Origin of the sequence: Dongia sp. (genome assembly GCF_041905885.1) — a bacterium.
Classification (GTDB): domain Bacteria; phylum Pseudomonadota; class Alphaproteobacteria; order Dongiales; family Dongiaceae; genus Dongia.
Genome location: NZ_JAYRKD010000031.1, coordinates 1 through 56,882, shown reverse-complemented (window position 1 = coordinate 56,882; position 56,882 = coordinate 1). Strand labels below are relative to the sequence as shown.

Sequence of the window (56,882 nt, the reverse complement as noted above, 5' to 3'; positions counted from 1 at the left end):
CGGCGCCGTCAAGGGCTGGCCGGTCGGCTGACCAGAATGGGTCACGCGCCGGCCAAGTCCTTGGGAATGAGATAGCGTGCGGCAATCAGCACCAGCACCGTGGTCAGCGCCAGGATGATGGCCACGAGCGCGTTGATGTCCGGCGTGAAGCCCAGCCGCATCATCGCCCAGAGCCGCAACGGCAGCGTGTTCTGCGTCCCCGTCACCAGGAGCGTGATCATGGTCTCGTCGAAGGAGAGCGCGAAAGCAAGGATACCCGCGCCGATCAGGGCGCTCTTCAGATTCGGCAGCAGCACGTAGAAGAAGGTTTGCGGCGCGCTGGCCCCCAGGTCATAGGACGCCTCGATCATGCTGAAGCCGATCCCCTGGAGCCGCACCAGGATGGTGCGATAGACCAGGGCCAGCACAAAGACGGTATGCCCGATGATGATGGTCAGCATCGACCGGTCAATGGAAACTTCCCGGAAGAAGATCAGCAGCGACAGGCCCGTGATAATGGGCGGCATCAGGAACGGCAGGAAGACGACGAATTGCAGCAGGGACCGGAGCCGCGACTTTCCGCTGTTGCAGTGAAGCGCGATCCCGGTGCCGAGCACCAACGAGGCCGCGACCGCCGACAGCCCGACGATGAAGGTATTTTCCACCGCCTCGATCACGCCGTCATTCTCGGTGAGCTTCGCATAGGCATCGAGATTGATCTGGCTCCAATCGACCGAGCCGTATTTGACCGTGAAAAAGGATGTGACGATCGGAATGAAGATCGGCCCGTACAGCAGAACGAAGGCCAGCAGGGTGACCAGCGAGAGCAGCAGTGTCGCGAGCGGGTGACGCTTCATCGCCGCACCGCCGCTTTCCCGCCGCCGAACCAGGCGCCCGTCACGATGGCGACCATCACCAGGGCGGCCAGAATCACGCTCAAGGCCGCGCCGAACGGCCAGTTGAAGGCCGTGCCGAACTGGCTGTAGATGATCCGGCCGAAGGTGAAGCCGTTCTGCCCGCCGACCAGCTGGGGCGTCAGGAAGTCGCCGATCGCCAGCACGAAGACGAAGCTCGCGGCGCTGACCACGCCGGGCAGGCTCAAGGGCAGGATGACCCGGAAGAAAGTCTGCCGGTTGGAGCCGCCGAGATCGGCCGAGGCCTCCAGCAGGTTCTTCGGGATCCGCTCCAGCGACAGGAAGATCGGCAGGATCGCGAAGGGCAGCAGCAGGACCGACAGGGTCAGCAGCACCGCGTTCAGGTTGAACACGAAGAAAGTCAGCGGCTGGTCGATGATGCCCAGCGCGATCAGTGCCCGATTGAGGAAGCCGTTGCCGCCGAGGATGCTGCGAATCGCGTACATCTTGATGATGTAGCTCATCAGCAGCGGCACCAGGAGCAGCATCAGCAATGCGTATTTCTTGCGACCTTTGAGCCCGGAAAGGAAGTAGGCCACCGGATAGCCGAAGCCGATGCAGATCGCCGCCACTTCGAGACAGAGAATCACGGTCTGCCGCAGCACCGGGACGTAGATCTCGTCGCCGAAGAAGCGGCGGTAGTTCATCAGCGTCAGGTCGTGGTGCAGCTCCGTTCCCTCGACCCAGAATAGCGAATAGACCAGGAAACCGCAAAGCGGCAGCAGGATGAAGAAGAGGGGCAGGCCGTAGACGGCCAGCAGCACAATGCCGCGCCAGATCCGATCGCCCCCGATCGGCTTCGTGGTCATGCCACGACCAGCCGGCAATCCTCGGCCCGCCAGCCGAGCTCAACGCGATCGCCCTGCCGGACGGGCAAGCCTTCGGCCCGGCTCGGCAGCTTGACCCGCAGCGACACGCCGGCGACATCGACCACCGCGACGGTCGCGGCGCCGCCGAAATTGACGCTGGCGATTTCCCCCGCCACGACGGTATCGACGCCCTCCCCGGCCCCGAACCGGATCGCCTCGGGGCGGATCATGGCGAAGGCCTTGCCGCCGGATTCCGGCGGGGTCACGCCGTCGGTCGCACAAGGCAGCCTGCCAATCGGCGTCTCGACCGCGCCGGGGCCCACGACGCCTTCGATCAGGTTGTTGTCGCCGAAGAAGCGCGCGACGAACTCGGAGCGCGGCCGGTAATAGACCTCCGTCGGCGATCCCAGCTGCAGGATCCTTCCGAAGTTCATCACGCAGATCCGGTCCGCCATGGCGATCGCCTCTTCCTGATCGTGGGTGACGAACAGGAAGGTAGTCTTGATCTCGCGGTGGATCTCTTTCAGGAACTCCTGCATCTGCTTGCGGAGCTCGACGTCGAGCGCCGCCAGCGGTTCGTCGAGCAGAATGAGACGCGGCCGGCAGATGATCGCCCGCGCCAGCGCCACGCGCTGCCGCTGACCGCCGGAGAGCTGGGCGGGAAAGCGCCCGGCGAAGGAACCCAGCTGCACCAGGTCCAGCACCTCGCCGACCCGCTGCTTGACGACGGCGGCCGCCGTGCCGCGCACCTTCAACCCGTACCCGACGTTGCCGGCGACGGTCATGTGCGGGAACAGCGCGTAATCCTGGAACACCGTGTTGAACGGCCGGCGGTTGATCGGATCGCGGACGATGTCGCGGCCGTCCAGCAGGATGGATCCGGTATCGGGCTGGGTGAAGCCGCCGATCATTCTGAGGATCGTGGTCTTGCCCGAGCCCGACGGGCCCAGGATGGTGATGAACTCGCCATCCTCGACGGCGAGATCGATCTGGTCCAGGACCCGGGTCGCACCGAATGCCTTGCTGACCCCATTCAGCTCGAGAAGAACCGCCATTGGATTTCCACCCTGGCCCCAAAAATCGAACCGGCCCGCCCCCACCTCAGGAGACGGGCCGGCTCCATCACTCTAGCTTACTGCGCAGCCTTGATCTCGTTCCAGAGATCGGCCCGCTTGGTCGGGTCCTCGACCGTCTCGACATAGACCAGCTTGTCGTCGGGCTTGGCGTTGTTGGACGGCGCCACGGTGTTGCCGAAGCCGGAGCGTTCGGTCAGCTGCGCGCCGATTTCCTTGTTCATCAGGAAGTTGATCCAGGCTTCCGCCAGATCCTTGTCCTGGGCCCCGGTGGTGATCGCCCAGGTGTCGAGCCAGGCCAGCGCGCCTTCCTTCGGGTTCACATACGCCACATGGGCGCCGGCATCCTGCAGCGACTTCACCTGCTGCTGGCCGTAATTGGCCCAGATGAGCGCAACATCGTTCTGCTTGTAGATCTGCGTCGCCTCATCGGCCGTGGTGTAGAAGCTCAGCACGTTGCCTTTGAGCTTGATCAGCTTGTCCTTGATCTGCGCCATCTGATCGGCCGAGAGATGGAACGGATCCTGGATGCCCATGGTCAATGCGGTGAAGGAGAAGTTGTGCTCGCCGTTGTCATAGGCCAGCACCTTGCCCTTGTATTGCGGGTCCCAGAGGACGTCCATCGAGGTCGGCGGGGTCTTCACTTCATCGGTGTTATAGATGATGCCGATGGAGTCGAAGCAGAACGGGATGGCATAAAGCTGGCCGTCCCGCATCACGCCCTTCACCTTGGAGAGGTCGTTGAAGATCGGCAGCTGGTTGGCCTTCTGGTTCGGGACCTTCGAGAGGTCGATCGGCTGCACCAGCTTGGCGTCGATATAGCGCTGGAGCTGGCCGGTGTTGACGGCGATCACATCGAAATCCTTGCCTTCGGAGCCTTTGATCTTGGCCCAGATCTCGTCGTCGCTGCCGATGAAGACGACCTTCACGTCGGCGCCGCTTTCCTTCTCGAACGCCTTCACCCAGTCGTCGTCGGCATAGCCCTGCCAGGCCAGCACGCGCAGTTCCTTCGCCATGGCCGGCGACCAGCTCGCCGCCAGGGCCGTCGCCGCCACTGCCAGAACCGGCAGGGTGGCCCGCATCATCGACTTGAACATTGTGGTCTCCTTCTCCCTGTTTGTCATTCGACCGCCGCCGGCTTTCAGAGCGGCGTTACCGTCACCAGGCCCTCATCGGGCTCCAGTTCCATGCGATTGCGCAAGGGCTGTCCGAAGGCCGGCACGTCGATCTCGAACGTGTCGCCGACCTGCGTCTTGAAACCGGCACCATAGCTCAGCACCGCTGCACCCATGAAGTAGGCGTGCAGGTCGCCTGGGCGCCGGAACATGCGATAGCGGAAATGAAAGTGCTCGAGGTTCGCGACCGAGTGCGACATGTTCGCTTCGCCCAGCAGCACTTCTTCCTGCCACACCACCTTGCCGTCCCGGATGATGCGCGAGGCACCCTTCATATCCTGCGGCAGCTCGCCGATCATCAGCTCCGGCCCCATGGAGCAGGCGCGCAGCTTCGAATGCTGAGTATAGAGATAGTTCTGCGCCTCGGTCACATGGTCGGAGAACTCGTTGCCGAGCGTGAAACCGACCCGCCGCGGCTGCCCTTCCCCGTCCACCAGGTAGAGGCCGACGACTTCCGGCTCCTCGGCGCCGGCCAGCGCGAAGGCCGGCAGCGGCATCGGCGCTTCCGGCGCCACGATCTCGGTGCCGACGCCCTTGTAGAACCATTCCGGCTGGACGCCGATCTTGCCGGCGCCCGGCTTCCCGCCCTTCAACCCCATGCGGAAGATCTTCATCGAATCCGATTCCGGGGCGTTGGAGCCGTGGGTCGTCACGTGCATCTTGTTGCGCGCATCGGCGCTGCCGAGATGAGTCAAGCCGGTCCCGGTCAGGAAGAACCGCGCCGGTTCCGGATGCTCGATCGGCGGCAGGACCTTGCCCGCCTTCAACAGCGCCAGATAGTCCACCGTCTCCGGTGCGGCCGTCGCCTTGACCAGATCGGCCAGCGGACGCTTTTGCGCGATCGCCGTCTCGGCCAGGCGAAACACGCTCTCGATGCCCCGCAGCGGGTGCGCCCGCACCCCGTCTTCCGCGACCAGGCCGACGGCCCGCGTCCCCTCAGCGGGCTTATACTGAATGAGGCGCATGTTGCCGGTCATACCCAACCACCATCCACAATGAAATTCTGAGAGCTGCACATGCGGCTGTCATCCGCCGCCAGGAACAAGGCCATGCGGGCGATATCCGGTGCGAACAGCCGATCGGGGAGGCATTGCCGTTCGGCAATCTGCTTCTCGCCGGCCTCATTCAGCCAGAGCTTGACCTGGCGGTCGGTCATCACCCAGCCGGGCAGCATGCAATTGACCCGGATCCGCTCCGGCCCGAACTCGCGGGCCAGCGCCCGGGTCATGCCGGTGATCGCCGCCTTCGAGGTCACATAGGCCGGGCAATCGCCGTCGCCGACCAGCCAGGTGATCGAGCCGAACATGACGATCGAGCCGCCCCCCGCATCGCGCATCATCGGCCGTACCGCCTGCGCCGCGAAGAACTGATGCCGGACGTTGACCGCCATGCGGTCGTTCCAGTAATCGACCGTGACGTCGGCCGTGGCATGGCGATCGTCGTTTCCGGCATTGTTGAGCAGCACGCGAACCGGCCCGAGCTCCTTCGCCGCCTTGGCGACGCAAGCCTTCAAGGCGTCGATATCCCGAAGATCGCATGGCATGAACAGCGGCTTCGGATCGCCCCTGGCGGCAATCCGCTCGGCCAGCGCCTGGGACGGCGCCTCGGCGATATCGACGAAGGCGACCTTCGACCCTTGCGCGCAGAAATGCTCGACCAGGCTCTCGCCGATGCCGCTGCCGCCGCCGGTCACGAAGACGACCCGGCCCTTGAGGCTCGGATAGACCGCGGGCTGGTCGATCAGTCCTTTTCCTTCATTGCTCAATGCGACTGCCGCGGAATCGCCGCGCCCCTCTGCCCCACCAGAAAATCAAAGTCACAGCCGCGATCCGCCTGCAGCACATGGTCGACATAGAGTTGCTGATAGCCGCTTTCCATCGCATGCTGCGGCGGCGACCAATCCTTGCGCCGTGCCTCGAGCTGCTCTCGCCCGACCTCGAGCTCGAGGCGTCGCCCTGCGACATCGAGCTCGATCCAGTCGCCGTCCTTGACCAGCGCCAGCGGCCCGCCGACCGCCGCTTCCGGGGCGGTGTGCAGCACCACGGTGCCGAAGGCCGTGCCGCTCATCCGCGCATCCGAGATCCGCACCATGTCGCTGACGCCCTGCTTCAGGAGCTTCGCCGGCAGCGGCATGTTGCCGACCTCGGCCATGCCGGGATAGCCGCGCGGCCCGCAGTTCTTCAGCACCATCACGCTCTCTGCCGTGATGTCGAGCGCCGGGTCATCGACCCGGGCGTGATAATGCTCGATGTTCTCGAACACGACCGCGGGTCCCCGATGCTGCATCAGCTTCGGTGTCGCCGCCGAGGGCTTGATCACCGCGCCGTTGGGCGCGAGATTGCCGCGCAACACCGCGATCCCGCCTTGGGCGGTGAGCGGGTTGTTGAGCGGCCGGATGACCTCTTCGTTGTAATTGGTGACGCCTTCGACCAGCTGGCCGATGGTCTTGCCGCTGACCGTCATCGCGTCGAGGTGCAGCGCGCCGGTCGTGCTGATCGCGCGCATCACCGCCTTGAGACCGCCGGCGTAGTAGAAGTCCTCCATCAGGAACCGGCCCGAGGGCATCAGGTCGACGATGGTCGGGATGTCCCGGCCCAGCCGATCCCAATCGTCCAGCGAAAGATCGACGCCGAGGCGCTGCGCCACCGCGATCAGATGGATGACGGCGTTGGTCGAGCCGCCGATCGCGCCATTGACCCGGATGGCATTCTCGAATGCCTGCTTGGTCAGGATCTGCGACATCCGCACATCCTGGTTGACCAGCTCCACGATGCGCCGCCCGGCCAGTTGGGCGAGCACGCCACGCCGCGCATCGACCGCGGGAATGGCTGCATTCTCCGGCATGCCGATGCCGAGCGCTTCCACCATGCTGGCCATGGTCGAAGCCGTGCCCATGGTCATGCAGCTGCCGGCCGAGCGGCTCTGCCCCTGCTCGGCCGAGAGGAAATCCTCGAGCGGCATGCGGCCGGCCTTCACATCCTCGTAGAACTTCCAGACATGGGTGCCGGAGCCGATCTTCTGGCCGCGGAAATCGCCGTTCAGCATCGGCCCGCCGGAAACGACGATGGTCGGGAGATCGCAGCTCGCCGCACCCATCATCAGGGCCGGCGTGGTCTTGTCGCAACCGACCAGCAGGATCACGCCGTCCATCGGATTGCCGCGGATCGATTCCTCGACATCCATGCTGGCGAGATTCCGGAACAGCATCGCCGTCGGGCGCAGGTTGGATTCACCGAGGCTCATCACCGGGAATTCCAAAGGCAGCCCGCCCGCCTCATAGACGCCGCGCTTCACATGCTCGGCCAGGCCCCTGAGATGCGCGTTGCAGGGCGTCAGCTCGGAGAAGGTGTTGCAGATGCCGATGACCGGCTTCCCGTCGAACAGGTCGTCGGGGATGCCCTGATTCTTCATCCAGCTGCGGTGCATGAAGGCGTTCTTGCCCGCACCGCCGAACCACGCGCTGGAGCGCAGCTTCCGCCGCTCTTTTGTCATGCCGCCGCCCTGCGATACCTGCGGTTTGGATATTTTAGTATTACCAAACCTTGTTTTGTAACTCTATACTAGAGCATCAGACCAAGGCCCGCCAAGAGGGAAGTTCGGAATGGCGAAGCAGGACGACCGAAATGTTCAAGGCGCAGATCAGCGCTACAGGGTGCAAAGCCTCGGCCGCGGCCTTGATCTCATCGACATGATTGCCGCACGCGGCAATGACGGCGCGCGCCTCACCGACTTGACGCCTGAACTCGGAATGTCGAAGGCCGCCGTCTATGCCCTCCTGCAGACATTGCTGGCGCGCGGCTACCTCTCCGATTTCAGCGAGGGCGCGAACCGGCGCTATCGCCTGGGCTTCAGGCTGGCCCTGCTCGGCGACATGGCGCTGGCAAACGTCGCCCTCGCGGACATTGCGATGCCCGAGCTCCGGAAGCTCACCGCCGATCTCGGCTTGACTTCGCGCCTTGCCATTCTTGACGACGGCTACGCCGTGGTGGTCGGCCGCGTCGATGCGCCGGGTTCGATCCGCTTCGACGCCGCCCTGGGGCGCAGGGAGATGCCGCACAGCTCAGCCGTCGGCAAGGCGCTGCTGGCCGCGATGCCGGGAGATGAAGTGCGGCGAATCCTGGAGCGCGCCGAACTGCCGAAGCGGACGCCCCACACGATCACGGACGTGCCGCGGCTGATGAAGGACCTGGCCCTCAGCCGAGAGCGGGGCTATGCGGTCGACGATGAGGAGGACACGGAAGGCGTTGCCTGCGTCGGCTCCTTTGTGCTCGGCCGGGGCGGAGCGATAGCCGGCGCCATCAGTGTGACCGGCTTGAAGCCGCGTGACTGGAGCACACGGGTCATCGAACTGGGCAATCGCGTGCGGGAGAGTGCGAGCGCTGTCTCGCGCCAGCTCGGCTATACCGGCGACTAGAGCGCTAAGTCCGCTGCGAACCTCCTCACTCCGGACAGGGTTGTCCGGCAGCGCCCCAGAGCGCGATGTCCCTGACGTGGTCCTCGAAGGTGCCGGGCGGCGTCGAGCGGCCTTCGCCGGGTGCCCAGGCCCGGGGGATGAAGCCGCTCAGCGACGCGTCGTGCCGCAAATGCTCGATCAGGCCCTTGGCGTCGCGGCCGCCATTCCGCTTCGGGTCGCGCAGCTGGGCGCAGATCTTGGCGCCGCTTTGGCCGAACCAGAGGAACTCCACGGGTGCCAGCTGCCAGTCGATGCCGGCATGCGGCGGGGCCGGCGCCGGATCGTTGGCCGTGGTCGAGGTGACGTGACAGGTCGAGCAGGGGATCAATTCCGCGCCGATGCGGCTTTCGCCGCCATGGATATTCATGCCGTGGACCCGGTTCTTGGTCTCGCCCGCCGGCGTCCAGATCGGCACGGCGTTGGCATCGACATGGCAATTGGCGCAGCGCGGATGGGTCACCACCGCTTCGATCCGGTTCCAGGCCAGCAGACCATCCGCGCGGCTGACGCTGCCAGGCGGCAATACGTCCTTTGACTCGCCATCCGCCAGTGCCATTCCGACGAAGGTCGCGACAATCGGTGCGGCGACCGCGAAGCAGATCAGGGATATGCGCATGTCCACCCTCACACGAAGTCGATGAACTTGTTGAACGGCATCTCGCGAATGCGCTTGCCGGTCGCGGCGAAGATGGCATTGGCGAGTGCGGGTGCTGCGGGCGGCACGGGCGGCTCGCCCAGGCCCCTGACCGTGTAGTCGTTCTCCAGCCCGCGCACTTCGATCACCGGACACTGATACATGCGCATGCCTTCGTGGTGATTGTAGTTGGTCTGCTGCACGGCCCCGTTGGCATAGGTGAGCTCGCAGTTCATCGCATGGCCGAGGCCCCAGACGATCGAGCCCTGGACGTTGTTCTCGAAGTTGACCGGATCCACGATCTTGCCGACATCGGCCGCCACCCAGACCTTGTCGATCTTGATTCCGGCATCGGTCATGGTCACTTCGACGATCTCGGCGACCGCGGTGCCGAAGGATTCGACGAAGGCCACGCCGCGGCCCTTGCCGTTCCCCAGCGGCCCCTTCCAGTCCGCCATTTCGCCGACCGTTTCCAGGAGCTTTCGGTAGATCGGAATCTTGCAGAGGTCGATCCGTGCCTTCAGCGGGTCGAGGCCTGCCGCGTGAATCAATTCGTCGATGAAACTCTCGGTAAAGAAGCCGTTGGCAGAGGCGCCGACCGATCGCCAGGTGGTGACCGGCGACAGCCCCTGCACCTCGTAGCTCGCCGAGCGGTAGTTCGGGATGTCGTAGTAGACGTTCCAGATGCCGACCGCCAACTGGGTGTCGGGATCCTTCGAGACCGTCCCCATCCTTTCCAGCAAGCCTTTGAACGGCGTGGTCGACGCCACCTGGACATCGGCGGCGACGATCTTGCCGTCCTTGACGCTGCCTCGATACCGGCCCATGGCGATCTGGCGCGGAATATCCTGCAGGAAGTCCTGCTCGCGCGAGAAGATGAGCTTGACCGGCGTTCCCTTGAGCTGATTGGCGATCTCGGCGAGCACGCGCACGTTCTCGAACTCGAGCCGGTGCCCGAAGCTTCCGCCCATCCATTCGTTGTGGAAGGTCACCTGCTCGGGCTTGATGCCGATCGCCTTCGCGGCGATCTGCTGCACCGCCTGCGGCGATTGATGCCCGACCCAGATTTCCATGCCCTGGTCGGTGACAATGCCGATGCCGCTGAGCGGCTCCAACGGCGCATGGGCGACATAGGGGGCGCGATACTCCGCCTCCACCAGCGTGCCGTCCTTCAGCCCGGCTTCGACATCGCCGTCGTTGCGCCATTGCTTGCCGAGGAACTTCGGATCGAAGGAGGCGCCCAGGGTCTTCCAGTGCTCGGCTTGCTCGGCCGGGTACTTGGACGGCTCCCACGCGCATTCGACCTGCTCGGCCGCCTTCATGGCGTACCAGCTGTTGGTCGCGATCACCGCGATACCATTCGAGATCTTGAGGATCTTCTGGACCCCCGGCATCTTCTCCGCCTTGCCCGCGTCGTAGGACTTGATGGGCTGGCCCTTGTTCGGGTTGAGCTGGACGGCGGCATAGACCATGCCGTCCATCGTCCGATCGATGCCGAACTTCATCTCGCCGGTGACTTTCGGGCGGATATCCAGCCGCTCCATCGGCTTGCCGATCAACCGCCATTGCTGCGGGTCGCGCAGCGAGACATCGGTCACCGGCGGTATCTGCGCCGCCTCGGCGGAGAGCGCGGCATAGGCGATCTTGGTGCCATCCGGCAGGATCACGTTGCCGGCCTCGGTCTTCAGATCGGCGACCGCGACGCCGCTGCGCTTGGCGGCGGCGGCCTTCAGCGTTTCCCGAGCGACCGCGCCCGCCATGCGCAGCTTGTCGTAGGTGTCCGGGATCGTGCTGGAGCCCCCGGTCATCTGCAGGCCGGACTGCTTCAGCCATTCGAGTGCCGCGGCCCGCGCCTTCTCGGCTTCGGGACTCTGATCGGGCGCCATGAAGGGCGCAAGCTCGTGGGCGAAGCCGGTGTTGTAATAGGCGGGGCTCGGCCCCGCGAACCTGACCTCGAACTGGCCCGGCTCGAGGTCGAGCTCCTCGGCGATCATCATCGTCTGGATCGAACCGACGCCCTGGCCTTTGTCGGCGTGCTGGGCGATCAGGACGATCTTGTCCGGGCTGATCTCGACCCAGGGATTGAAGGTCACCGATTGGGGGTCGAGGCCCACGGCGAGTGGGTTGGGCGCGGCTGCCTCTTGCGCCCGGCCATAGGACCCGAAGGCCACACCGCCGGCAACGGCGACCGAGCCGAACACGAAGGTCCGGCGGGAAAGACGCGGCATCTCGCCCATGTTACGCCCCTCCCATTTTCGCGGCGGCGGTGTGGATGGCCGCGCGAATGCGTTCATAGGTGCCGCAGCGACAGAGATTGCCGGACATGACCTGGTTGATCTCGTCGTCGGATGGATCGGGGATCAGCGTGAGCAGCGAGATCGCCTGCATCATCTGGCCGATCTGGCAGTAGCCGCATTGCGGCACCTGATGCTCGATCCAGGCCTCCTGCACCGGGTGCAGCTTGCCCTCGCCGACGGCTTCGATCGTGGTGACGGACTTGCCCGTCACGTCCCCTATCCGTGCCTGGCAGGAGCGAACGGCTAGACCGTCCACCTGCACCGTGCAGGCCCCGCATTGCGCAATCCCGCAGCCATATTTCGGACTGGTGATGCCGAGTTCATCGCGCAAGACCCAAAGCAGAGGCATCTCGGGGACGACATCCACCTGATGCTTGATTCCGTTGACAGTCAGCTCGAGCATGCGGACCACTCCCGTTGGGTTGCGTTGCTGTTGGCAGAGACTGACGAGATCCTGCTCGACCGAACCGGCGCTTGCGCGTGACGAAGGCGCGCCAGGTTGGGCGAGTTAAGCTAGAAAATCTGTCGAGATGGGACGCCGAGAGAGCTGCGGCGACAGAGATCGAAGAACGTCCCGGCGAGAATTATTCCGGCCACCGTCCCGCGCGTCAACTGTTGCCGCATCGCCACGGCTGGGTTCTGGCCATTGCAAGCGCGTGAGCGGCACGCCCGCGTTCACGACGCGCCGACCTCGGCTGATTTTCCATGACGGATTCAATGCCGTAGCGCGGAATGGATCGACGTGCGACCCATTCACCCGCGTTGGTGTTGAATAACGCAATGTCGGGGTGAGTGCGAAACGCGGCCCCGACGCCACATGGCGTGTCGTGCCCAAAAGAAACGCCCGGCATGCGACAGCACGCCGGGCGAGTTTTAGGAGGCACCTGGGCCCGGGAGCAAGCTCCCGGGGTAGAGCGGTCAGAAGACCGTTAGTTCGCCTGCCGGCGCAGGAAGGCCGGGATGTCCAGCAGATCCTCTTCGGCCCGCGGCGCCGCGATGCGGTCGCTCGGGTCGAGGTTCAGCATCGGCTGGGCCGCCGGCGCTTCGACCCGCGGCTCGACGCGCTGCGGCTCGCGCACCTGGACTCGCGGCGCCTGGGCCGGCGCCTGGGCCCGCGGGGCTTGCGCGGCCGGCTGCGCCGGCATGGACTGGCCGGCCACGGGGTGACCGGTGAGGCGCGAGGTCATCTTCTCAAACAGGCTCGCGCCGCGACGGGCCGGCTCACCATGCTGGGCCTGACCACGACCGGCTTCCATCGCCTGCGGGGCGATGAACGGACGGTCGTCGATCGGACGCTCGGCCGGACGGGCGACCGTGGTCGCCCGCTGCAGATGCGCCATCTCGTCCTTCACCACCGGCGGGCGGGCCGGCTGGGCCTGGAGCGCGGTCGCACCGATGCTGGCGGTCGTCATGCCCATCGGAGCACCAGCCTGCGGCGTCATCATCGGACGCGGCGCCGCGGCCTGGGCGACGATCGGGGCGGCCGGAGCATGCGCCACGATCGGGGCCGGCTGGTAGGTCGGCATCGGCGCGGCTTCCATGCGGGCGATGCCGCGGTCTTCCGCGACCGACGCGATGGTCGGGGCGGCATAGGCCGCCGGCATCGGCGCCGGGCTGCTGGCGACGACGCTCAAGCTGACGCCGCCGGTCTGGCTCGGGCGCTGCTGCTGGGCGACCGCCTCGATGCCCGTGGCGACAACCGAGATGCGGATCTTCCCGTCGAGCGACTGGTCGAAGGTCGAGCCGAAGATGATGTTGGCTTCGGGATCGACCTCGTCGCGGATCCGGTTCGCGGCCTCATCTACCTCGAACAGGGTCATGTCCATGCCGCCGGTGATGTTGATGAGGACGCCGCGGGCGCCCTTCATCGAGACTTCATCCAGCAGCGGGTTGGAGATCGCGGCCTCGGCGGCGGCGATCGCGCGATTCTCGCCGGTCGCCTCGCCGGTGCCCATCATCGCCTTGCCCATCTCGCCCATCACCGCGCGGATGTCGGCGAAGTCGAGATTGATCAGGCCCGGCATGACCATGAGGTCGGTCACGCCGCGCACACCGGAATAGAGGACCTCGTCCGCCATCTTGAAGGCGTCGGCGAAAGTCGTCTTCTCGTTGGCGACCCGGAATAAATTCTGGTTCGGGATGATGATCAGCGTATCGACGTATTGCTGCAGCTCCTGGATGCCCGACTCGGCGAGCCGCATGCGGTGCGCACCCTCGAAGTGGAAGGGCTTGGTCACCACGCCGACGGTCAGGATGCCCTGCTCGCGGGCAATCTGCGCCACCACGGGAGCCGCACCGGTGCCGGTGCCGCCGCCCATGCCGGCGGTGATGAAGGCCATGTTGGAGCCGGCCAGCTGGTCGGCGATCTCGCGGACCGCTTCCTCGGCCGCGACGCGACCGACGTCAGGACGCGCACCGGCGCCGAGACCCTTGGTCGTGCTGGAACCGAGCTGGATGCGCCGCTCGCACATGCTGCCCTGGAGCGCCTGCGCGTCGGTGTTGGCGATCAGGAACTCCACGCCTTCGAGCTGGGCGCGAATCATGTTGTTGACCGCATTGCCGCCGGCGCCACCGACGCCGATGACGGTGATGCGCGGCCGGATGTCGAACGGATCCGACGGAATCGAGAGATTGAGTGCCATGTAGTGCCTCCTAAGAGTTTTGATGGTCGTTGATCAGAAGTTTTCTTTCAACCAAGAACCAAACCGTCCGAAGAGTCCGGACGAAGATTCGTGCTGGGAACGGCTTGGTTTCAGGCTTTCAGGCTCTGCTTGCAGTGCGTAGTTCAAGAGACCGGAAGCGGTCGCGAAGGCCGGGCCGCCGGTCGAATCGGCCAGACCATGAATGCGAATCGGGCGGCCCATGCGGACCTGCTTGTCGAGAACGAGTGCAGCAAGCTCTCTGACGCCGCCGAGCTGACTGCCGCCGCCGGTCAGGACGACGCGGCGTCCGGCGATCTTGTCGAAGCCCGAAGCTTCGAGTCGGCTGCGCACCAACTCGAAGGTCTCTTCGAGCCGCGGCTGCACGATGCCGATCAGGATCGAGCGCGGGATCGGGTTGGTGATGCCCGCTTCCTCCTCGCCGACCTGGGGAACCTGGATGATCTCGCGCTCATCCGCGGGTGTGGCCAGGCAGTTGCCGTAGAGGGTCTTCATGCGTTCGGCATGGGCCAACGGGGTCGAGAGGCCGCGGGCGATGTCGTTGGTGACATGGGAGCCGCCGATCGCAATCGAATCGGTGTAGACCACATGGCCGTCGAAGAAGACCGCGATCGAGGTGGTGGCAGCGCCCATGTCGATCACGGTGACGCCGAGGTCCATCTCGTCCTCGACCAGGGTAGCGAGGCCGGAGGCGTAGGGCGAGACCACCAGGGCCTTGATCTCCAGATGGCAGCGGGTGACGCAGTTGGTGAGATTGCGGACCGCGCCGGCCGCGGCGGTGACAACATGCATGTCGACCCCGAGCCGATCGCCGAACATGCCGCGCGGGTCGCGGATGCCGCGCGAGCCGTCGATGGTGTAGCCGACCGGGATCGAGTGGATGAGGCGCCGCTCGACGCCGCCGTTGATCTGCGCGCCCTGCATCAGGACCCGCTGCAGGTCATGGTCGCCGATCTCGCGTCCCGAGAGCGGCACCTCGACACCGATGGTCTGCGAGGCAGGATAGCCGCCGGAGAGGTTGATCACCACGTCGGTGATCGTCTCCTGCGCCATCTGCTCGGCGGCATGGACGGTGGAGAGCACGGCCATCTCGGCCTGCTCCATGTCGATGATCGCGCCCTGGCGCACGCCGCGCGAGATCTGGTGGCCGATGCCGACCACGTTGGGCTTCCCATCGTCGGCCAAGCGGGCGATGAAGCAGCAGATCTTGCTGGAGCCCACATCGACGGCGGCGATCAGGCCGTTCTTGGTCACAATCCGCGGCTTCTTCATCGCAGCTCCCCCAAATCCCACTCGCGTTCCATGTTCATCCCCGAACTCACGTCTCGTTGCTCTTGGCCGGCGTCGCCGGATCGACCGCCGGCTGCGGATGGCCCTGCCGCACGACGACACGGTCCGGCTGGCGGAGGTCGACCACGGTCACGTCCTTGTCCAGCAGGTTGTCCTGCCGGTTGAGGTCGGCGAAGTGCCGCCAGGCCTCGAGCGCACCTTGCTCCGGCAGCTTCACATCGACGTCGTTGTCCATGCGGATGTTCCAGCGGCGCTTGCCGACCAGCACCGCGGCGGTCACGTGCGTCCGCAATTCCGGTTCCTGCGCCAGGATGTCGAACAGGTCCTGCGCCCTCTTCGGCGCATCCTCGCCGACGATGATCAGCAGCTTGGCGTATTTGCCGAGATTGGCGGTCTCGATCACCGCGCCCTCGCGGCTGACCAGGAACAGCTTCTGGCTCCTTTGCCAGAGCGCCATCGGCTCGGCCTCGGTCACGGCGACGATGAGCTGGTCGGGGAAGCGGCGCTCGACGCTGGCGGTCTCGATCCAGGGCAGGTCCTTGAGACGCTGGCGCACGCCGTCGATGTCGATGCCGAGGATGGGATCGCCGCGATTGGCCTGAACCGCGGCGAGGATGTCGGCGACTGCGGTCTCGCCGCGGCCCTCGACCCGGACCTCGCGCAGCGCGAAGCCCGAAGCCGCCGTGGTCTTCAGGATGCCGGCATGCGTGGCCTCGATCGTCGCCGTGATCCAGCCGCTGGAGACCGCCCAGTAGATCGGGGCCGCCACCGCCAGGGTGCCGATGGTCACCGCCGCCCAGCGCATGAAGCGGCGGGTGCTGGCGCCATGGACATGCGGGCGCAGCTCGTCCTTCTTCGGCGCGCGCGAACCAGCGGGGCCGAAGCGCGGGCCGGACTTCGGCGTGACGTCGATCGCTTTCACTCGTCCCATGCGGCGTGCTCCACCATCCAGCTCACCAGTTCGGGATAGGAGATCCCGAGATGGCGGGCTTGTTCCGGAACCAGGCTCAGCGCGGTCATGCCGGGCTGCGTGTTGATCTCGAGCAGATAGAGGCCTTCGATCGCGTGGCCGTTCGGCTTGCTGTCGTCGAAGCGGAAATCGGCGCGGGCGACGCCGCGGCAGCCGAGCGAGCGATAGGCGGTCTGCGCCATCTGCATCGCCGCGTCATAGACATGCTTGGGCAGCGGCGCCGGGCAGAGATGCTCGGTCATCCCATCGGTGTACTTGTTCTTGTAGTCGTAGAAGCCGGACTTCGGCCGGAGCTCGGTCACCGCCATGGCCTTGTCGCCCATGACACCGACCGTGAGTTCGCGGCCGGGGATGTAGCGCTCGCAGAGCACGTGATCGCCGAACGGCCAGTCGATGCCGGCGAAGGGATTGGCGTTGTCGCCCTGCTTGATGATGTAGACGCCGACCGAGGAGCCTTCATTCGACGGCTTCACCACGTAAGGGCGCGGCAGCGGATCGCCCTTGAGGATCTCCGCCTTGGTGAGCTGGATGCCTTCGGGGCAGCGCACGCCGTTGGCGGCGAAGATGCGCTTGGCCACCGGCTTGTCCATCGCCATGGCCGAGGCCATCACGCCGGAATGGGTGTAGGGCAATTTGAGCAGGTTGAGCAGGCCCTGGAAGTTGCCGTCCTCGCCGAAGCGGCCGTGCAGCGCGTTGAAGACCACGTCGGGCTTCTGTGCCAGTAGGCGGTCGATCACCTCGCGGATATCGCCCCGGACGTCCAGCGTATGGACTTCATAGCCGGCTTCCTGCAGCGCGGCGGCGCAATTCGCGCCGGAAGCGAGCGAGACTTCCCGCTCCTTCGAATAGCCGCCCATGAGGACCGATACGCGCTTCATGCTTCACTCTCTGTCTTGACGCGAAGCGGCGAGTCCCCCGGCACGCCGACGCGTTTGATTTCCCATTGGAGATCGACGCCGGATTGCGCCTTGACGCGCCGGCGCACCTCTTCCCCCAGGCCTTCCAGATCGGCGGCGGTGGCGGTGCCGGTGTTGATCAGGAAGTTGCAATGCTTCTCCGAGACCTGCGCGCCGCCGATCACAAGACCGCGGCAGCCCGCGGCGTCGATCAGCTCCCAGGCCTTGCGGTGCGGCGGGTTGGTGAAGGTGCTGCCCCCGGTGCGTGCGCGGATCGGCTGGCTCTCGGCCCGCGCGTTCTGGATCTCGGTGATGCGCGCCTGGATCGCCTGCGCGCTGTCGGCGCGGCCCTGCAGCTCGGCGCCGATGAAGATCCAGTCGGGATCGACGGCACTGTGGCGATAGGTGAAGCCGAGCTCGTCCTTCGAAAGCTTGTGCAGCCGGCCATGCGGGTCGAGCGCGGTCGCCGCGGTCACCGCCGCCGCCATGTCGCTGCCATAGGCGCCGGCATTCATCCGCAGCGCCCCGCCGATCAGGCCCGGCACGCCGGAGAGGAATTCAAGGCCGGCGATGCCGGCGTCGCGCGCCGCCAGCGCGACATTGAGGTCGAGCGCCGAGGCACCGGCCGTGACCGTGGTGCCGGTTGCGCGCACTTCGGCGAAGGCGCGCCCCAAGCGGATCACCACGCCGGGGATGCCGCCGTCGCGCACCAGCAGGTTGGAGCCGACGCCGAGCACGGTGACCGGCACGCCATCGGGCTTGCGCGCGAGGAAGCCCTGCAGGTCCATGAGGTCGACCGGCTTGAACAGGACTTCCGCGGCGCCGCCGACCCGGAACCAGGTCACGTTCGCCAGGCTGGCGCCGGCGGTCAGGCGCCCCCGGACTTGCGGCAGGCGTTCGATGAGCGGGCGTTGCTGTGTCATCAGGGCCCTCATTCCGCCGCTCCCCGCGTTGCGAACTCGGCTTCGAGCTCCGCGGGCAGGGATTGCGCCCAATAGGTGATCGAGCCGGCGCCGAGGCAGACCACCAGGTCGCCCGGCCGCACCATGGGCGCGATCTGCCGCGCCAGACCCTTCGGGTCCGGCATGTATTCGACATGGCGATGGCCGCGCTCGCGCATGCCCTGCACCAGCGCCTCGGCATTGACGCCATCGATCGGCGGCTCGCCGGCCGAGTAGACGTCGGCCACCAGCACGACATCGGCATCGTTGAAGCAGGTCGCGAAACCGTCGAACAGCGAATGCAGCCGGGTGTAGCGGTGCGGCTGGACCACGGCGATGACGCGGCCGCGGCTGGCCTGGCGCGCCGCGGTCAGCACCGCGGCGATCTCGACCGGGTGATGGCCGTAGTCGTCGATCACGGTGACGCCGCGCGCCTCGCCGGTCTTGGTGAAGCGGCGCTTGACGCCGCCGAAGCCGGCAAAGCCGTTGCGGATGGTGTCGTCGGCGACGCCCATCTCATGGGCGACGGCGATCGCCGCGAGGCTATTCTGGACGTTGTGCTGGCCGACCATCGGCAGCTTGACGCCGGCGATCTCCTTCCGGCTGCCGCGGTAGCGGTCGGTGATCACGACGCGGAACTGCGAGCCGTCTGGATGCATCGTGAGATCGGTGGCGCGCACGTCGGCCTGGGGCGAGAAGCCGTAGGTGACGATGCGCCGGTCGATCAGCTTCGGGATCATCGCCTGCACCACCGGATGGTCGATGCAGAGCGCGGCGAAGCCGTAGAACGGGATGTTCTCGACGAAGGTCTCGTAGGCACGGTTCATCGCCTCGACCGTGCCGTAATAGTCGAGATGCTCCGGGTCCATGTTGGTGACGATGGCGATGGTCGCCGGCAGCTTCATAAAGCTGCCGTCGCTCTCATCGGCCTCGACCACCATCCAGTCGCCGGCGCCCAAACGCGCGTTGGTGCCGTAGTTGTTGATGATGCCGCCGTTGATGATGGTCGGGTCGAAGCCGCCGGCCTCCAGCAGGGCGCCGACCAGCGAGGTGGTCGTGGTTTTGCCGTGGGTGCCGCCGATCGCGATCGACCATTTCAACCGCATCAGCTCGCCCAGCATCTCGGCGCGGCGCACCACGGGGAGCAGGCGCGCGCGGGCGGCGAGCACCTCCGGGTTGTCGGGCTTCACCGCCGAGGACACGACCACGACCGCCGCGTCGGCGAGGTTCTCGGCGCGGTGGCCGATCTCGATCTGCACGCCGCGCTCGCGCAGGCGCTTGGTGTTGTAGGAGTCTGCGAGATCGCTGCCGCGCACCTTGTAGCCGAGATTGTGCAGGGTCTCGGCGATGCCGCTCATGCCGATGCCGCCGATCCCGACGAAGTGGATGACGCCGATATCGAGGGGAAGTGCCCGCATCAGCGCGCCTCCCCCGCCACGCTTTCGACCACATCGGCCAGCCGCTCGGCGGCGTCGCTGCGCGCCAGGCCGCGGGCATTCTCGGCCGCGCGCTGCAAACCCTCGCGGTCGGTCAGGATCGCGGTCAGGCGCTGCGCCAAGGCCTGCGGCGAGGCGTCATTCTCATCCAGCACCCAGCCGGCGCCCTTCTCGCCGAGCGAGCGAGCATTGGCGCGTTGGTGGTCGTCGATCGAATTGGGCAGCGGGATCATCAAGGCCGGGCGGCCGCAAGCCTCGATCTCCGCGACCGAGGAGGCACCGGACCGGCACACCACCAGATGCGCCCATGCATAGCGCGCCGGCATGTCCTTGAAGAACGGGCTGAGCTCGGCGTCGAGCCCCATGTCGCGATAGGCCTTGGTCACGTCCTCGACGTCTTCGCGGCGCACCTGCTGCACCAACTTCAGGCGGTTGCGCAGTTCCTCCGGCAGCAGCGCGATCGCCGGCGGCGTCACGCGCCCGAACACCCGGGCGCCCTGGCTGCCGCCGAAGACCAGCAGGTTGACCGGCCCGCCGGCGCTCGGCGCGGCATAGGCCGCGATCTCGGAGACGGCAGCGCGCACCGGGTTGCCGGTGACAATCTTCTTCGCGGCCGGCAGCACTTCGGTGAAGCGCACGTGCTCGAAGCTCAGCGCCACGCGGTTGGCGCGCTTCATCAGCACGCGGTTGGCACGGCCGGCGACGGCGTTCTGCTCGTGCACGACGGTGCGGATCTTGCCCCATTGCGCGGCGAGGATCGGCGGCAGGGAGGGATAGCCGCCGAAGCCGACCGCCACGGTGGGCTTCAGCCGCTTCAGCAGGCCGCGCGATTGCAAGAAGCCGAGCATCAGTCGCCCGTAGTTGCGGGCGCGCGTCGTGACGCCCTTGCCGGCGATGCCGCCCGAGGCGATGCGGTGCACCGGCACGCTGGCAAGCTTGCCGGCAAAGCCGGTGCCGCGCTCGTCGGTGACGAGATCGACCGCGAAGCCGCGGCCGAGCAGCGCGCCGGCCAAAGCTTCCGCCGGGAAGAGATGTCCGCCGGTGCCGCCGGCTGCGAGGAGAATGCGCGCCGTCATACGTCCTGGCTCCCCGGGAAACGCTTGCGGGTGAGCGCCAGCATCATGCCGACACCCAGGGCAATGGCGACAATCGACGAGCCGCCGTAGGAGATGAACGGTAACGTCATACCCTTTGTCGGCATCAGGTGCAGGGTCGAGGCCATGTTGACCACCGCCTGCAGGCCGAAGCTGGTGACCAGGCCGGTCGTCGCCAGCAGCACGAAGAGATTGGTCTCGCTCAGCATGCGCAGCAGGCTCCTGAGCACGATGAAGGCGAACAGCGCGACGATGATGGTGCAGACCACCATGCCGAATTCCTCGCCGGCGACGGCGAAGACGAAATCGGCATGGGCGTCGGGGATGGTCAGCTTCACCGTGCCGCCGCCGGGGCCTTGGCCGACCAGGCCGCCATGGCTGAAGGCTTCGAGCGCGCGGTCGATCTGGTAGGTGTCGCCGGTCGAGGGATCGAGGAACTGGTTCACGCGATCGGTCACGTGCGGCAGCATCATGTAGGCGCCGATGAGACCCGCGACGCCGGCGCCGACGATCGACGCCACCCAGAAGATCGGCAGGCCGGCGACGAAGAATTGCGCCGCCCAGGTCGCGGTGATGACCACGGTCATGCCGAGATCCGGCTGCTTGATCAGGATCAGGACCGTCAGGAGGTAGGCGCCGATGCTGATGAGATTGCCGGGAATGCGCTGGCCTTCGGTGCGCTGCAGCGCGAACATCCAGGCGGTGAAGATCGCGAAGCAGGGCTTCAGGAACTCCGAGGGCTGCATCGAGAGCGGGCCGACCGAGATCCAGCGCGTCGCACCCTTGATCTCCATGCCGGAGCCCAAGGTGAGCGCGGTCAGCGCCAGGAAGAAGAAGAAGAACACCACGCCGACCCGGCGCACTTGGCGCGGGGTCAGCACCGAGACCGCGATCAGCACCGCCGCCGCGGCCGGCAGCATCATGTAGTGGTGGCGCACCAGGTAGAAGCTGTCGAGGCCGATGCGGGTCGCGACCGCGGGGCTCGCCGCCAGCACCAGGATCGCGCCGACGAACATCAGCGCGATGACGGCGGCCAGGGTCCAGCGGTCGACGGTCCACCACCACTGGCCGAGTGCCGAACGGTCGGTGCGGGCAAAGCCGATCATGCGGCCCCCTTGGCTTGAAGGGTTGCCACGATCTGGCGGAAATGGTCGCCGCGCTCTTCGAAGTCGTTGTACTGGTCGAAGGAGGCGCAGGCCGGCGAAAGAAGCACGACCGGGCTTTGCGCGGCGTCCTTTTTCGCGTCCGCCGCGGCCTGGGCGACGGCCTGGTCCAGCGTGCCGCTCTGCGTCGCCGTGACGGCGCCGCCGAGCTGCTTGCCGAACGCCTGGGCCGCTTCGCCGATCAGATAGGCGCGACGGATACGCGGATAGAAGCTCTCCAAGCCGGCCAGCCCGCCTTCCTTCGGCTTGCCGCCGGCGATCCAATAGATGTTGTCGTAGCAGGCGAGCGCTTTCGCCGCGGCGTCGGCATTGGTCGCCTTACTGTCATTGACGAAGCGGATGCCGTCGATGGTCGCGACCAGCTCCTGGCGATGCACCAGGCCGGGATAGGTCTTGAGCCCCTCGACGACCTCGTCAATGCCCAAGCCCAGCGCCCGCGCCGCGGCATAGCAGGCGGCCGCGTTCTGCCAATTGTGCTGGCCGGGCAGCCGCGCAACGGCGTTGAGATCCAGGATCTCGATCGGCTTCCCGCCGATCGCATCGACCAGCATTCCGTTCACCGCGGAGACACCGCCTTCGACCGCTCGTTCGGCGGAGACCCCGATCATGCGCCGCTTGCGCTCGGCCTGCAGCGCAGCGAACATCTGGCGGCAGGGCGCGTCATCGAGGCCGATGATGCCGATGCTCGAACCGCCCTTGGGGCGCATGATCATCTTCTTGGCGGCGACATAGCCTTCCATCCCGCCGTGGCGGTCGAGATGGTCGGGCGTGATGTTGAGGAGCATCGCCACGTCCGAAACCGGGCTCGGCGTGATCTCCAGCTGATAGGACGAGAGTTCCAGCACATAGATGCCGCCGCCGCCCAGCGCCGGCAGGCCGAGCACGGCTTGGCCGAGATTGCCGCCGACCGCGACGTTGCGGCCGGCCGATTTCAGGATATGGCCGAGCAGAGTCGTGACCGTGGACTTGCCGTTGGTGCCGGTGATGCCGACGACGCGGGCCTTCGGCTCGGCGCGGTGTAGCAGCTCGATGTCGCTGATCAGCGGCAGGCCGGCGGCCTTGGCCGCGGCCGCGACGGGATTGGGCTTCGGGAAGGTGGTGGGGATGCCGGGGCTTATCACCAGCGCGGTCGCCTTCGACCAGTCCGCTTTGTGGAGATCGGCCAGCAGCGGCTCGGGCACGTTGGCGCGGGCTTTCTCCGCGTCGTCCCAGGCCCAGACGATGGCGCCGGAATTGTGCAAGGCCTCGACCGCAGCCAGGCCGGAACGGGCGAGGCCGAGCACGGCCACCACCTTGTTCGCGACGTCGGGGATGCGGATCGGACTGGCCATCGTCACCTCAGCTTGAGCGTTGCGAGGCCGATCAGCGCCAGCACTGCGGCGATGATCCAGAAGCGGATGACGATGGTTGGCTCGGCCCAGCCCTTTTTCTCAAAGTGATGGTGCAGCGGCGCCATCATGAAGACGCGGCGGCCGGTGGTCTTGAAGCTCACCACCTGCACCACGACCGAGACGGTCTCCAGCACGAACAAACCACCGATGATGGCCAGCACCAGCTCATGCTTGGTGATGACACTGATGGCGCCCAAGGCGCCGCCCATCGAGAGCGAGCCGGTGTCGCCCATGAAGACCATGGCCGGCGGCGCGTTGAACCAGAGAAAGCCCAAGCCTGCGCCGCAGAGCGCGCCGCAGAACACCGCAAGCTCGCCGGTGCGCGGCACGAAGTGGAGCTGCAGGTATTCGGCGAAGACCGAGTTGCCGACCAGGTAGGCGATCAGCGAGAAGCAGGCGGCGGCGATCATCACCGGCACGATCGCCAGGCCATCGAGACCGTCGGTCAGGTTGACCGCGTTCGACGCCCCCACCATCACGAAGGCGGCGAAGGGGATGAAGAACCAGCCGAGCGGGACCAGCACCTCTTTCAGGAACGGCACCGCGAGGCCGGTCGAGAGCGGCGCCGGCGTGAGCAGCATCGCGCAATAGGCGGCGATCAGGCCGATCAGGCCCTGGGCGATCAGCTTGAAGCGGCCGGGCAGGCCCTTGGTGTTGCGCTTGGTCAGTTTCAGGAAGTCGTCGCCGAAGCCGATCATGCCGTAGCCGATCGTCACCAGCAGCACGATCCAGACGAAACCGTTGGTGAGATCCGCCCAGAGCAAGGTGGTGATCGCCGCCGAGATCAGGAACATGAGGCCGCCCATGGTCGGCGTGCCCTTCTTGGTCACGAGATGCGATTGCGGCCCGTCGTCGCGGATCGGCTGGCCCTCGCGCTGCAGCCGCTTCAGCACGCGGATCACCATCGGACCGATCAGCAAGGTCAGGAACAGCGAGAACAGGATCGCCGCACCGGTGCGGAAGGTCAGGTAGCGGAACAGGTTGAAGATTCCGCCGTCCTCCGCCAGTGGTGCCAACAGGTTATAGATCACGTGCGACTCTCCCCTTCAGTCGCCGTTGGCGGCTTTGGGCCGCTTGACGGTGGCCTGATCGACCGCGCGCAAGGCTTCCACGATCGGCGCCATGCGCGTGCCGAGCGAACCCTTCACCAGCACGACGTCGCCCGAACGCAAGGACCCCAGCAGCGGCTGGATCACCGCGGTCGATTCCCCCCAATGCCCGGCGCGGATCTTCTCCGGCAGGACCGCATGAAGCTCCTGCATGATCGGGCCGACCAGAAACACGTGATCGACGCCCGAGGCGACGAGGTCCGGCATCAGCTCCCGGTGCAGCATCGGCCCGCTGCTGCCGAGCTCGCGCATGTCGCCGAGCACGGCGATGCGCCGCCCATTGCCCTCGGGCTGAGAGGCGGCGAGCAGCGACAGGGCCGCGCGCACGGAGGCCGGGCTCGCGTTGTAGGATTCATCGAGCAGCGTGATCGGGCCGGAGACCAGCATCAGCGTCTCGCGGGCGCCGCGACCCTTAAGCGCCGCCAGTCCCCCCAAGGCCGCCGCGGCGGTCGCGAGGTCGAGACCCAGCGCCTTCACCGCGCAGAGTACCGAGAGGCTGTTCTTCGCCTGGTGCAGGCCGGGGAGGCCCAGCGCGTAGTTCACCCGCTGGCCCATCACCTCGGCGGTGACGCGGCTGCCGATCGGCGAGACCACGCAGTCGATCAGCTTGGCGTCGCCGGCATCGCTGCCGAAGGAGAGGATGTGGGCGATCCCGCGGCGCCTGGCATGCGCCACCAGCCGGTCGTAATGCGGGTTGTCACGCGGCAGCACCACGGTGCCGTTCGCGTCCATGCCGTCCATGATCTCGGCCTTGGCGTCGGCGATCTCGGCCACCGACGGGAAGAACTCGATATGCACCGCCTCGACCGTGGTGATGATCGCGAGCTCGGGCTTAACCAGCTTGGACAAGGGCGTGATTTCGCCCGGGTGGTTCATGCCGAGCTCGAACACGCCGTATTCGGTGTCACGCGGCATGCGAGACAGCGACAACGGCGCGCCCCAATGGTTGTTCAGGTTGCCGACGCTGGCATAGGTGCGGCCGAAGGGCGCCAGCGCCGCCTTCAGCGCTTCCTTGGTGCTGGTCTTGCCGACGCTGCCCGTGACCGCCGTGAACTTCGCCGGCGTGCGCGACCGCGCGGCGGCGCCGAGATCCGCCAAGCCCTGCAAGGTGTCCTCGACCACCACGACCGGCATGTCCGCCGCCATGCTTGAACCCAGGGGGCCTCCCGGCAGGCGATCGACCAGCGCGCCCGCCGCACCGGCGGTCAGCGCGCCGGCGACGAAGTCGTTGCCGTCGAAATTGGGGCCGTGCAAGGCGACGAAGAGATCGCCTTGGGCGATCTTGCGGCTGTCGATCGAGACGCCGTCGGCGCTGAAGCGCTTGCCCGCGCGCCCGTTGGTGGCGGCGGCGATCTCGGCCGAGGTCCAGAGTGCGCGCGCCTCGCTCATCGCGCAGCTCCAAGCTCTGTGACCACTGAACGCGCGACGGCGCTGTCATCGAACGGGTGCTTCACCTTGCCGATGATCTGGTAGGTCTCGTGGCCCTTGCCGGCGATCACCAGCAGGTCGCCCTTTTTCAACTCGCCGATCGCAACCTTGATGGCCTCGGCCCGATCGCCGATCTCGACGGCGGAGGGCGCGCCGGCCAGGATCGCGGCGCGGATCTTGGCCGGATCCTCGCTGCGCGGGTTGTCGTCGGTGACGATGACGCGGTCGGCGAGCTTGGTCGCGATCTCGCCCATCTGCGGCCGCTTGCCGGGATCGCGGTCGCCGCCGCAGCCGAAGAGAACGAACAGCCGGCCTTCGGCATGCGGCCGCAAGGTGGTCAGCACCGCTTCGAGGCCGGCCGGCTTATGCGCGTAATCGACATAGATCGAGGCGCCGGAGGGCGTCGTCGCCACATGCTCGATCCGGCCATGCACGCCGGAGACATTGGCGATCATGCCGACCGCCTTCTCCGCATCGGCACCGGTGCCGATGACGAGACCCAAGGCCGCCAGCAGATTCTCGGCCTGGAAGATGCCGACCACCGGGAAGGTGACGGTGTGCCGCTTGCCCAGCACTTCGAGCTCCAGGGTCTGGCCATGGGCGCCTGGCGTCTGCTTCAGCAGCTTGATCTCGGTTCCGCTCCTCCCGAAGCTGATCAGCCGCAGCCCGCGGCGCTTGGCGATCTCGCGCACCTTGGCCGCCGGCTCGATATCGGCATTGACCACCGCGGCGGCGCCGGCCGGGAGCAATTCCTCGAACAACCGCAGCTTGGCGGCGAGATAGGCTTCCATCGTCGGGTGATAGTCGAGATGGTCGCGCGAGAGATTGGTGAAGGCCGCGGCGGCGAGCTGCACGCCGTCCAGCCGATACTGGTCGAGGCCATGGCTGGAGGCCTCGATCGCCAGGTGATCGACATCGGCCCGGCCCAGCTCCGCCAGGATGCGGTGCAGCTCGATCGGATCCGGCGTGGTCAGGGATTCGCCGCGCTCGTAGCCGGGCGCGAAGACGCCGATGGTGCCGAGGCTGCCCGCGCGATGACCGAGCAGCGACCAGAGCTGCCGCGCGAAGACCGTGGTCGAGGTCTTGCCGCTGGTGCCGGTGACGGCGACGACGATCTTCGGCTGGGCGCCGGCGAAGCGCGCCGCCATCAGCGCCAATGCACGGCGCGGATTCGGTGCCATCAACACCGCGACTTCCGACGGCACCGAAATCCGGCTCCCCTCAGGCAGCAGCAAGGCGGCGGCGCCGGCCTTGATCGCGGCCGGCACGAATTCGCGGCCATCGACTTGCGTGCCCGGCAGCGCAGCGAACAGGAAGCCCGGCGCGACTTGGCGGGAATCCGCGGTCATGCCGGCGATCTCGACATCGAGCGGCCCGCTCGCCTTCAGTGCTTCGGCGCTGGCCGCCAGGATGTCGGTCGCGGAGATCAAATCATTCAGCCTCAAGAGGAGCTCCAGGAGCCGCCGGTTCCGCGGCCACCGATTTCGATTCGGCGTCGCCCGTGGCTTTCACCTGCATCACCAATGAATTTGATTTTTTTGAGGCGGGTGAATCGTAATCCGGCACCAGGGCGACCAGCGGGTTCTCTTCCTCGGGCGGCAGCACCGGCATCGGGCTGATGCCCATCAGCGGCGCCATGCGCTCGACGATCGAGCCCACCGCCGGTGCCGAGACCCAGCCGCCGGTTGCGTAGCCATGACTCTTCTGGTTGCCCTTCGGCTCATCGACCATGACCAGGATCGCGTATTTGGGATCGTCCATCGGGAACGCGGCCAGGAAGGACGCGAGGTTGGCATTCTCGGAATAGCGCCCGCCCTTCTCCTTGTCGGCCGTGCCGGTCTTGCCGCCGACCTGGTAGCCGGGCGTGTTGGCTAACTTGCCGGTACCGACCAGGGTCACCAGGCGCATCAGCTGCCGGATCGCGGTCGACGTCTTTTCCGAGACGACGCGATGCCCGTCCGGAACCTCGTTCGCGGTCCGCTTCAAGATCGTCGGCGTGATCAGCAGGCCTTTGTTGATGGTCGCCGACATCGCGGTGACGAGCTGGAACGGGCTGACCGACACGCCATGCCCGTAGGAGACGGTCATGGTGTTGATGCGCTTCCAGTTCTTGGCAGCCGGATACATCGGCATGCCGACTTCCGGCAGCTCGATCGGCGACTTGTCCAGCAATCCGAGCTTCGCCAGGTAGCTCTGCTGCACCTCGGCGCCGAACGCGTCGGCCATCTTGGCCGAGCCGATGTTGGAGGAATAGGTGAAGATCTCCGGCACCGAGAGCCAGCGGTTCTTGCCGTGGAAGTCGCTGATCGTGAAGCGGCTGATCTTGATCGGCTTGCTGGCGTCGAAGCCGTCGCTGATCTTGCAGGTCTTGGAATCGAGCGCGATCGCGGTGTTGAAGATCTTGAAGACCGAGCCCATCTCGAACACGCCGAGGGTCGCACGGTTGAAGCGCGTATCCGCATCGGCCTTGCCGGGGTCGGTCGGGTCGAAGTCCGGCAGCGAGACCAGCGACAGCACCTCGCCGGTCTTGATGTCGGTGACGACGCCGACGCCGCCGATTCCGTTGAAGTCGGCGATCGCGCGCGAAACTTCCTCATGCACGATGTGCTGGATCCGGATGTCGATCGAGAGCTGCAGCGGCCGCTGGCCGCCGGAGAGCAGGTCGTCGAACGAGCGCTCGACGCCGGCCAGGCCGCGGCTGTCCACGTCCGTGAAGCCGACGACATGCGAGGTGAGCGAACCCTGCGGATAGATGCGCTTGGTCTCCATCTGGAAATAAAGCCCCGGGATGCCGAGACGGTTCACGCCATCCTGCTGCTTGGGCGTCAGGTTGCGTTTCAGCCAGATGAAGGTCTTGTCGGTGTCGAGCTTCGCCGCGGTCGAGGCGATGTTGAGATCCGGCAGCACCATGTTGAGCCGCTCGGCGGTGTCGTCCGGATCGCGGATCTGCGACGGGTTGGCGAACAGCGAAGCGGTGGTGAGCGAGGTCGCCAGCACGACACCATTGCGATCGATGATGTCGGCGCGGTCGGCGACCGGCGCCACGCCGGACTTGTGCGCGACCGCGGCATCGGCCTCCTGCGGCAGCAGGGTCACCATGGCGAGCCGCACGGTGATCACCAGGAAGGCGACGCCGAACAGGCCGGCGCCCAGCATCAGCCGGTTATGGCTGGTCTCGAGCACGCGCGACTGCACGCCGGAAAGCTCCGGCTCGATCGCCATCGGGTCGATGACCGGCTGCGGCTGGCGGATGTCGAAGCCGGGCTGCGGGCGTTGCTTGCGGCGGAGCCAGTTCTTCATTGGGCCCCTCTCATTCCTGGGCCTTCTTCATGTCGGCGAGGATGGCGTCGATCACGTCATCGGCTTCGGCTTGCTCGTCGGTCGGCTTGGCCGGCGACTTCTCGTCGGCGTCGGACGCGGTCGCGGTGGAGAAGGTCGCGGCGGTCGCCGTCTTGGGCGAGCCGGCATCCGGTTCCGAGGCCTTCATGCTGGCGAGCAGGGCCGCGGCACCGGCCGCGCCGCCTTCATGCAGGCCGCGCTCGAAGGGCTGGCCCGCCGGCGGGCGCGGCAACAGCCGGTCGAAGCCGGCGATCTGGGTCGGCGTCGCAGGCGCGAGGTCGGTGTAGCGCCGCGCCAGATCGGCGAGGCGCGTCGGGTCGTTCAGGTAGCTCCACTCCGCTTCCAGCACATGGGTGGCGTCGCGGTTGGCGTCGATCTGGCGGTTGATCTGCTTGAGCTCGGATTCCTTGGCGAGCACGCCGAGCTCGACCTGATAGAGGCCGACCCCGATCATGGTGAGGAGTGCGAGCCAGACGAAGGTGCCGAGCCGGATCATGCCGCCACCTTCTCCGCCACGCGCAGCCGCGCCGAACGCGACCGCGGATTCTCCCGAAGCTCGGATTCGGAGGCCGTGATGCCGCCGGCGGCGATCAGGCGGAACACCGGCTTCGCTTCGTCCTGCCGGGCGACCGGCAGATGGCGCGAGCCCTTCGGCGCGGCGCCGGCGCGGTCGCGCAGGAACTGCTTCACCCGGCGATCCTCGAGCGAATGAAACGAGACGACGGCCAGCCGCCCGCCGGGCGCCAGCAGCTGTTCGGCCGCGGCAAGACCGCGATCGATCTCGCCCAATTCGTCGTTCACCGCGATGCGCAAGGCCTGGAAGGTGCGGGTCGCCGGATCGATCTGGTTCGGATTCGGCTTGCCGCCGATGGCGCGGCGCACGATCTCGGCCAGGCGGTCGGTGGTCTCGATCGGCGCCAGGTCGCGGGCGGCGACGATGGCGCGGGCGATGCGGCGCGCCTGGCGCTCCTCGCCGAAGGTGAAGATCAAATCGGCGAGCGGCCGCTCGGCCATGGCGTTGACGAGGTCGGCGGCGCTGGGACCCGCCTGCTCCATCCGCATGTCGAGCGGACCGGAGAAGCGGAAGGAGAAGCCCCGCGCCGCCTGGTCGAGCTGCATCGAGGAGACGCCGAAATCGAAGGTGATGCCGTTGACCGCCTCGACGCCGCGCTCGGCCAGCAGGCGCGCGAGATCGCCGAACCGCCCCTGGATCACATGCAGGCGGCCCGCATACTGCGCGATCAAGGGCGCAGCGCCCTTGATCGCGTCGGGATCGCGGTCGATGGCGAAGACCGTGCAGTTCGCCGCATCGAGCAGCGCGCGGGTATACCCGCCGGCGCCGAAGGTGCCGTCGACGAAGATCGCGCCGTCGGCCGGAAGCAGCGCCTCGATCACTTCTCTGAGCAGGACCGGCTTGTGAAGCGGGCTCATTTGCCACCGCCATTGCCGGGCAGCGTGCGGCCTTTTTCCAGCGCCCGCTTGCGCGCCTCGGCCTTGTAGGCCTCGAGCGCCTCGGGCTGCCAGATCTCGAAAGTATGTCCGCGACCGACGAAGGCGGCGGCCTCGCCGATCGCGGCATGCTGCGCCAAAATCTCGGGCAACATGATTCGTCCCTCGCCGTCGAAGGCGAGTTGCTTGGCGTCGGCGAAGACCGACGCGGTCAGATCGTCATGCTCGTCGGAGAAGAGATCGACCTTGTTCATCGTCTCGGTGAACGCGGTCATCCAGTCCATGCCTTGGCATTGAATGGCGGGGTGCTTGAAGCTCGGGAAGGCGACGATGCCCTGGAACAGCTGGCCCACCAGCGCGGCGCGATAGGGCGCGGGAACGGAAACGCGGCCCTTCCGGTCGACCTTGTTGATGAAGGTATCGATGAACACAGCCATCGACCGCGCACTCACGTTCCGGATTGCCGCCCTCGCCCCCTCGATCGGGACTGTCGGGCTTCAGGGAACGCGCCCCTTGATGGCCGGCGCCGCCATCGAAATGCCTTGGGATCCAGACCCGACCCGCCCGTCGGACCTGGGAATAGCAGGTAGGGTGATGGGATATCATGGGATCATATGGGCGTCAATGGGAATTGGCCGTAACTCTATGGAAAATCTTGGGTTTTTCCGATTTTTGCGCATTGCAGCGCAAACGAGAGTCAACGGAATCAATTGCTTACAAAGCGTCCTTAAACTAGAATTGGATCAAGGCCTTGAATCTCGGCGGTTCAAGGGTTTGGGATGTTCCCCGTAGGTTCCGCTTCGGCGCGGAGAGAAGCGCCAGATGACCTGTAAGCCGGGTTCTGTCCGGGGCCTTGCGGCCCCTGGATGGCCATTCCTCTGGGACGATCGTTGCCGACCGCCTCACGCGACCTACCCGAGGATATGGCGCGGAAGCCGCCCGAGCCGAGTTGCCCCGGCTCCATCCTCCTATGCAGTCTTGCTCCCGGCGGGGTTTGCCGTGCCGCGTCCGTTGCCGGCCGCGCGGTGCGCTCTTACCGCACCGTTTCACCCTTGCCGATGAACGGGGCGAACCCGTGTGACCGGCGGTCTCTTCTCTGTGGCACTTTCCCTGGGCTCGCGCCCGCCGGCCGTTAACCGGCGCCGTTCTTCCATGGAGCCCGGACTTTCCTCCCTCCCATTGCTGAGAGAGCGACCATCCGGTCATCTGGCGGCGTTGAGTTAGGCCCCCGCCGCGGCCAAGTCAATCAATCCGTTCAGCACCGCCTTGAGCTCGGGATCCGGCAGCGAGGACAATCGCGCCGGACGGAAGTGGCGCGAGAAGGCCATCACCGCTGCATGGCGCACCTTGGCGGCCTCGGCACCCTTCGGTCCCTCGAGATCATAGCCATAGGCGCCGAGCTTCAGCAGAAACTCCGCGTCGCTCCAGCCGCAGGGCTTCGGCTCGGGCCAGAGCCCCACCCCGTTCTCGGCGAGATAGTGCCAGTCGAACAGCTCGCCGGGATCCTCCTTGCGGAGCGGCGCCACGTCGGAATGGCCGAGCACGCGCGCCGGCGCGATGCCGTGGCGCGCGACGATGTCCTTGGCAAGGTCGAGCACCGCTTCCATCTGCCGCATCGGAAAGGCGCGGTAGCCGAACTCGTGCCCGGGATTGACGATCTCGATCCCGATCGAATGCGCGTTGATGTCCTTGGTCCCGCCCCAGTAGGCCGCCCCGGCATGCCAGGCGCGGAACTCCTCCTCGACCAGCCGATAGGTCGTGCCGTCCTCATCGACGACGTAGTGCGCGCTGACCTTGGCGCCGGGATCGCAGAGCCGGTCGAGCGCCGCCTGCGCGCTCTGCATGCCGGTGTAATGCAGCAGCAGGATGTCGATCGGCGCGTTGCGGTGGTTGTAGTTGGGCGACGGCAGCTCGACGATGCTCATGGGCTAGATACCGGTCTTGGTCGAAGGGGCAATCACGGCCGGGCGGCGGATGATGATGATCGCGACGCCGATCAGGATGCCGATGCCGCCGATCACCATCGGCAAGGTGATCACCTCGTTGCGGAACACCACGCCGGAAGCGGCGCCGATCAAAGGCTGCAGCAGCATGAAGGGCATCACCAGGTTGACCGGATAGCGCCGCATCAGATTGTACCAGATCCAGTAGCTGAAGGCGGCCACGATCACCGCCTGATAGGCCAGCGCGAAGGCGCCGCCCCAGCCGATCTGAGCCAGGGTCGGCCAATGGTCTCCCTCCACCGCGTAGGAAACCACCAGCAATTGCGGCGCGGCCAGGATCGCGATCCAGCCGTTCAGCTGCACGGCATCGATCTCGTCGCCCAGGGCCTTCACCTGCATGTTGGCGATCGACCAGACCAGCGCGGCTGCGATCACCGAGGCCAAAGGCCAGGGATGGGCGAGGAATTGCGGCTGCCCCGCGATCGTCACGATGCCGGCGAAGGCGATCACCATGCCGGTGATGCGCCGCCAGTGCAGCGTCTCCTTGAAGAAGATCGCCGCCAGGATCGCGGCAAACGGCACCTGCAGCTGCACCGCGATCGCCGTGGTCGCGGCGTCGAGATAATGCATGCCGGTGTAGATCAAGGTGAAATGCATCACGCCGAGCGTGAAGGAGAGCGGGATCACCCGCTTCAGATGCGCCCGCGGCAGGCCGGAGAAGGGCACCAGGATGAGCGCCGCGAGGCTGAACCTCAGTGCGACGAAGAACAGCGGCGGCATATGGTCGAGGCCGAGCTTCACCACGACGAAGTTGACGCCCCAGATCGCCTGGATGAGCAGCATCCAACCGAGGTCGCGGAGCTTCACGGCGCCGTCTCGAAGATCGGCTTGCCGAGCTCGGCCTCGCGCACGGCGATGCCGAGGCCCGGGCCGGCCGGCGGGTAGAGGATTCCGTCCCTGACCGGGGGAATGCCGTCGCCGTGTCCCAGCGAAACCCAGTTGTGAAAATCGACCGTATGGGTGCGGAGATGTTCCGGCGTGGAGAGCGAGAGATGGGTCATCGCCGCCGTGTCGATCTCGGCGCCGCCGGTATCCTCGACCGTTACCTGCAGCCGCGCGGCGACCGCGACGTCGCGAATCAGCCGCGCCTTGCCGATCCCACCGACCCGCGAGATCTTCACCGTGACGCCGTCGGCGACGCCATCATGGATCGCGTTCAGCAGCGCCTCCAGCGCGGTGATGGATTCGTCGAGCACCATCGGCTGGCGGCACTGGGCCCGGAGCGCGCGGCATTCGGCATAGGAAGCGCAGGGCTGCTCCAAGGTGAAATCGGCATTGCCGACGCCCAAGAGGAAGCGACGCGCCTGCTGCAAGGTCCAGCCGCCGTTGGCGTCGCAGAACAGCACGACGTCGCCCGGCACCACCGCACGCACCGCCTCGAAACGCGCGACATCGACCGCGGGATCGCCGCCCACTTTCACCTGCAGCCGGCGATAGCCTTCCTTGAGATACTTCTGCGCCCGCTTCGCCATCGCTTCCGGGGCTTCCTGGGAGATCGAGCGATAGAGCGTGATGCCCTCGCCGAAGCGCCCGCCCAGGGTCTCGCAGAGCGGCTGCCCTGCGGCGCGCCCCTTCAAATCCCAGCAGGCCATGTCGAGCGCGGCCTTCACATAAGGCTGGCCCATCATGTGGAGATCCATGAGATCGGCGATGCGCGCGCTCTGGGTCGGGTCCTGGCCGATGAGGATCGGCGCCAGTTCCTCGATGCCCGCGCGCGCCCCGGCGCTGAACGCCTCGGAATAGAAGCTGCCCAAGGGTGCCATCTCGCCCCAGCCGGTCAGGCCCTGGTCGGTGTCGATCGCCACGATCGCGGAATCGAAGCCCAAGGCAGTGCGGTTGCCGGAACAGGTATAGGGCCCGTCGCGGAACGGCTGGAACTGGCGATAGAGGCGGATGCGGGTGATCTTCATGGCCTCGGCCTGGCGGTTGAGGGGATCATGCCCCGGGACCCACCGGTTGCTCAACCGATTGCGGGCGGCGGATGACGATGATCGCGAGGCCGGAAACGGTCACCAGGGCGCCCAGCACCATCTGCCAGTCCCAGGGCTCGTCCAGCAGGAAGACCGCGGTCAGCGCGCCGAACACCGGCTCCAGCAAGGTGAAGGGCATGACCTGGGTCACCGGGTAGCGCCGCATCATCGCGAACCAGAGGCCATAGCAGAGCGCCGTGGTCACGACGACCTGATAGGCCATGGCAAACCAGGCGGCGGATGTCGCGTTGCGCAGGGTCTCGACCTGGCCCTGCTCGGTCAGCGCCGACAAGACCAGCATCATCGGCGCCGCCAGCAGGGCCGGCCAGGCATTGAGCTGCCAGCCGCCGATATCCCCGGCCAGCCGCTTGATCTGCATATTGGCGGCGACCCAGGAAACCGAGGCCGCGAGGATCAGCGCCACCGCAGCCCAGCCGCCCTGGAAGGCCGGCCGGCCGACCAGCAGCGCGATGCCGAGGATCGACAAGGCCATGCCGGACCAGCGCCGCCAGCCGATGCGATCGCCGAAGAAGACGGCGGCGCTGAGTGCCGCGAGCGGCACCTGGATCTGGATGACGATCGACGAGGTTGCCGCGTCGGAGATCGCGATCCCGGTGAACAAGGTCCCGAAGTGGATGACCCCCAGCAGCAAGGCGAGCAGCAGCAGGCCGGGCAGTTGCGAGCGCTTCGGCAAGCCGACGAAGGGGATCAGCAGCAACCCGACCGCACCCAGCCGCAAGGCCACGAAGAAGAAGGGCGGCCAGGTGTCGAGGCCGAGCTTCAAGACGGCGAAGTTGGCGCCCCAGAGCACCTGGGCGAAGGCGAGCGCCAGGAAATGCTGCGGCTTCAAAACGATTGCTGAAGCTGCGCCTGCTTCTCCTCAAGCTCCAGCCAGCGCAGCTCCGCAGCTTCCAGCGCCTGCTTCTTGGCCGAGAGCAGATCGCTCGCCTTGTTGAATTTGTCGACGTCGCGGGCATAGAAATCGGGATCGTGCAGCGCGCCTTCGATGGTGGCGATGTCCTTTTCCAGCGCCGCGATCTTCGCCGGCAAATCGGAGAGTTCCTTCGTCTCCTTGCCGCTCAGCTTCGGCTCGACCCGCGCCGGACGCGCTTCCGGTGCGGCACGCGGCACCGCCTTCGCCTCGGCTTTCTGCGGCACCGGGCGCTGCACCAGGTAATCGCTGTAGCCGCCGGGATATTCGGCCACCCTGCCCTCGCCTTCGACCGCGATCACGCTGGTGGTCAGCCGGTCGAGGAAGTCGCGGTCATGGCTGACGATCAGCACGGTGCCGTCATATTCCCCCAGCACTTCCTGCAGCAGGTCCAGCGTATCCATGTCGAGATCGTTGGTCGGCTCGTCGAGGACCACGAGGTTCGACGGCTGGGCGAACAGCTTGGCCAGCAGCAGCCGCGCGCGTTCGCCGCCGGAGAGGGCGCGGACCGGCATCACCGCCTGCTTCTCGTCGAACAGGAAGTCGCGCAGATAGCCGACAACATGCTTCTGCCGGCCATTGACCATGATGGAATCGCCGCCGCCGGGCGCCAAGGTCTGCCACAAGGTCGCTTCGAGGTCGAAACCCTCGCGGCGCTGGTCGAGGCTGATCGGCTTCAAGCCGATGCCGAGCCGGAGCTTCCCCGAATCCGGCGCGATCTCGCCGGTCAGGATCTTCAAGAGCGTGGTCTTGCCGGCGCCGTTGGGCCCGATCAAGCCGACCCGGTCGCCGCGCAGAATCCGGGTCGAGAAATTCTTCACGATCGGAAGGATGCTGCCGTCCGGCCGGGTGTAGGACTTGGAGATGTCCTTGGCCTCGATCACCAGACGCCCACCGGACTCCGCCTCGCCCAGCTCCAGCTTGGCGACACCTTGCGCCTTCAGGCTGGTGCGGCGCTGCTCGCGCAAGGCAAACAGGTTGCGCCGCCGGCCTTCGTTGCGCGAGCGCCGCGCCGTCACGCCGCGCTGCAGCCAGTATTCTTCCTGCTCGATCTTCTTCTTCAGGCGATAGGCCTCGGCGGATTCCTGATCGATGATCCGCTGCGACCAGTCCTCGAACTCGGCGAATCCGCCGTCATGCTCGAACATCCGGCCACGGTCGAGCCAGAGCAGGCGTTGGGTCAGCCGGTTCAGGAAGGCACGGTCATGGCTGATCATCAGCACGCCGCCGGAATAGTCGAGCAGTTCCTGCTCCAGCCATTCGATGGTCGGGAGATCGAGATGGTTGGTGGGCTCGTCGAGCAGCATGAGATCGGGCTCGGTCGCCAGCACCCGGGCCAGCGCCGCGCGCCGGCCCTCGCCGCCGGAGAGCGTCTGGACATCGCGGGCGCCGTCGAGGCTCAGGTGATCGAGCGCCCGCGCCACGCGGTAGTCATGCTCATCCGCGCCGAGCCCACCCGCGACATAGGAGGAAACACTGCCACCCGAGGCGAAGCTGGGGTTCTGCGGCAGATAGCCGATCTTCAATCCCGGCTGCACGAAGCGCTCGCCGGCATCGAGATCCATCTCGCCGGCCAGCGCGCGCAGGATGGTGGACTTGCCGCTGCCGTTGGCGCCGACCAGGCAGACGCGCTCGGCCTTGCCGAGGCCGAGCGAGATTCCGGAGAAGAGCGGCTTGCCGCCGAACGTGACGGCGGCGTCGCGGAGTGCGAGTTGGGGCGGTGAGGCTGGCATGAAGTGCTTTCTAGATCGAACGGACGGACTCTTCGCTCGTCATCCTCCTCCGTCCGCGTAGGCGGACATTCGTCCGCTGGGGCGGAGGATCCACGAGTTTGCATCCGTCGCTCGATAGAAACTCGTGGATGGTCCGCCTACGCGGACCATGACGATTGGTGCAAAATGGCGATCGCATCGAGAGAACGAGAACCAACTCAATTTATCCCGCGTTCCTTGGCGACCTTGTCATAGGCGGCATTGATGGTGGCGACTTTCTGGTTCGCCAGCATCACGAATTCCTCCGGCAGGCCCTGGGCGATCAGCCGGTCGGGATGGTTGTCGCGCACCAGCTTGCGCCAGGCGGCGCGGATCTCATCGTTGCTCATGGCGCGGGTGACGCCGAGGATGGTGTAGGGGTCGGCCTTGTCCGGCCCGACATTGGCCTCGCGGATCCGCGCGAAGTCGGCCTCGCTGAAGCCGAACAGGGTCGCGACCTGCTTCAGATACTCGATCTCGGAGTCATGAATCCTGCCGTCGGCCCGGGCGATGTGAAAGAGACCGTCGAGCAGCTCTTCCAGCACCGGGCTGTCCTTGCGGAACATCTTGGCGATCTGCCGGGCATAGGGCTCGAAGCCGCGCGCGTCGCGCTTCGCCAGGTCGAAGATCCGGGCGACATTGGCCGTCTCGCTCTGCGGCACCTGGAAGACTTCCTTGAAGGCGGCGACCTCCGAACGGTCGACCTGGCCGTCCACCTTGGCCATCTTGGCGCCCAGCGCGATCACGGCGATGGTGAAGGCGATCTGCCGGGTCCCGGAACGGTCATCGCCGTCGGGTCCCTCGAGCGCCGGCGCCCCCTCGGCCCCGACATATTTGTCGGCCGCATGCCCCGCCAGCGCGCCCAGCAGCGCACCCAGCGGGCCGCCCAGCGCGAAGCCCGCGGCCCCGCCGATGATTTTTCCCCAGATGCTCATGCTGATGCTGCGATCCCGGATCCTCAGCCAACCATAGCGGCAGGCCGCCGGCATTTCCAGCCGCGCTTGCGGCGATTTTACGGCAAGGATGCGGTGATCCGCCGCGCCTCCTGCTTCAGCAGACCGCCCAGCCGCGCCGCCCGCCGCATGCTGAACCGCTGCGACGGCCCGTGGATGCTAAGCGTGGCGAGCATGCGTCCTTGCCCATCCAGGATCGGCACCGCCACGGCGATGACGCCCGGCTGGAACTCGTCCTCCTCGGTCGCATAACCGAGGCGCCGGACCTCGGCGAAGTCGCGGCCCGCCGCCGCGCCACTGAACGCCTGCAAGCACTTGCCCGACGCCGTCCCGCGCATCGGCATGCCGGTGCCTTTGAGCGCCGTGGTCTTCAGAATGACATCGCCCTTCAGGCTCTCCGCCACGACCATGGTCGTCGCCGATGGCACCAGCAGGTTCACCGCCTCTCCGGTCGCCTGGCAGAGGCGGATGATCCCCGGCCGCCCCAATTCCAGGAGATCGACCTGTTTCTCAACGACCCGGCCAAGCTTCAGCAAGCGCGGGCCCAGCCGATACTGCCCGCTCACCGCGATCCTCTCGGCATAGCCCAGCGCGACCAGGCTCTTCAGCAGGGTCGCGACCGTGCTCGGCGCGAGCCGAATAGCCGCCGCGATGTCGCGCAGGCGCCGGCCCGAGCGCGGGCCGCTCGCCAGCACTTCCAGGATTGCGTCCGCCCGCGCCAGGGATTGGATCCGAACCTTCATCGCGCCAGCATAGCCATTCGACATTGTCGAACAAAGCGCCGATTGGCTTTGCCGGCTTCGCCCGCAGCCCGCAATCTCCCGGCATTGCATCAGAAGGAGGAGTCGATGCCGCTGCATTTCACCCCCGACGAGTTCGCCGCCCGGCGCGCCGCCTTGCAGCGCTCGCTGCAGCGGGAAGGGCTCGATGGAATCCTCCTGTTCCGGCAGGAGAGCATGTATTACCTGACCGGCTACGACACCTTCGGCTACGTCTTCTTCCAATGCCTCTATTTCGGCGCCGACGGCGATCTCTTTTTGCTGACGCGTCGGCCCGACTTGCTGCAAGCGCAGCTGACCTCGGATATCCAGGAGATCCATATCTGGGTCGATGCCGACGGCGCCAATCCCGCGGGCGACCTCATGCGGTTGCTCGAAGCCCGCAAGCTCAAGGGGAAGAAGCTCGGCGTCGAATACGACGCCTATGGCCTCACCGCGCAGAACGGACTGCGCCTCAACGCGACGCTCGAAGGCTTCTGCACGCTCACGGATGCCTCGATGCTGGTGACCCGGCTGCGGCTTATCAAGAGCCCGGCCGAGCTCGCCTATGTGCGCCGCGCCGCCGAGCTCGCCGACGATGCGCTGGACGAAGCGCATCGGCTCGCCAAGCCAGGCGCCGACGAGGGCGAGATCCTGGCGGCGATGCAGGGCGCGGTGTTCAAGGGCGGCGGCGACTATCCCGGGAACGAGTTCATCATCGGCTCCGGCCCGCAGGCCCTGCTGGTGCGCTACGCCGCCGGCCGCCGTAAGCTGGATGCGCAGGACCAGCTGACGCTGGAGTTCGCTGGCGTCTACCGCCACTATCATGCCTGCCTGATGCGCACGATCGTCATCGGCAAGCTGCACGAGCGCCAACGTGCCATGCACAAGGCGGCGACCGGCGCGATGCAGGCCTGCATCGAAACGATCCGCCCGGGGGTCACCTTCGGTGCCGTCTTTGCCGCACACGCCAGGGCGATGGACGATGCCGGCTTCGCTGCGGCACGGCTCAATGCCTGCGGCTACAGCCTTGGGACCACCTTCTCGCCCAATTGGATGGACTGGCCGATGCTCTACCGCGACAATCCGGTGGAACTGCGGCCGGGAATCGTCCTCTTTCTCCATATGATCCTGGTGGACGGCGCGACAAAGCTCGCTATGAATCCAGGCCAGACGGTCGTCGTGACCGAGACCGGCTGCGACGTCCTCTCTCGGCACAAGCTCGACCTGATGGTACGGTAATGGCAAACGGCTTCTGGCAGTTCTGGATCGACCGCGGCGGCACCTTCACCGATGTGGTCGCCAAGCGGCCCGACGGCGGCCTGATCACGCATAAGCTGCTCTCGGAGAATCCCGGCCGCTACAAGGATGCCGCCATGGCCGGCATCCGCGCGATCCTCGGCCTCTCCGCCAACGAACCGCTGCCGGCGAGCGTGGCGGTGATCAAGATGGGGACCACCGTCGCCACCAACGCGCTCCTGGAGCGCAAGGGCGAACGCACCCTGCTGGTCACCACCAAGGGCTTCAAGGACGCGCTCCGCATCGCCTACCAGAACCGGCCGAAGATCTTCGCCCGAAGGATCGAGCTGCCCGAGCTGCTGCACTCGGAAGTGATCGAAGTCGCCGAACGGGTCGGCGCGCAGGGTGACATTCTCACCCCGCTCGACGAAATCGCCGCCCGCGCCGAGATGCACAAGGCCTTCGCCGCCGGCTTCCGCTCAGTCGCGATCCTCCTGATGCACGGCTACCGCTTCAGCGACCACGAGAAGCGCCTTGCCGCCATCGCCAAGGAGATCGGCTTCCCGCAGATCTCGGTCAGCCATGATGTGTCGCCGCTGATGAAGCTGGTCTCCCGCGGCGACACCACGGTGGTCGATGCCTATCTCTCGCCGATCCTGCGCCGCTATGTGAACCAGGTCGCGAGCGAGATCGGCAACCAGACGACGCGGCTCATGTTCATGCAGTCGAACGGCGGCCTGACCGACGCCGCCACCTTCCAGGGCAAGGACAGCATCCTTTCCGGCCCGGCCGGCGGCATCGTCGGCGCGGTCGAGACCGCGCGGCAAGCCGACTTCGAGCGCATCATCGGCTTCGACATGGGCGGTACCTCGACCGATGTCTCGCATTACAACGGCCAGTTCGAGCGCTCCTACGAAGCGCAGGTCGCCGGTGTCCGGATGCGGGCGCCGATGATGCAGATCCACACCGTGGCCGCGGGTGGCGGCTCGATCCTGCATTTCGACGGTTCGCGCTTCCGGGTCGGCCCGGATTCCGCCGGCGCCGATCCCGGCCCCGCCGCCTATCGCCGCAACGGCCCGCTCACCGTCACCGATTGCAACGTGATGCTGGGGCGGCTCAACCCCGACTTCTTCCCGAAGGTGTTCGGCCCCAGCGGCGACCAGCCGATCGACCGCGCCGTCGTCGCGGACAAGTTCGCCGCCCTCGCCGCCGAGATCTCCAGGGCGACTGGCGAGAGCCGCTCGCCGGAAGCGGTTGCCGAAGGATTTCTCATGATCGCCGTCGCCAACATGGCGAATGCGATCAAGGAAATCTCGATCCAGCGCGGCTATGACGTCACGCAATACACCCTCGCCTGCTTCGGCGGCGCTGGCGGCCAGGCGGCCTGCCGGGTCGCCGATGCGCTCGGCATGACCCGGATCTTCCTGCATCCCTTCGCCGGCGTGCTCTCGGCCTATGGCATGGGCCTGGCCGACATCCGCGCCATCCGTCACAAGACCGTCGAGGCGAAGTTCGAGAAGCTCCTGATGTCGCGCCTGCAAACCGACGTCGCCGAGCTCACCTTCGCCGCCAAGGCCGAGATCGCCGCGCAGGGCATTCCGGAGGACGCCATCACCATCCTGCCGCAGGTTCACCTGAAATATGCCGGCACGGACGCGCCGCTGATCGCCAGCTTCGGCAGCCTCGCCGACATTCAGGCAAGCTTCGAGACCGCGCATCGGCAGCGCTACGGCTTCATCGTGCCGGAGAAGCCGCTGATCGTGGATTCGATCTCGGTCGAGGCGATCGGCCGCTCCGAGCGGGTCGATGATCCGATCCTCGCCGTCGGCGAAAAGGACGCATCATCCCTCGCCGCCGTTCCCTTCACCGCCGAGGGCCAGCAGTATCAGGCACCGGTTTTCGACCGCGCGCAGCTCCGCCCCGGCCAGACCGTGGAAGGCCCGGCGATCATCCTCGACCCGACCTCGACCACCATCGTCGAGCCGGGCTGGCGCGCCATCGCCAATGATCGCGGCCACCTGATCCTCGACCGCATCGTCGCCGTGCTCCGCAACGCCGCGATCGGCACCGCGGTCGATCCGGTGATGCTGGAGATCTTCAACAACCTCTTCATGTCGATCGCCGAGCAGATGGGCTCGACCCTGGAAAAGACCAGCCATTCGGTGAACATCAAGGAGCGGCTCGACTTCTCCTGCGCCCTGTTCGACCAGCAGGGTCGCCTCATTGCCAACGCACCGCATATGCCGGTGCATCTGGGCTCGATGGGCGAGAGCGTCGAGACCGTGATCGCCGCCAATCCCGACATGAAACCCGGCGATGTCTATGTGCTGAACGCGCCCTATAACGGCGGCACGCATCTCCCGGACATCACTGTTGTGACGCCGGTCTTCGACCCCGATGGCGCCACTGGGGCCGGTGCCGACATCCTGTTCTACGTCGCTTCCCGCGGCCATCACGCCGATATCGGCGGCATCACCCCGGGCTCGATGCCACCCGACAGCCATTCGGTCGAGGAGGAAGGCGTCCTCATCGACAACGTGAAGATGGTGGATCAGGGCACGTTCCGCGAGAAGGCGATGCGCGAACTGCTCAGCTCCGGCAAATACCCGGCGCGCAATCCCGACCAGAATATCGCCGATCTCGCCGCCCAGGTCGCCGCCAATGAGAAAGGCGTGCAGGAGCTGCGCCGGATGGTGAAGGATTTCGGCCTCGACGTGGTCCATGCCTATATGAACCACGTCCGCGCCAATGCCGCCGAGCAGGTGCGGCGAGTCATCGACCGGCTGAAGGACGGCGCCTTCACCTATGAGATGGACGACGGCGCCAAGATCGCCGCTTCCGTTACGGTCGACCGCAAGGCGCGCCGGGCCAAGGTCGATTTCACCGGCACCAGCCCGCAGCTCGCCAACAACTTCAACGCCCCTTCCGCCGTCGCCAAGGCCGCGGTCCTTTACGTCTTCCGCACCCTGATCGACGACGAGATTCCGATGAATGCCGGCTGCCTGGAGCCGCTGGACATCGTCATTCCCGAAGGCTCGATGCTGAAGCCGAAATACCCGGCGGCGGTGGTCAGCGGCAATGTCGAGACCTCGCAATGCATCACCGATGCGCTCTACGGGGCGATGGGCGTCATGGCGGCGGCCCAGGGCACGATGAATAACTTCACCTTCGGCAACGACCGCTACCAATATTATGAGACCGTCTCCGGCGGCTCCGGGGCCGGGCCGGATTTCGACGGCACCGACGCGGTGCAGACCCACATGACCAACTCCCGCCTGACCGATCCGGAAGTACTGGAATGGCGCTTCCCCGTCCTGCTGGAAGAGTTCCGCATCCGCAAGGACAGCGGCGGCAAGGGCCGGCACCGGGGCGGCGACGGCGTGATCCGCCGGGTCCGCTTCCTGGAGGCGATGACCGCCGCCATTCTGTCCGGCCACCGGGTCATTCCGCCCTACGGCATGGCGGGCGGCCGCGATGGCGCGCTGGGGCGAAATTCGGTTGAACGCAAGGACGGTTCGGTGGTCACATTGGGCGGCACCGACAAGGCGGAGATGCGCCCCGGCGACGTCTTCGTGATCGAAACACCCGGCGGCGGCGGCTACGGCGCCCCCGAATAAGGAACGACCGATGCTTGCCAACCGGCGCACCAAGGACACCGACGGCCTCGTCGCGGAACTGACGGCACTGCTCGGCGCCGACCGGGTCAGCACCAATGCCGGAATCCTCGAGCGCCATGGCCGCGACGAATCCTACCACCCTTCCTTTGCGCCGGACGTGGTCGCCTTCGCCAAGTCGACCGAGGACGTGGTGGCGATCGTCAAGCTCGCCGCCCAGCACGACGCGCCGATCATCCCCTTCGGCGTCGGCACCTCGCTGGAAGGCCATGTCGCGGCGCTCGAAGGCGGCGTCTCGATCGACCTCTCGGGAATGGACCAGGTGCTGGAGGTCAATGCCGAGGATCTCGACGTCAAGGTCCAGGCCGGGGTGAAGCGCAAGGCGCTCAACGCCTATCTCCGCGATACCGGCCTCTTCTTCCCGATCGATCCCGGCGCCGATGCCACCTTGGGCGGCATGGCGGCGACGCGGGCCAGCGGCACCAACGCGGTGCGCTACGGCACCATGCGGGAGAACGTGCTGGGCCTGACCGTGGTGCTGGCCGACGGCCGCGTGATCCGCACCGGCGGCCGGTCGCGGAAATCCGCCGCGGGCTACGATCTCACCCGGCTCTTCGTCGGCTCGGAAGGCACGCTCGGCATCATCACCGAGGTCAGGCTGCGCCTCTACGGCGTGCCGGAGACCATGGCGGCCGCCGTCGCGCTCTTCCCCAGCATCGGCGATGCGGTCAACACCGTGATCCGCACCATCCAGTCCGGCATCCCGGTCGCGCGCATCGAGCTGGTCGATGAAGTGCAGATGGATGCGCTGATCCGCTACGCCAAGCTCGACTACCCGAAACAGCCGGCTTTGTTCTTCGAGTTCCACGGCACCGAGGCCGGGGTGAAGGAACAGGCGGAGATGGTGGCGGCGCTGGGCGAGGAGTTCGGGATCGGCGGCTTCCGCTGGACCCAGAAGGCCGAGGAGCGCAGCAAGCTCTGGGAGGCGCGGCACAACGTGCTCTATTCCTGCCTGGCTTTGCGCGCCGGCGCCAAGGCGCTGGCCACCGATGCCTGCGTGCCGATCTCGCGCCTCGCCGACTGCATCCTCGAGACCCGCAAGGATATCGATGCGCACGGGTTGCTGGCGCCGATCGTCGGCCATGTCGGCGACGGAAATTTCCATGTCACCGTGGTGCTCGATCCCGACGATCCCAAGGAAATGAAGACCGTCGAAGCCTTCGTCGAGCGCCTCGCGTTGCGCGCCATCGCCATGGGCGGCACCTGCACCGGCGAGCACGGGATCGGCTACGGCAAGATCCCCTTCCTCCAGGCCGAGCATGGCGAAGGCGTCGCCGTGATGCGCCAGCTGAAACAAGCGCTCGACCCCGAGAACCGGATGAATCCCGGCAAGATCTTCGCGGCGTAGCCGACCGCTTTCACATCACCGCAATTCCACCACCGGAGGATTCTCCATGTCCGTCGCGCCCTACGCCGCCGATCGCTATTCCCGCATGCAATACCGCTTCTGCGGCAAGAGCGGCCTGCAGCTGCCGCTGCTCTCGCTCGGCCTCTGGCACAACTTCGGAGACAGCGCGCCTTATGAGAACCAGCGCGCGATCGTTCGCGCCGCCTTCGATCTCGGCATCACGCATTTCGACCTGGCCAACAACTACGGCCCGCCGGCCGGCAGCGCCGAGAGCAATTTCGGCCGGATGCTGCGCGGGGACCTGAAGGCCTATCGCGACGAATTGATCATCTCGTCCAAGGCCGGCTGGGATATGTGGCCCGGCCCCTATGGCCAGGGCGGCGGCTCGCGGAAATATGTGCTGGCCAGCCTGGACCAGAGCCTGAAGCGGCTCGGCCTCGACTATATCGACATCTTCTATTCACACCGTTTCGATCCCGACACGCCGCTGGAGGAAACGATGGGCGCCCTCGCGACCGCCGTCAGCCAAGGCAAGGCGCTTTACGTCGGCATCTCCAGCTATTCCCCGAACAAGACCCGCGAGGCGGCCCAGCTGCTGCAGGCCATGGGCGTACGGCCGCTGATCCACCAGCCCTCCTACAACATGCTCAACCGCTGGATCGAAGGCGGGCTGCTGGACGCGCTGGCCGAGAACGGCATGGGCTGCATCCCGTTCTCGCCGTTGGCCCAGGGCCTGCTCTCCGAGAAATACCTGAACGGCATTCCGGCCAATGCCCGCGTCAATCGCCCGGGCGGCGGTTCCCTGAAACAGGCGCATCTCTCGCCGGAGAACATCGCCCGCGCCAAAGCCTTGAACGAGATCGCCAAGAAACGCGGGCAGAGCCTGACGCAGATGGCGATCGCCTGGGTGCTGCGCGACCCGCGCGTCACCACCGCGCTGATCGGCGCCAGCTCGCCCGAGCAGGTGCGCGAGAACGTCGGCGCGCTGGCCAAGCTTTCCTTCAGCAAGGAAGAACTGGCCGAGATCGACCGGCATGCGGTCGAGAGCGGCATCAATCTCTGGGAGAAGCCGAGCACCGACCAGCGGCCCTGAGGTTGCAGGGCGCGGTTTCGGCAAAGAAAATCCCCCGCGCCGAAACGCGGGGGATTTCAGCGAGACTCCGTTAGTTGGTGTTGTCGGAATCAGCGCCGGTGCCATTGCCGCCGCCCCCGGCATCACTGCCGCCCGGCGTGTTGGTGGCCGGGTTGCCGGCCGGGTTTACGGTGCCGGCCGGAGCCGCGGAGTCCGGCGAGCCCGGCTGCGCGTTGCCCGTGCCATCCGGATCCGGGACCACGTTGCCGGTATCCGGCAGCTGGCGGGATTCATTCATCTGATGGGTGCAATCCATCCTGGAGGCGGAGTCCGAGATCGCCGAGCAGTCGGTACCTTCCGGATAGGTGGTCGCCTGCGCCCAGGCCGGCGAGGAGGCCGCCGCGGCCAGCAGGCCGGCGGCAACGGAGCCAAGAAGAGTCGTGCGTTTCATGCTTCTCTCCACTTCGTGTTGGAAACTCTTTCGCTGGCGGACCGAGTCCCGCGCCGTCTTTGCGGGCGGCACTTTCGAATGTCCGTCATATCAAGCCAACCGCGGCTCCAAGCGGCGGTTCCTTCGCAGCGGTGCGCGAATTTCCCGGGGCTTTTTGGGTGCAATCGCAGCGCGCTATGCGCCGGAATGCTCGCCGGCCTTGACGTCGCTCAGCCGGTCAACCTTGCGCAAAGCCGGGAACAGCCACATCCAGAGCCCGACCACGCCGAGCGTGCCCAGGCCACCGATCACCACCGCGGGCACCACGCCGAAGAGATGCGCGGCGCCGCCGGATTCGAACTCGCCGAGCTCGTTGGAGGCGCCGACGAAGAGCATGCCGACTGCGCTCACCCGGCCGCGCATCGCGTCGGGGGTCGCCGCCTGGATCAGGGTCGAGCGCACGAAGACGCTCACCATGTCGGAAGCGCCCAGCACCACCAGCGCAACCAGCGATACGACGAAATTGGTGGAGAGGCCGAACACCACGGTGGCGGCGCCGAACAACGCGACGCAGCCGAACATCCAGGCGCCGGTCTTCCGGTCGAGCGGACGGTAGCCGAGCCAGAGCCCGGTCACCGCGGCACCCACCGCCGGCGCGGTCCTGAGCAAGCCGTTGCCGAAGGCGCCGATGTCGAGGATGTCCTTGGCATAGACCGGCAGCAAAGCCGTGGCGCCGCCCAGCAGCACGGCGAAGAGGTCGAGCGAGATCGCCCCGAGGATGATCGGGTGCGCCTTCACATAATGGATGCCGGCGACGGCGCGCTCGAAGGCGGTGGTGTTCCGGATGTCGCGCGGCGCCATCGAGACGCGGATCGACCAGAACAGGCCCGCGACCGCGAGCGCCAGCACGAAGCAGATGGTGTAGGCGGCTTCCGGCCCGAGCAGATAGAGGGCGCCGCCCAAGGCCGGGCCGACGATGGTCGCGGTCTGGAATGCCGAGGAGCTCCAGGCGATCGCCTTGGAGAGATGCGCCGGCGGCACCAGCAGGGGCACCAGCGACTGGCTGGCCGGTGCCGAGAGCGTGCGCACCACGCCGAACAGCGCCAGGACCAGGTAGAAGGCCCAGAGCGCATGCACCTCGAAGACCGTGAGAAGGAAGAAGCAGGCCGCGACCGCGGCTTCCAGGAGGCAGCTCACCATCAGGATGGTGCGCCGGTTGAAGCGGTCGGCGAGATCGCCGGCCGGCAGGATCAGGGCCAGCATCGGCAGGAACTGGGCCAGGCCGACGAAGCCGAGCTGCAGGGGATCGGAGGTGAGCTCGTAGACCTGGTAGCCGACCGCCACCGACTGGATCTGGATGGCCGCCGTCACCAGCAGCCGCGCCAGCAGGAACAGCCGGTAGTCGCGATACTTCATCACGGAATGCGCGACTGTGGTCATGACGCCGAGGTCACTCCGGCAACGGAATGAACTCCGTCTCGCCCGGCACCTGGCCGAAGCGGCCCGCTTTCCAGTCCGCTTTCGCCTGTTCGAGCCGCTCCGGCGACGAGGAGACGAAGTTCCACCACATCTGCCGCGGCCCGTCCAAGCGCTCGCCGCCGAGCAGCATCAGCCGCGCATCCTCCAGCGCCTCGATCGTCACCGGCATGCCGGCGCGCAGCACCAGCATGCTGCCGGGCTCGACGCTGCGGCCGGCGACGCTGATGCGGCCGGCGACCGGCTGGATCGCGCGCTCCTCGTGCTCGAGCGGCACCTCGATTTTCGCCCCCGCCTTCAGCACGACATCGCAATAGAGCGTCGCAGAGAAGGTCGCGACCGGCGCGCGCGCTCCGAAGGCGGTGCCGGCGATGATCCGCACGGTCTTGCCGTCGTCTTCGATCACCGGCAGGCTCGCGACCGGGTGATGGAAGAAGGCCGGGTCCGTCTCCTCATGCGCCTTCGGCAGGGCGACCCAGGATTGGATGCCGAAGACCGGCCCGCCGCTGGCCCGCGCCTCCGGCGGGGTGCGCTCCGAATGCGCGATGCCGGAACCCGCGGTCATCCAGTTGACGTCGCCCGGCCGGATCACTTGCACCGAGCCCAGGGTGTCCTGGTGCAGGATCTCGCCCTGGAAGAGATAAGTGACGGTGGCGAGGCCGATATGCGGATGCGGCCGCACATCCATGCCGTGGCCGGGCGGGATCGTGGTCGGTCCCATCTGGTCGAAGAACACGAAGGGCCCGACCGCGCGGCGCTGCGCCACGGGGAGCAGGCGCCGCACCTCGAAGCCCCCGATGTCGCGCGGCCGCGGCGCGACGACGAGGTCGACCGGATCTTCGGCCATCAGATCGGCCGGGTGGCTTCGGCGAGCCAAGCCTTGGTGGCGTCGTCCAGGTTCGGCGAGAGCGTCTCCCTGACCCGCCTGTGATAGGCGTTGAGCCAGGCGACTTCATCCGCAGTGAGCAAAGTGCGATCGACCAGGTTGATGTCGATCGGCGCCAGGGTGATGGTCTCGAACTGCAGCATGTTCGGCTGGCCTTCGACGGGCTGCACCACGATCAGGTTCTCGATCCGGATGCCGTATTCGCCGGTCTTATAATAGCCGGGCTCGTTGGAGATGATCATGCCGGGCTCGAGCGCAACGCGGTTCGGCGCCTTGGAGATGCGGTGCGGGCCTTCATGCACCGAGAGATAGCTGCCGACGCCATGACCCGTCCCGTGGTCGTAGTCGAGCCCCACTTCCCAGAGCGGTCGGCGCGCCAGAACGTCGAGGCTGCTGCCCGTGGTGCCCTTGGGGAACTTCACGGTGGCGAGCGCGATATGGCCCTTCAGCACCCGGGTGAAACGGTCCTTCATCTCCGCGGTCGGCGTGCCGACGGCGACGGTGCGGGTGATGTCGGTGGTGCCGTCGAGATACTGGCCGCCGGAGTCGATCAGGTAGATCGAGTTCAGCTCGACCTTGCGGCTGCTTTTCTCCGAGACCTTGTAATGCACCACGGCGCCGTTCGGCCCGGCACCGGAAATCGAATCGAAGCTGAAGTCGCGGAACAGCTCATTCTTGCGCCGGAACTCGGCGAGCTTCTCCGCCGCGCCGATCTCGGTCAGGCCGCCCTTCGGCGCCTCGCCGGCGAACCAGGAGAGGAAGCGCGAGACCGCGGCGCCGTCGCGGCGGTGCGCGGTGCGGGTGCCCTCGATCTCGACCGCGTTCTTCTTCGCTTTCGGGAGCGCGCAGGGATCGTCGCCGACCCGGATGGTGGCGCCACTCTTCTGCAGCCGGTCGCGGATCCACACGCCCGCGGTCATCGCGTCGAGGCCGACCTGCGCCTTGGCCTGGCCCAGGGTCTCGAGCGCCTGCGAGAAGGCTTCGCGCGGCTGCACCGAGACCTCGTTGCCGAGATGGCTCAGCACCGATGGCGTGAACTTCCGGGGATCCATGAAGACGTCGACATGGCCGTCCTTGTGCAGCAGGCCGAAGCCCAGCGCGAAGGGCGTGCGCGGCACGTCGCCGCCGCGGATGTTCAGCAGCCAGGCCAGCGAATCCGGCGCGGTGATCACGGCGGCATCGAGACCGTCGGCGGACAGTGCTGCGCCCATTGCGCGGCGCTTCTCCTCCGCGCTCTGCCCGGCGAAGCGCAGGTCCTGCACGGTCACCGGCGCAATCGGGGCGGGCGGCTGATCGGTCCAGACGGCGTCGAGCGGGTTGGTCTCGACCGCGACCAGCTCGCCGCCGGCCTTGGCGGCGCCGTCGGCGAAGCGCCGGGCCTGATCGACGGTGAACAGCCAGGGATCGATGCCGAGCCGGCCGCCCTTGCCCAGATGCGCTTCGATCCAGCGCTCGGCCGGATCGTTGACCAGATGCTGGATCTCGAAGATCCCGGTATCGACCTCGTCCCTGACCTGGAGCGTGTAGCGGCCATCGACGAAGATCGCGGCGCGGTCGAGCAGCACGATGGCGAGACCGGCGGAACCGGTGAAGCCGCTGATCCAGCCCAGGCGCTCGGCGCGCTTCGGGACATATTCGCCCTGGTGCTCATCGCCGCGGCCGATCACGAAGCCGGTCAGGTTCTGGCGCTTGAGCTCGGCCCGCAAAGCGGCGATCCGCTCCGCCGTGGTCTGCGGTGAGGGTGCGCCGCCGGGCTTGAAGCCGGCACGGAAGGCCAGCAGCTGCGCCTTCACCGCATCGGTCGGCTCCGGCGTCACCAGATGGATCCAGTCATCGGCGCGGTCGCCGGCTGGGGCGGCGGCGACGCCGGGAATCATTGCCTTCAGGCCTTCAAGATCGGTGAAGGCGCGCTGCTGTTTCAGGAGCCCGGCGAGCTTAGCGTCGCCCTGATACGCCTCGGTCTTCCGGCCGTCCTGCATGCCCGACATCGAGCCTTCCTTCATCTGAAATGCGCTGGGTCCCCGGTTCTACGACCTGCCCAGGAATTAGGCTACCGTGCTGCCTCTTCGCGCATGCAGCAAAGTCAATGCTGCGATGCAACAAAATCCTTAACAGCGGCGTCCCACTGCACTTAATCTTATCGATAGGCGATGGCAATAGCGTCCTCGCCCGCTTGGAAAGACAAGAAAATGCAGACGAATCAGACGGCCGCCTTCTCCCGCACCCGGGCCGCTTTCGCCAACTCCGCGCGCAGCTTTCAGACGCGCCAGCAGGTCGTCCGCGAGCTCGCGCTGCTCAGCGACCGCGCCCTCGCCGATCTCGGCCTCTATCGCAGCGACATCCGCGGCTTCGCCCGTGATGCCAGCCGCATTCCGGGCGCTGAGAGCCTGATTTCCGCCGTTCTGGGCGATCTCCGGGGCCTTCTGCGCTTCCACGGCACCGCCAGCGCCGCCGGCCGCCCGATCTAGTACCCGGCCCGGCATCGCCGCCGACCAACCTTTACGGCCTGGTCCGTTTGACGGCCCCCACAATCGCCGGTCAAGTGATTGCGGGGCCTCGATAAATTCCCTCGGCTGCAGCCTGACGCAGTGCTTGCCCACGTAAAGGCCCTGTAAAGGTTCGCCGCGGCCGAGGTCGCTTGACCAGGATACTATTGTATCTGTTTTGTTCGGGAATGTCGATCCTGCCGCGACCGGGCGTCGCGGGTGATGGTTACAGCCATGTTAATGCCGTTAACATCTCAAAGCCGCCGTTTTCGAGCCTGTCGGCCGCCGGAATTTTCCTGAGCTATTTTAGATAGTTAGAAAATCTCGCCGGTCCAATTGTGACCGAGCCATGTCCTACGTGATTAACGTCACATTTCCGCATGCGCCGGGCTCATTGCTGCAATGCGGTATACCCCCTGCCTGAGCGCCTTGGGGATTCGTATATATCCAGCGTCCGCGGGATGGCCCTCGGACGGGGAAATCCCACCAGGACGCCCCCAAGGGAATTTGCTTTTGACGCTTTCGTCGAGAGATATCGGATCGGTGAGAACCATGAATCGGATGATCAATGAAAATGAGAAGGTGGCCGTTGCTGTCGCCCGTGAGACCGGCTTCGCCGCGCTGAACCGTTTCGGCGCCGTGCTGGTCAACTCCGTGCGCAGCCATTTCAAGCGCACCGCCATCGAGCGCGAGCTTGCGCGCCTCGACAACCGGATGCTCGGCGACCTCGGCCTGACCCGCAGCGAGATCGGTTTCGTCGCCCAGCAGGCGGTTGCCGTGCCGGGTGAAGGCACCCTGTTCCAGGAGTTCAGCCGCCTGGTGTTCAACCTGCTCGTGCGCCCCGCCGTCGAGTGGAGCCGCCGCCGCGAGATCTATGACCAGCTGATGGCCATGGACGACCGCATGCTGGCCGACATCGGCATGACCCGTTACGACGCCGCCGAATACGTGCGCCGCCTCGGCCGCGAGGTCCAGGAGCCGCTGCCGGAAGTCCTGGCCGCGATGGAGCAGGACGTCACCGCCCCGATCCGCGCCTGGAACCGCGCCCGCCTGACCGCCCGCCAGCTCGACCAGCTGAGCGATCGCCAGCTGGTGGATATCGGCGTGGTCCGCGGCGACATCACCGAGCTCGCGCAGGAAGTGGCCCGCAAGGCGGTTGCCAATTTCAACGTGCAGCCGGAAACCCCGAAGGCCGCGTAAGCGTTATACCTGCGTAACTCTTCATCGAGTTCCCTCCCTGACTGCGCCGGCCCTTTCGGGCCGGCGCTTTCTTTTCAGGCGGCACCCAACGGCAGAGTCGTGCGGTTGCGGGCTTCCTTGCCGTCGAACAGCACCACTTCCAGCGCGGCGATCCGGGTCTCGATGGCGACGCCTGCGGCGTTGCAGTCACGCGCCACCGCGTCCGCCAGGACCCGCTCCTGGAAGCGCCCGAGCGTCAGGTGGGCGTCGAAGGCGACATCCGGCGCGCCCTGCAGCGGCCCGGCGTTCAGCCGCCGGTGCAGCTCGATGAGGATCGGCGGGATCTGCTTGGGCATCAGGAACAAATACCAGGCGGAATTCTCGTAATCCCGCGCCACCGTGGCCAGGGTGAAGCGCAGCGAGACGGCCGCGAAGGCCCCGGCATGGATCCGCGCCCAGCGCAAGGCCTCGCTCTCCAGCCCGTCATCGACGCCGTAGACCAGGGTCACATGTGGCGGCACCACGGCGGCGTTGGGATCGTAGCTCTTGCGCAGCAAGGCCACCCGTTCGGCATCGGCCGGCTGCAAGCTGAGCGGCGCGATGACGAAGACCGGCATTACTTCCTGGCCCGTTTGAGGACCAGCACCGACCACTGGCCGAGCCGCAGGCGGAAGTCGAGCTCCAATCCGACGGCGCGATGGGCCGCCAGCACGTCCTTCGCCTGGTCGTTCATCAGCCCGGACAGCACCGCCCGGCCGTTGCGCGCCAGATTGCGCGCGAGATCCGGCGCCAGCATGATCAGCGGGTTGGCCAGGATGTTCGCGGTGATGAGATCATAGGGCGCATGGTCGCGGATGAGCTTCGCCTTGTAGCCGTCCGACGAGACGATGCGGACATGCTTCTTCAGTCCGTTGATCGCCGCATTCTCCTTGGCGACCCGCACCGCGTCCTTGTCGTTGTCGCCGGCGATCACCGGCTGCCCCCAGAGATGCCAGGCCGCGAAGGCCAGGATGCCGGTGCCGGTGCCGACGTCGAGGATCCGCTTCGCCTTTAGCGTCTTTCTGAGGCGCAGCAGCGCCTTGAGACACCCCATCGTGGTCTCGTGCCGGCCGGTGCCGAAGGCCATGCCGGCATCGATCTCCAGCCCGATCCCGTTCTTCGGGCGCTTGTCACGGTCATGCTCGCCGTGGATGAAGAACGGGCCGGCCTTCAGCGGCGGCAGGCCCTTGCGGCTCTCCAGCACCCAGTTCTTCTGCGGCACCTTGTCGATGACCGCCACAATGCCGAAGGGCTTCAGCGCCGCGCGCACTTCCGCCGCGCGGGGCCTGGCTTCGGCGATGGTCTCCATGCGCCAGCCCTTGCCCTCCTCGAAGCTGGACAGCGCCGTGCCCAATTCCTCCATCACGGATTCGATCTGCAGCCGCCGCGCGTCGTCGGGTTTGAGTGCAAAGTCGATCCGGATCGACCAGAGTTCTTTGGTTTCCAGCATGGTCTAGGCCGCGCGCTTCTCGAGGCCGCACCATTCCGCCATGAATAGCGCCATGCTGCGCGTCACCTTGCGCACCGAGTCCAGGTTCACCCGCTCGTCGAAACCGTGATAATCCTCCGCCGACGGCCCGTAGACCAAAGCCGGGATGCCGGCATAGAGGCCGAAGAAGCGGGCATCGGTGGTGGCGGTGATCGCATGGGTCCCGAGCGTCTCACCGAAGGCGAGCTTGTGGGTCTGTTCCAGCACCGCGCGCGGCGCTTCGGCGCCTTCGAGGATATAGGGCTCGGCCTGGAAGCCGTGATAGACGACCTCCGGCGGATTATTGGCGAGGAAGCCGTCGTTGCGGGCCGCCTCGCGCACCGTTGCCTCGACCGCCTTGCGCACCGATTCCAGCGACTGCCCCGGATAGAAGGAGATCCGCATGTCGAAGGTGCACCAGGCGGGGACGGACGAGGTCCAGTCGCCGCCTTCGATCCGCGACAGCACGAAGTTGACCGGATGCGGATGATCGCCCCAGAGTTCATGCCGGTTGGCATTCCATTCGGCTTCCAGCTTGTGCAGGGCCGCGACGATCGGGAAGCAGCTCTCGATCGCGTTGACGCCGCGGCCCGCATGGCCGACATGGGTCGGACGGCCGCGCACCTTCACCTGGAACCACATGACGCCCAGCTGAGCGATGTCGAGCTCGGTTTCCGACGGTTCAGGAATGAGTGCTGCATCGGCGCGATAGCCGCGCTGCAGGCAGGCGAGCGCGCCGTTGCCGGTACATTCTTCCTCGATGACCGACTGCAGGTAGACATCCGCCGCCGGTCGGTAGCCGAGCTTATCCAAGGCGTCGAAGGCGCAGAGACCGGCGATCAGCCCGGCCTTCATGTCGCCGGAGCCGCGGCCATAGAGCCAGCCGTTCTCAACCCGCGGCGCGAAGGGCGGGCTGGTCCAGAGATCGAGCGGCCCGGTTGGCACCACGTCGATATGCCCGTTGATGATCAGCGAGCGACCTTTGGCCTGCTTGGGCCGGTGCACGCCGACGACGTTGAAGGCGTTCTCGTACGAAACCGCGACCGGCGAGAAGCCCGGCAGGTGCTCGATATCCGCGACTTCGATCTTCCAGCGATCGACCGGCAGGCCGCGGCGGCGATATTGATCGGCCATGAAGTCCTGCGCCGTCGCTTCCTGCCCGCGCAGCGAGGGGAAGGCGGTCAGGTCCGCGGTGAGCTTCACCTGGTTGTCGAAACCGGCATCCACTGCCGCAATGATGTCTTTCGAAAGAGTCGCGTCCATATCCTGTCTCACCAACCGCCTGTCTTCAGCCATTCCCGCACGTCGTCGAGCCGATCATTGCCCCAGAACGGCTCGCCGTCGATGATGAAGAAGGGCGAGCCGAAGATGCCGCGGGCGATCGCCTGCTCGGTCTCGGCCCGCAGCCGCTCCTTGGCCACCGGGTCTTCGATCGCCGCCAGCACCGCATCGCGGTCGAGCCCGATCTCCGCCGCGACGTCGGCCACCACCTCGCGCGGGGTGATGTTGCGGGCCTGGGCGAAGGCGGCGCGGTAGAGCGCCTTGGCGAGATCGCGCGCCTTGGCCGGGTCCTGGGCGTCGAGCCAGTAGAAGGCGCGGCCCGCCGCCTGGGTCGCCATCGGAAATCCTTCCGGGAGGATGATCGGCACCTTCATCCGCCGCGCGGTGCGCTCCATGTCGCGCAGGTGATAGGGCCCGCGCATCGGCTGCGAGACCAGCGGGCTCTGGCCGCTGCTCTTGAAGGCGACGCCGAGCAGGTAGGGTCGCCAGGTCACCGTGCGATCGAACTCCGCGGCGATGTCATCGATCCGATAGGCGGCGAGATAGCCGTAGGGTGAGGAGAAATCGAAGTAAAATTCGACCCCCTTGGTTGATTCCTGGGCTACCACGGCAAGGTTTCCCCGCTGTAATTGAAGAAGGTGCCGCTGATCCCGACATTGAGCTTGTCGATCACCTTGCGGATGCCGGCAGCGCTCTGCTTCACGTCGAGCGGCGCGCCGGCGCCGCCCATGTCGGTCCTGACCCAGCCGGGCGAGATCACCGCGACCGAGATGCCGCGGGAGCGGAGCTCGTTGGCGGCGGTCACCATCACCATGTTGAGCGCCGCCTTGGAGCTGCGGTAGGCATAGGCGCCGGTGCTGGCATGGCTGCCCATCGAGCCCATGCCGCTGGTGATCGAGGCCACCTTCTTCTGTGGCGAGGCCGCGACCTGCTCGACCAGCGCCTCGGTCAGCTTCAGCGGCGCGATGCTGTTCACATGCAGGGTCTGCAGCCAGGACTTCGTATCGGTGTCGCCGAAGGACTCATAGCCGGTCAGCATGCCGGCATTGTTCAGCAGCACGTCGATCGCCGTACCCTTCAGTGCCTTGGCCAGGACCGCGATCTGCTTCTCGTCGGTGACTTCCAGCGCCTCGATGCGGATGTCGCCCTTGAGCGCCTTCAGGCCGTCGGCCTGCTTCGGGTCGCGCGCCGTCGCGATCACCGACCAGCCGTCGCCGGCATATTGCTTGGCGAGCTCGAGGCCGATGCCGCGGTTGGCGCCGGTGATGAGGACGGTCGGCATGATCAACTCCTCTTGGAGGGGTTCTTTGTGCGGCACCCCCTCCCCCACCCTCCCCCGAAGACGGGGGAGGGAGCAGGAAGAGCGCCTCCCCAGAAGATGAGGGAGGGAGATGGAGGCACCGTATAAAGCCCTCCCCCAACTTTGGGGGAGGGTTGG

The 56,882-nt window shown here is 66.6% G+C and carries 49 protein-coding genes and 1 other RNA gene; 7 read left to right on the top strand and 43 right to left on the bottom strand.

The window, feature by feature from the left end; all coding sequences use genetic code 11:
- Positions 1 to 41: 41 nt before the first annotated feature.
- The 7 genes from ACH2CY_RS23785 to araD form a co-directional block, all read right to left on the bottom strand.
- Entirely contained in the window at positions 42 to 836 is a 795-nt protein-coding gene (locus ACH2CY_RS23785; protein ID WP_395022231.1) for an ABC transporter permease, read from the bottom strand.
- A complete protein-coding gene (locus tag ACH2CY_RS23780) occupies positions 833 to 1,702 on the bottom strand; it encodes an ABC transporter permease (protein ID WP_395022229.1) in 870 nt (289 codons plus the stop codon). Before ACH2CY_RS23780 ends, ACH2CY_RS23785 begins: the two co-directional genes overlap by 4 nt.
- On the bottom strand, positions 1,699 to 2,757 hold the full coding sequence (locus ACH2CY_RS23775; RefSeq protein ID WP_395022227.1) for an ABC transporter ATP-binding protein: 1,059 nt from the start codon (positions 2,755 to 2,757) through the stop codon (positions 1,699 to 1,701). The genes ACH2CY_RS23780 and ACH2CY_RS23775 overlap by 4 nt, the downstream gene beginning before the upstream one ends.
- Positions 2,758 to 2,834: 77 nt before the next feature.
- The gene (locus ACH2CY_RS23770) at positions 2,835 to 3,872 is read right to left on the bottom strand and encodes an ABC transporter substrate-binding protein (RefSeq protein ID WP_395022225.1); all 1,038 of its coding nucleotides are present in this window, start codon (positions 3,870 to 3,872) and stop codon (positions 2,835 to 2,837) included.
- A gap of 44 nt (positions 3,873 to 3,916) precedes the next feature.
- Positions 3,917 to 4,927 (bottom strand): AraD1 family protein, encoded by a 1,011-nt coding sequence (gene araD1 / locus ACH2CY_RS23765; RefSeq protein WP_395022224.1) that lies wholly within the window; start codon positions 4,925 to 4,927, stop codon positions 3,917 to 3,919.
- Entirely contained in the window at positions 4,924 to 5,715 is a 792-nt protein-coding gene (locus tag ACH2CY_RS23760; protein WP_395022223.1) for an SDR family NAD(P)-dependent oxidoreductase, read from the bottom strand. The genes araD1 and ACH2CY_RS23760 overlap by 4 nt, the downstream gene beginning before the upstream one ends.
- A complete protein-coding gene (gene araD, locus ACH2CY_RS23755; protein ID WP_395022221.1) occupies positions 5,712 to 7,442 on the bottom strand; it encodes an L-arabinonate dehydratase in 1,731 nt (576 codons plus the stop codon). Before araD ends, ACH2CY_RS23760 begins: the two co-directional genes overlap by 4 nt.
- 109 nt (positions 7,443 to 7,551) lie before the next feature.
- On the opposite strand from araD, the gene ACH2CY_RS23750 reads away from it, so the two are divergent.
- Positions 7,552 to 8,364 (top strand): IclR family transcriptional regulator, encoded by an 813-nt coding sequence (locus ACH2CY_RS23750; protein ID WP_395022220.1) that lies wholly within the window; start codon positions 7,552 to 7,554, stop codon positions 8,362 to 8,364.
- Positions 8,365 to 8,389: 25 nt separating this feature from the next.
- Here ACH2CY_RS23750 and ACH2CY_RS23745 read toward each other — a convergent pair whose 3' ends face one another.
- From ACH2CY_RS23745 to ACH2CY_RS23615, 27 genes are all read right to left on the bottom strand, one after another.
- Positions 8,390 to 9,019 (bottom strand): hypothetical protein, encoded by a 630-nt coding sequence (locus ACH2CY_RS23745; RefSeq protein ID WP_395022218.1) that lies wholly within the window; start codon positions 9,017 to 9,019, stop codon positions 8,390 to 8,392.
- A gap of 8 nt (positions 9,020 to 9,027) precedes the next feature.
- Entirely contained in the window at positions 9,028 to 11,274 is a 2,247-nt protein-coding gene (locus ACH2CY_RS23740) for a xanthine dehydrogenase family protein molybdopterin-binding subunit (RefSeq protein WP_395022217.1), read from the bottom strand.
- Between the two features lies 1 nt (position 11,275).
- Positions 11,276 to 11,737 carry a (2Fe-2S)-binding protein gene (locus ACH2CY_RS23735; RefSeq protein ID WP_395022215.1) on the bottom strand — a complete coding sequence of 154 codons (462 nt, stop codon included), beginning with the start codon at positions 11,735 to 11,737 and terminating at the stop codon, positions 11,276 to 11,278.
- A gap of 526 nt (positions 11,738 to 12,263) precedes the next feature.
- Positions 12,264 to 13,976 carry a cell division protein FtsZ gene (gene ftsZ / locus ACH2CY_RS23730; RefSeq protein ID WP_395022212.1) on the bottom strand — a complete coding sequence of 571 codons (1,713 nt, stop codon included), beginning with the start codon at positions 13,974 to 13,976 and terminating at the stop codon, positions 12,264 to 12,266.
- Between the two features lie 33 nt (positions 13,977 to 14,009).
- A complete protein-coding gene (gene ftsA, locus ACH2CY_RS23725) occupies positions 14,010 to 15,266 on the bottom strand; it encodes a cell division protein FtsA (RefSeq protein ID WP_395022211.1) in 1,257 nt (418 codons plus the stop codon).
- A gap of 46 nt (positions 15,267 to 15,312) precedes the next feature.
- The gene (locus ACH2CY_RS23720; RefSeq protein WP_395022210.1) at positions 15,313 to 16,215 is read right to left on the bottom strand and encodes a cell division protein FtsQ/DivIB; all 903 of its coding nucleotides are present in this window, start codon (positions 16,213 to 16,215) and stop codon (positions 15,313 to 15,315) included.
- The gene (locus ACH2CY_RS23715; RefSeq protein ID WP_395022208.1) at positions 16,203 to 17,132 is read right to left on the bottom strand and encodes a D-alanine--D-alanine ligase; all 930 of its coding nucleotides are present in this window, start codon (positions 17,130 to 17,132) and stop codon (positions 16,203 to 16,205) included. The genes ACH2CY_RS23720 and ACH2CY_RS23715 overlap by 13 nt, the downstream gene beginning before the upstream one ends.
- A complete protein-coding gene (gene murB, locus ACH2CY_RS23710) occupies positions 17,129 to 18,073 on the bottom strand; it encodes a UDP-N-acetylmuramate dehydrogenase (protein ID WP_395022206.1) in 945 nt (314 codons plus the stop codon). The genes ACH2CY_RS23715 and murB overlap by 4 nt, the downstream gene beginning before the upstream one ends.
- An 8-nt stretch (positions 18,074 to 18,081) precedes the next feature.
- A complete protein-coding gene (gene murC / locus ACH2CY_RS23705; protein ID WP_395022204.1) occupies positions 18,082 to 19,509 on the bottom strand; it encodes a UDP-N-acetylmuramate--L-alanine ligase in 1,428 nt (475 codons plus the stop codon).
- Complete coding sequence (gene murG, locus ACH2CY_RS23700; RefSeq protein WP_395022203.1) at positions 19,509 to 20,603, bottom strand: undecaprenyldiphospho-muramoylpentapeptide beta-N-acetylglucosaminyltransferase; 1,095 nt, start codon at positions 20,601 to 20,603, stop codon at positions 19,509 to 19,511. The genes murC and murG overlap by 1 nt, the downstream gene beginning before the upstream one ends.
- Entirely contained in the window at positions 20,600 to 21,727 is a 1,128-nt protein-coding gene (locus tag ACH2CY_RS23695; RefSeq protein ID WP_395022202.1) for an FtsW/RodA/SpoVE family cell cycle protein, read from the bottom strand. Before ACH2CY_RS23695 ends, murG begins: the two co-directional genes overlap by 4 nt.
- Positions 21,724 to 23,115 (bottom strand): UDP-N-acetylmuramoyl-L-alanine--D-glutamate ligase, encoded by a 1,392-nt coding sequence (gene murD, locus ACH2CY_RS23690; RefSeq protein WP_395022201.1) that lies wholly within the window; start codon positions 23,113 to 23,115, stop codon positions 21,724 to 21,726. The genes ACH2CY_RS23695 and murD overlap by 4 nt, the downstream gene beginning before the upstream one ends.
- 2 nt (positions 23,116 to 23,117) lie before the next feature.
- Positions 23,118 to 24,203 carry a phospho-N-acetylmuramoyl-pentapeptide-transferase gene (gene mraY, locus ACH2CY_RS23685; protein ID WP_395022246.1) on the bottom strand — a complete coding sequence of 362 codons (1,086 nt, stop codon included), beginning with the start codon at positions 24,201 to 24,203 and terminating at the stop codon, positions 23,118 to 23,120.
- Positions 24,204 to 24,221: 18 nt separating this feature from the next.
- On the bottom strand, positions 24,222 to 25,673 hold the full coding sequence (locus ACH2CY_RS23680) for a UDP-N-acetylmuramoylalanyl-D-glutamyl-2,6-diaminopimelate--D-alanyl-D-alanine ligase (RefSeq protein ID WP_395022199.1): 1,452 nt from the start codon (positions 25,671 to 25,673) through the stop codon (positions 24,222 to 24,224).
- Positions 25,670 to 27,157 carry a UDP-N-acetylmuramoyl-L-alanyl-D-glutamate--2,6-diaminopimelate ligase gene (locus ACH2CY_RS23675; protein ID WP_395022198.1) on the bottom strand — a complete coding sequence of 496 codons (1,488 nt, stop codon included), beginning with the start codon at positions 27,155 to 27,157 and terminating at the stop codon, positions 25,670 to 25,672. The genes ACH2CY_RS23680 and ACH2CY_RS23675 overlap by 4 nt, the downstream gene beginning before the upstream one ends.
- Positions 27,144 to 29,012 (bottom strand): peptidoglycan D,D-transpeptidase FtsI family protein, encoded by a 1,869-nt coding sequence (locus tag ACH2CY_RS23670; protein ID WP_395022197.1) that lies wholly within the window; start codon positions 29,010 to 29,012, stop codon positions 27,144 to 27,146. The genes ACH2CY_RS23675 and ACH2CY_RS23670 overlap by 14 nt, the downstream gene beginning before the upstream one ends.
- Before the next feature lie 10 nt (positions 29,013 to 29,022).
- Positions 29,023 to 29,547 carry a hypothetical protein gene (locus ACH2CY_RS23665; protein ID WP_395022196.1) on the bottom strand — a complete coding sequence of 175 codons (525 nt, stop codon included), beginning with the start codon at positions 29,545 to 29,547 and terminating at the stop codon, positions 29,023 to 29,025.
- Complete coding sequence (gene rsmH / locus ACH2CY_RS23660; protein ID WP_395022195.1) at positions 29,544 to 30,482, bottom strand: 16S rRNA (cytosine(1402)-N(4))-methyltransferase RsmH; 939 nt, start codon at positions 30,480 to 30,482, stop codon at positions 29,544 to 29,546. Before rsmH ends, ACH2CY_RS23665 begins: the two co-directional genes overlap by 4 nt.
- Entirely contained in the window at positions 30,479 to 30,937 is a 459-nt protein-coding gene (mraZ, locus tag ACH2CY_RS23655) for a division/cell wall cluster transcriptional repressor MraZ (protein WP_395022194.1), read from the bottom strand. The genes rsmH and mraZ overlap by 4 nt, the downstream gene beginning before the upstream one ends.
- Before the next feature lie 377 nt (positions 30,938 to 31,314).
- Positions 31,315 to 31,710, bottom strand: an RNA gene (gene rnpB, locus ACH2CY_RS23650) — RNase P RNA component class A.
- Positions 31,711 to 31,720: 10 nt separating this feature from the next.
- Positions 31,721 to 32,425 (bottom strand): N-acetylmuramoyl-L-alanine amidase, encoded by a 705-nt coding sequence (locus ACH2CY_RS23645; protein WP_395022192.1) that lies wholly within the window; start codon positions 32,423 to 32,425, stop codon positions 31,721 to 31,723.
- 3 nt (positions 32,426 to 32,428) lie between these two features.
- On the bottom strand, positions 32,429 to 33,310 hold the full coding sequence (locus tag ACH2CY_RS23640; protein ID WP_395022191.1) for a DMT family transporter: 882 nt from the start codon (positions 33,308 to 33,310) through the stop codon (positions 32,429 to 32,431).
- Positions 33,307 to 34,413 (bottom strand): mandelate racemase/muconate lactonizing enzyme family protein, encoded by a 1,107-nt coding sequence (locus tag ACH2CY_RS23635; protein ID WP_395022190.1) that lies wholly within the window; start codon positions 34,411 to 34,413, stop codon positions 33,307 to 33,309. The genes ACH2CY_RS23640 and ACH2CY_RS23635 overlap by 4 nt, the downstream gene beginning before the upstream one ends.
- Positions 34,414 to 34,438: 25 nt before the next feature.
- Complete coding sequence (locus ACH2CY_RS23630; protein WP_395022188.1) at positions 34,439 to 35,323, bottom strand: DMT family transporter; 885 nt, start codon at positions 35,321 to 35,323, stop codon at positions 34,439 to 34,441.
- Entirely contained in the window at positions 35,320 to 37,137 is a 1,818-nt protein-coding gene (locus tag ACH2CY_RS23625) for an ABC-F family ATP-binding cassette domain-containing protein (protein ID WP_395022187.1), read from the bottom strand. Before ACH2CY_RS23625 ends, ACH2CY_RS23630 begins: the two co-directional genes overlap by 4 nt.
- 197 nt (positions 37,138 to 37,334) lie before the next feature.
- Entirely contained in the window at positions 37,335 to 38,090 is a 756-nt protein-coding gene (locus tag ACH2CY_RS23620; protein ID WP_395022186.1) for a TerB family tellurite resistance protein, read from the bottom strand.
- A gap of 77 nt (positions 38,091 to 38,167) precedes the next feature.
- The gene (locus ACH2CY_RS23615; protein WP_395022185.1) at positions 38,168 to 38,851 is read right to left on the bottom strand and encodes an IclR family transcriptional regulator; all 684 of its coding nucleotides are present in this window, start codon (positions 38,849 to 38,851) and stop codon (positions 38,168 to 38,170) included.
- A gap of 105 nt (positions 38,852 to 38,956) precedes the next feature.
- Between ACH2CY_RS23615 and ACH2CY_RS23610 the strand changes: the two genes are divergently transcribed.
- Genes ACH2CY_RS23610 through mgrA form a run of 4 tightly spaced genes read left to right on the top strand, consistent with a single transcriptional unit; the run spans position 38,957 to position 46,220 of the window.
- The gene (locus ACH2CY_RS23610; RefSeq protein ID WP_395022183.1) at positions 38,957 to 40,108 is read left to right on the top strand and encodes a M24 family metallopeptidase; all 1,152 of its coding nucleotides are present in this window, start codon (positions 38,957 to 38,959) and stop codon (positions 40,106 to 40,108) included.
- Positions 40,108 to 43,722 carry a hydantoinase B/oxoprolinase family protein gene (locus ACH2CY_RS23605; protein WP_395022182.1) on the top strand — a complete coding sequence of 1,205 codons (3,615 nt, stop codon included), beginning with the start codon at positions 40,108 to 40,110 and terminating at the stop codon, positions 43,720 to 43,722. The genes ACH2CY_RS23610 and ACH2CY_RS23605 overlap by 1 nt, the downstream gene beginning before the upstream one ends.
- Positions 43,723 to 43,732: 10 nt before the next feature.
- On the top strand, positions 43,733 to 45,127 hold the full coding sequence (locus ACH2CY_RS23600; protein ID WP_395022181.1) for an FAD-binding oxidoreductase: 1,395 nt from the start codon (positions 43,733 to 43,735) through the stop codon (positions 45,125 to 45,127).
- 46 nt (positions 45,128 to 45,173) lie between these two features.
- The gene (gene mgrA, locus ACH2CY_RS23595; RefSeq protein WP_395022179.1) at positions 45,174 to 46,220 is read left to right on the top strand and encodes an L-glyceraldehyde 3-phosphate reductase; all 1,047 of its coding nucleotides are present in this window, start codon (positions 45,174 to 45,176) and stop codon (positions 46,218 to 46,220) included.
- 70 nt (positions 46,221 to 46,290) lie between these two features.
- Here mgrA and ACH2CY_RS23590 read toward each other — a convergent pair whose 3' ends face one another.
- The 4 genes from ACH2CY_RS23590 to ACH2CY_RS23575 all read right to left on the bottom strand — a co-directional run bounded on the left by ACH2CY_RS23590 (position 46,291) and on the right by ACH2CY_RS23575 (position 50,979).
- Positions 46,291 to 46,650 (bottom strand): hypothetical protein, encoded by a 360-nt coding sequence (locus ACH2CY_RS23590; protein WP_395022178.1) that lies wholly within the window; start codon positions 46,648 to 46,650, stop codon positions 46,291 to 46,293.
- 174 nt (positions 46,651 to 46,824) lie between these two features.
- Complete coding sequence (locus ACH2CY_RS23585; protein WP_395022176.1) at positions 46,825 to 48,069, bottom strand: MFS transporter; 1,245 nt, start codon at positions 48,067 to 48,069, stop codon at positions 46,825 to 46,827.
- Between the two features lie 10 nt (positions 48,070 to 48,079).
- Positions 48,080 to 48,952, bottom strand: a complete 873-nt coding sequence (locus ACH2CY_RS23580; RefSeq protein WP_395022174.1) for a pirin family protein — start codon at positions 48,950 to 48,952, stop codon at positions 48,080 to 48,082.
- The gene (locus ACH2CY_RS23575) at positions 48,952 to 50,979 is read right to left on the bottom strand and encodes an aminopeptidase P family protein (RefSeq protein WP_395022173.1); all 2,028 of its coding nucleotides are present in this window, start codon (positions 50,977 to 50,979) and stop codon (positions 48,952 to 48,954) included. Before ACH2CY_RS23575 ends, ACH2CY_RS23580 begins: the two co-directional genes overlap by 1 nt.
- 201 nt (positions 50,980 to 51,180) lie before the next feature.
- On the opposite strand from ACH2CY_RS23575, the gene ACH2CY_RS23570 reads away from it, so the two are divergent.
- The gene (locus tag ACH2CY_RS23570) at positions 51,181 to 51,459 is read left to right on the top strand and encodes a DUF1127 domain-containing protein (protein ID WP_395022171.1); all 279 of its coding nucleotides are present in this window, start codon (positions 51,181 to 51,183) and stop codon (positions 51,457 to 51,459) included.
- 600 nt (positions 51,460 to 52,059) lie between these two features.
- Positions 52,060 to 52,677 (top strand): DUF1127 domain-containing protein, encoded by a 618-nt coding sequence (locus ACH2CY_RS23565; RefSeq protein ID WP_395022169.1) that lies wholly within the window; start codon positions 52,060 to 52,062, stop codon positions 52,675 to 52,677.
- A gap of 74 nt (positions 52,678 to 52,751) precedes the next feature.
- On the opposite strand, the gene ACH2CY_RS23560 is transcribed toward ACH2CY_RS23565, so the two are convergent.
- From ACH2CY_RS23560 to ACH2CY_RS23540, 5 genes are read right to left on the bottom strand one after another with little or no spacing between them, the layout of a single operon-like run.
- The gene (locus ACH2CY_RS23560) at positions 52,752 to 53,273 is read right to left on the bottom strand and encodes a 2'-5' RNA ligase family protein (protein WP_395022167.1); all 522 of its coding nucleotides are present in this window, start codon (positions 53,271 to 53,273) and stop codon (positions 52,752 to 52,754) included.
- Entirely contained in the window at positions 53,273 to 54,145 is an 873-nt protein-coding gene (locus tag ACH2CY_RS23555; RefSeq protein ID WP_395022166.1) for a 50S ribosomal protein L11 methyltransferase, read from the bottom strand. The genes ACH2CY_RS23560 and ACH2CY_RS23555 overlap by 1 nt, the downstream gene beginning before the upstream one ends.
- Positions 54,146 to 54,148: 3 nt before the next feature.
- Positions 54,149 to 55,426, bottom strand: a complete 1,278-nt coding sequence (locus ACH2CY_RS23550) for an ArgE/DapE family deacylase (RefSeq protein WP_395022165.1) — start codon at positions 55,424 to 55,426, stop codon at positions 54,149 to 54,151.
- An 8-nt stretch (positions 55,427 to 55,434) separates the two neighbouring features.
- Positions 55,435 to 56,052: a 2-hydroxychromene-2-carboxylate isomerase gene (locus tag ACH2CY_RS23545; protein WP_395022163.1), complete on the bottom strand. Its 618-nt coding sequence runs from the start codon at positions 56,050 to 56,052 to the stop codon at positions 55,435 to 55,437.
- The gene (locus ACH2CY_RS23540) at positions 56,046 to 56,726 is read right to left on the bottom strand and encodes an SDR family oxidoreductase (protein ID WP_395022162.1); all 681 of its coding nucleotides are present in this window, start codon (positions 56,724 to 56,726) and stop codon (positions 56,046 to 56,048) included. Before ACH2CY_RS23540 ends, ACH2CY_RS23545 begins: the two co-directional genes overlap by 7 nt.
- Between the last annotated feature and the right edge of the window lie 156 nt (positions 56,727 to 56,882).

Coding starts and splice junctions, on each gene's coding strand:
- ACH2CY_RS23590 (WP_395022178.1), bottom strand. CDS start 46,650: ATGAAACGCACGACTCTTCTTGGCTCCGTTGCCGCCGGCCTGCTGGCC.
- murG (WP_395022203.1), bottom strand. CDS start 20,603: ATGACGGCGCGCATTCTCCTCGCAGCCGGCGGCACCGGCGGACATCTC.
- ACH2CY_RS23575 (WP_395022173.1), bottom strand. CDS start 50,979: ATGTCGGGCATGCAGGACGGCCGGAAGACCGAGGCGTATCAGGGCGAC.
- ACH2CY_RS23780 (WP_395022229.1), bottom strand. CDS start 1,702: ATGACCACGAAGCCGATCGGGGGCGATCGGATCTGGCGCGGCATTGTG.
- ACH2CY_RS23540 (WP_395022162.1), bottom strand. CDS start 56,726: ATGCCGACCGTCCTCATCACCGGCGCCAACCGCGGCATCGGCCTCGAG.
- ACH2CY_RS23560 (WP_395022167.1), bottom strand. CDS start 53,273: ATGCCGGTCTTCGTCATCGCGCCGCTCAGCTTGCAGCCGGCCGATGCC.
- ACH2CY_RS23670 (WP_395022197.1), bottom strand. CDS start 29,012: ATGAAGAACTGGCTCCGCCGCAAGCAACGCCCGCAGCCCGGCTTCGAC.
- ACH2CY_RS23770 (WP_395022225.1), bottom strand. CDS start 3,872: ATGTTCAAGTCGATGATGCGGGCCACCCTGCCGGTTCTGGCAGTGGCG.
- ACH2CY_RS23585 (WP_395022176.1), bottom strand. CDS start 48,069: ATGACCACAGTCGCGCATTCCGTGATGAAGTATCGCGACTACCGGCTG.
- ACH2CY_RS23665 (WP_395022196.1), bottom strand. CDS start 29,547: ATGATCCGGCTCGGCACCTTCGTCTGGCTCGCACTCCTCACCATGATC.
- ACH2CY_RS23600 (WP_395022181.1), top strand. CDS start 43,733: ATGCTTGCCAACCGGCGCACCAAGGACACCGACGGCCTCGTCGCGGAA.
- mraZ (WP_395022194.1), bottom strand. CDS start 30,937: ATGGCTGTGTTCATCGATACCTTCATCAACAAGGTCGACCGGAAGGGC.
- ACH2CY_RS23610 (WP_395022183.1), top strand. CDS start 38,957: ATGCCGCTGCATTTCACCCCCGACGAGTTCGCCGCCCGGCGCGCCGCC.
- rsmH (WP_395022195.1), bottom strand. CDS start 30,482: ATGAGCCCGCTTCACAAGCCGGTCCTGCTCAGAGAAGTGATCGAGGCG.
- ACH2CY_RS23615 (WP_395022185.1), bottom strand. CDS start 38,851: ATGAAGGTTCGGATCCAATCCCTGGCGCGGGCGGACGCAATCCTGGAA.
- ACH2CY_RS23570 (WP_395022171.1), top strand. CDS start 51,181: ATGCAGACGAATCAGACGGCCGCCTTCTCCCGCACCCGGGCCGCTTTC.
- ACH2CY_RS23645 (WP_395022192.1), bottom strand. CDS start 32,425: ATGAGCATCGTCGAGCTGCCGTCGCCCAACTACAACCACCGCAACGCG.
- ACH2CY_RS23695 (WP_395022202.1), bottom strand. CDS start 21,727: ATGATCGGCTTTGCCCGCACCGACCGTTCGGCACTCGGCCAGTGGTGG.
- ACH2CY_RS23605 (WP_395022182.1), top strand. CDS start 40,108: ATGGCAAACGGCTTCTGGCAGTTCTGGATCGACCGCGGCGGCACCTTC.
- ACH2CY_RS23580 (WP_395022174.1), bottom strand. CDS start 48,952: ATGGCCGAAGATCCGGTCGACCTCGTCGTCGCGCCGCGGCCGCGCGAC.
- ACH2CY_RS23635 (WP_395022190.1), bottom strand. CDS start 34,413: ATGAAGATCACCCGCATCCGCCTCTATCGCCAGTTCCAGCCGTTCCGC.
- ACH2CY_RS23715 (WP_395022208.1), bottom strand. CDS start 17,132: ATGAAGCGCGTATCGGTCCTCATGGGCGGCTATTCGAAGGAGCGGGAA.
- araD (WP_395022221.1), bottom strand. CDS start 7,442: ATGACAAAAGAGCGGCGGAAGCTGCGCTCCAGCGCGTGGTTCGGCGGT.
- mgrA (WP_395022179.1), top strand. CDS start 45,174: ATGTCCGTCGCGCCCTACGCCGCCGATCGCTATTCCCGCATGCAATAC.
- ACH2CY_RS23785 (WP_395022231.1), bottom strand. CDS start 836: ATGAAGCGTCACCCGCTCGCGACACTGCTGCTCTCGCTGGTCACCCTG.
- ACH2CY_RS23625 (WP_395022187.1), bottom strand. CDS start 37,137: ATGCCAGCCTCACCGCCCCAACTCGCACTCCGCGACGCCGCCGTCACG.
- ACH2CY_RS23550 (WP_395022165.1), bottom strand. CDS start 55,426: ATGGACGCGACTCTTTCGAAAGACATCATTGCGGCAGTGGATGCCGGT.
- ACH2CY_RS23555 (WP_395022166.1), bottom strand. CDS start 54,145: ATGCTGGAAACCAAAGAACTCTGGTCGATCCGGATCGACTTTGCACTC.
- ftsA (WP_395022211.1), bottom strand. CDS start 15,266: ATGAAGAAGCCGCGGATTGTGACCAAGAACGGCCTGATCGCCGCCGTC.
- ACH2CY_RS23735 (WP_395022215.1), bottom strand. CDS start 11,737: ATGCTCGAGCTGACTGTCAACGGAATCAAGCATCAGGTGGATGTCGTC.
- ACH2CY_RS23745 (WP_395022218.1), bottom strand. CDS start 9,019: ATGCGCATATCCCTGATCTGCTTCGCGGTCGCCGCACCGATTGTCGCG.
- ACH2CY_RS23680 (WP_395022199.1), bottom strand. CDS start 25,673: ATGAGCGAGGCGCGCGCACTCTGGACCTCGGCCGAGATCGCCGCCGCC.
- ACH2CY_RS23620 (WP_395022186.1), bottom strand. CDS start 38,090: ATGAGCATCTGGGGAAAAATCATCGGCGGGGCCGCGGGCTTCGCGCTG.
- ACH2CY_RS23775 (WP_395022227.1), bottom strand. CDS start 2,757: ATGGCGGTTCTTCTCGAGCTGAATGGGGTCAGCAAGGCATTCGGTGCG.
- murC (WP_395022204.1), bottom strand. CDS start 19,509: ATGCGGGCACTTCCCCTCGATATCGGCGTCATCCACTTCGTCGGGATC.
- murB (WP_395022206.1), bottom strand. CDS start 18,073: ATGACACAGCAACGCCCGCTCATCGAACGCCTGCCGCAAGTCCGGGGG.
- ACH2CY_RS23750 (WP_395022220.1), top strand. CDS start 7,552: ATGGCGAAGCAGGACGACCGAAATGTTCAAGGCGCAGATCAGCGCTAC.
- ftsZ (WP_395022212.1), bottom strand. CDS start 13,976: ATGGCACTCAATCTCTCGATTCCGTCGGATCCGTTCGACATCCGGCCG.
- ACH2CY_RS23720 (WP_395022210.1), bottom strand. CDS start 16,215: ATGGGACGAGTGAAAGCGATCGACGTCACGCCGAAGTCCGGCCCGCGC.
- ACH2CY_RS23740 (WP_395022217.1), bottom strand. CDS start 11,274: ATGGGCGAGATGCCGCGTCTTTCCCGCCGGACCTTCGTGTTCGGCTCG.
- murD (WP_395022201.1), bottom strand. CDS start 23,115: ATGGCCAGTCCGATCCGCATCCCCGACGTCGCGAACAAGGTGGTGGCC.
- araD1 (WP_395022224.1), bottom strand. CDS start 4,927: ATGACCGGCAACATGCGCCTCATTCAGTATAAGCCCGCTGAGGGGACG.